Origin of the sequence: Streptomyces sp. AC550_RSS872, assembly GCF_019049285.1 — a bacterium.
Taxonomy (GTDB): Bacteria; Actinomycetota; Actinomycetes; order Streptomycetales; family Streptomycetaceae; genus Streptomyces.
In genome coordinates this window covers 1-56393 of record NZ_JAGMUL010000058.1, presented here as the reverse complement: position 1 = coordinate 56393, position 56393 = coordinate 1, and the positions used below count along the sequence as shown (strand labels likewise).

At 69.0% G+C, this 56393-nt stretch carries 56 protein-coding genes, 1 tRNA gene and 7 pseudogenes (1 of these 64 running past the window's edge); 42 read left to right on the top strand and 22 right to left on the bottom strand.

Annotation, left to right across the window (positions count from 1 at the left end):
• From KUM44_RS23405 to KUM44_RS23370, 8 genes are all read left to right on the top strand, one after another.
• Positions 1–686 carry the 3' portion of a hypothetical protein gene (locus tag KUM44_RS23405; RefSeq protein ID WP_217210659.1) on the top strand. 619 nt of this gene lie to the left of the window's left edge, so 686 of the gene's 1305 nt are visible here — the last part of the coding sequence; its start codon lies off the left edge, out of view; it ends in the stop codon at positions 684–686.
• Complete coding sequence (locus KUM44_RS23400; protein WP_217210657.1) at positions 686–1450, top strand: hypothetical protein; 765 nt, start codon at positions 686–688, stop codon at positions 1448–1450. Before KUM44_RS23405 ends, KUM44_RS23400 begins: the two co-directional genes overlap by 1 nt.
• Before the next feature lie 12 nt (positions 1451–1462).
• The gene (locus KUM44_RS23395; RefSeq protein ID WP_217210656.1) at positions 1463–1678 is read left to right on the top strand and encodes a hypothetical protein; all 216 of its coding nucleotides are present in this window, start codon (positions 1463–1465) and stop codon (positions 1676–1678) included.
• Positions 1679–2253: 575 nt separating this feature from the next.
• Complete coding sequence (locus KUM44_RS23390) at positions 2254–2910, top strand: PadR family transcriptional regulator (RefSeq protein WP_217210654.1); 657 nt, start codon at positions 2254–2256, stop codon at positions 2908–2910.
• A 258-nt stretch (positions 2911–3168) separates the two neighbouring features.
• Complete coding sequence (locus KUM44_RS23385; protein ID WP_217210652.1) at positions 3169–3906, top strand: ABC transporter ATP-binding protein; 738 nt, start codon at positions 3169–3171, stop codon at positions 3904–3906.
• A complete protein-coding gene (locus KUM44_RS23380; protein WP_217210649.1) occupies positions 3903–6770 on the top strand; it encodes an FtsX-like permease family protein in 2868 nt (955 codons plus the stop codon). Before KUM44_RS23385 ends, KUM44_RS23380 begins: the two co-directional genes overlap by 4 nt.
• A gap of 61 nt (positions 6771–6831) precedes the next feature.
• The gene (locus tag KUM44_RS23375) at positions 6832–7122 is read left to right on the top strand and encodes a SpoIIE family protein phosphatase (RefSeq protein ID WP_308402699.1); all 291 of its coding nucleotides are present in this window, start codon (positions 6832–6834) and stop codon (positions 7120–7122) included.
• Positions 7123–7445: 323 nt separating this feature from the next.
• Positions 7446–7688, top strand: coding sequence for a hypothetical protein (locus KUM44_RS23370; protein WP_217210648.1), 243 nt, complete (start codon positions 7446–7448; stop codon positions 7686–7688).
• Positions 7689–7814: 126 nt separating this feature from the next.
• Here the strand turns inward: KUM44_RS23370 and KUM44_RS23365 are convergent.
• Positions 7815–8604: pseudogene (locus KUM44_RS23365) on the bottom strand (serine hydrolase domain-containing protein); the annotation flags it as partial.
• Positions 8605–9099: 495 nt separating this feature from the next.
• Here KUM44_RS23365 and KUM44_RS23360 point away from each other — a divergent pair.
• A complete protein-coding gene (locus tag KUM44_RS23360) occupies positions 9100–10794 on the top strand; it encodes an RICIN domain-containing protein (protein ID WP_308402698.1) in 1695 nt (564 codons plus the stop codon).
• A gap of 224 nt (positions 10795–11018) precedes the next feature.
• Here KUM44_RS23360 and KUM44_RS45630 read toward each other — a convergent pair.
• Positions 11019–11189, bottom strand: a pseudogene (locus KUM44_RS45630) (TrkA family potassium uptake protein); the annotation flags it as partial.
• 7 nt (positions 11190–11196) lie between these two features.
• Here KUM44_RS45630 and KUM44_RS23355 point away from each other — a divergent pair.
• The 3 genes from KUM44_RS23355 (at position 11197) to KUM44_RS23345 (ending at position 12746) form a co-directional block, all read left to right on the top strand.
• Positions 11197–11568, top strand: coding sequence for a hypothetical protein (locus tag KUM44_RS23355; protein WP_254389960.1), 372 nt, complete (start codon positions 11197–11199; stop codon positions 11566–11568).
• Between the two features lie 229 nt (positions 11569–11797).
• Positions 11798–12466: a DUF998 domain-containing protein gene (locus KUM44_RS23350; protein ID WP_217210644.1), complete on the top strand. Its 669-nt coding sequence runs from the start codon at positions 11798–11800 to the stop codon at positions 12464–12466.
• A gap of 67 nt (positions 12467–12533) precedes the next feature.
• Positions 12534–12746, top strand: coding sequence for a DUF4287 domain-containing protein (locus KUM44_RS23345; protein ID WP_217210636.1), 213 nt, complete (start codon positions 12534–12536; stop codon positions 12744–12746).
• 35 nt (positions 12747–12781) lie between these two features.
• Here the strand turns inward: KUM44_RS23345 and KUM44_RS23340 are convergent, their stop codons facing one another.
• The 3 genes from KUM44_RS23340 to KUM44_RS23330 form a co-directional block, all read right to left on the bottom strand.
• Complete coding sequence (locus tag KUM44_RS23340; protein WP_217210634.1) at positions 12782–13582, bottom strand: alpha/beta fold hydrolase; 801 nt, start codon at positions 13580–13582, stop codon at positions 12782–12784.
• 19 nt (positions 13583–13601) lie between these two features.
• Positions 13602–14633 carry a sigma-70 family RNA polymerase sigma factor gene (locus KUM44_RS23335; protein ID WP_217210632.1) on the bottom strand — a complete coding sequence of 344 codons (1032 nt, stop codon included), beginning with the start codon at positions 14631–14633 and terminating at the stop codon, positions 13602–13604.
• A gap of 354 nt (positions 14634–14987) precedes the next feature.
• Positions 14988–15962, bottom strand: coding sequence for a helix-turn-helix domain-containing protein (locus KUM44_RS23330; RefSeq protein WP_217210630.1), 975 nt, complete (start codon positions 15960–15962; stop codon positions 14988–14990).
• A 118-nt stretch (positions 15963–16080) separates the two neighbouring features.
• Between KUM44_RS23330 and KUM44_RS23325 the strand changes: the two genes are divergently transcribed.
• Complete coding sequence (locus KUM44_RS23325; protein ID WP_217210628.1) at positions 16081–17118, top strand: trans-acting enoyl reductase family protein; 1038 nt, start codon at positions 16081–16083, stop codon at positions 17116–17118.
• 661 nt (positions 17119–17779) lie between these two features.
• Positions 17780–18032 (top strand): annotated as a pseudogene (locus KUM44_RS45625) (tyrosine-type recombinase/integrase); the annotation flags it as partial.
• A 317-nt stretch (positions 18033–18349) separates the two neighbouring features.
• On the opposite strand, the gene KUM44_RS23320 reads toward KUM44_RS45625, so the two are convergent.
• Positions 18350–19435, bottom strand: coding sequence for a substrate-binding domain-containing protein (locus tag KUM44_RS23320; protein WP_217210626.1), 1086 nt, complete (start codon positions 19433–19435; stop codon positions 18350–18352).
• A 735-nt stretch (positions 19436–20170) separates the two neighbouring features.
• On the opposite strand from KUM44_RS23320, the pseudogene KUM44_RS45620 reads away from it, so the two are divergent.
• Positions 20171–20335: pseudogene (locus KUM44_RS45620) on the top strand (IS630 family transposase); the annotation flags it as partial.
• Positions 20336–20365: 30 nt separating this feature from the next.
• Here the strand turns inward: KUM44_RS45620 and KUM44_RS23315 are convergent.
• Both KUM44_RS23315 and KUM44_RS23310 read right to left on the bottom strand, forming a co-directional pair.
• Positions 20366–20854, bottom strand: coding sequence for a GNAT family N-acetyltransferase (locus KUM44_RS23315; protein ID WP_217210625.1), 489 nt, complete (start codon positions 20852–20854; stop codon positions 20366–20368).
• Between the two features lie 389 nt (positions 20855–21243).
• On the bottom strand, positions 21244–21732 hold the full coding sequence (locus KUM44_RS23310; protein ID WP_308402697.1) for a GIY-YIG nuclease family protein: 489 nt from the start codon (positions 21730–21732) through the stop codon (positions 21244–21246).
• A gap of 483 nt (positions 21733–22215) precedes the next feature.
• On the opposite strand from KUM44_RS23310, the gene KUM44_RS23305 reads away from it, so the two are divergent.
• Entirely contained in the window at positions 22216–22749 is a 534-nt protein-coding gene (locus tag KUM44_RS23305; protein WP_217210620.1) for a hypothetical protein, read from the top strand.
• Positions 22750–23229: 480 nt separating this feature from the next.
• On the opposite strand, the gene KUM44_RS47240 is transcribed toward KUM44_RS23305, so the two are convergent.
• Complete coding sequence (locus tag KUM44_RS47240) at positions 23230–23373, bottom strand: hypothetical protein (protein ID WP_308402696.1); 144 nt, start codon at positions 23371–23373, stop codon at positions 23230–23232.
• A 415-nt stretch (positions 23374–23788) separates the two neighbouring features.
• Between KUM44_RS47240 and KUM44_RS23295 the strand changes: the two genes are divergently transcribed.
• From KUM44_RS23295 to KUM44_RS23285, 3 genes are all read left to right on the top strand, one after another.
• Positions 23789–24709, top strand: coding sequence for a TIR domain-containing protein (locus tag KUM44_RS23295; protein WP_217210619.1), 921 nt, complete (start codon positions 23789–23791; stop codon positions 24707–24709).
• Positions 24710–24813: 104 nt separating this feature from the next.
• On the top strand, positions 24814–25332 hold the full coding sequence (locus KUM44_RS23290) for a TIR domain-containing protein (RefSeq protein WP_217210617.1): 519 nt from the start codon (positions 24814–24816) through the stop codon (positions 25330–25332).
• A complete protein-coding gene (locus tag KUM44_RS23285; protein ID WP_217210615.1) occupies positions 25329–26207 on the top strand; it encodes a macro domain-containing protein in 879 nt (292 codons plus the stop codon). Before KUM44_RS23290 ends, KUM44_RS23285 begins: the two co-directional genes overlap by 4 nt.
• Positions 26208–26582: 375 nt before the next feature.
• Here KUM44_RS23285 and KUM44_RS23280 read toward each other — a convergent pair whose 3' ends face one another.
• Together KUM44_RS23280 and KUM44_RS23275 are read right to left on the bottom strand one after the other, a co-directional pair.
• Positions 26583–26951, bottom strand: coding sequence for a hypothetical protein (locus KUM44_RS23280; RefSeq protein ID WP_217210953.1), 369 nt, complete (start codon positions 26949–26951; stop codon positions 26583–26585).
• A 180-nt stretch (positions 26952–27131) separates the two neighbouring features.
• Positions 27132–27479, bottom strand: a pseudogene (locus KUM44_RS23275) (ATP-binding protein); the annotation flags it as partial.
• Positions 27480–27663: 184 nt separating this feature from the next.
• Here KUM44_RS23275 and KUM44_RS23270 point away from each other — a divergent pair.
• From KUM44_RS23270 to KUM44_RS23225, 10 genes and pseudogenes are all read left to right on the top strand, one after another.
• The gene (locus KUM44_RS23270; RefSeq protein WP_217210613.1) at positions 27664–28947 is read left to right on the top strand and encodes a helix-turn-helix domain-containing protein; all 1284 of its coding nucleotides are present in this window, start codon (positions 27664–27666) and stop codon (positions 28945–28947) included.
• Positions 28944–29513, top strand: a complete 570-nt coding sequence (locus KUM44_RS23265; protein ID WP_217210611.1) for a flavoprotein — start codon at positions 28944–28946, stop codon at positions 29511–29513. Before KUM44_RS23270 ends, KUM44_RS23265 begins: the two co-directional genes overlap by 4 nt.
• Positions 29514–30270: 757 nt before the next feature.
• On the top strand, positions 30271–31407 hold the full coding sequence (locus KUM44_RS23260; protein WP_217210608.1) for a molybdopterin-dependent oxidoreductase: 1137 nt from the start codon (positions 30271–30273) through the stop codon (positions 31405–31407).
• The gene (locus KUM44_RS23255; RefSeq protein WP_217210606.1) at positions 31404–31805 is read left to right on the top strand and encodes a hypothetical protein; all 402 of its coding nucleotides are present in this window, start codon (positions 31404–31406) and stop codon (positions 31803–31805) included. Before KUM44_RS23260 ends, KUM44_RS23255 begins: the two co-directional genes overlap by 4 nt.
• A 99-nt stretch (positions 31806–31904) precedes the next feature.
• Positions 31905–32573, top strand: a complete 669-nt coding sequence (locus KUM44_RS23250; protein ID WP_254389959.1) for a hypothetical protein — start codon at positions 31905–31907, stop codon at positions 32571–32573.
• Positions 32574–32624: 51 nt separating this feature from the next.
• Positions 32625–32904: pseudogene (locus KUM44_RS23245) on the top strand (NAD-dependent epimerase/dehydratase family protein); the annotation flags it as partial.
• A gap of 62 nt (positions 32905–32966) precedes the next feature.
• Positions 32967–33680 carry a glycosyltransferase family 2 protein gene (locus KUM44_RS23240; RefSeq protein ID WP_217210604.1) on the top strand — a complete coding sequence of 238 codons (714 nt, stop codon included), beginning with the start codon at positions 32967–32969 and terminating at the stop codon, positions 33678–33680.
• The gene (locus KUM44_RS23235) at positions 33677–34324 is read left to right on the top strand and encodes a DUF2064 domain-containing protein (RefSeq protein WP_217210602.1); all 648 of its coding nucleotides are present in this window, start codon (positions 33677–33679) and stop codon (positions 34322–34324) included. The genes KUM44_RS23240 and KUM44_RS23235 overlap by 4 nt, the downstream gene beginning before the upstream one ends.
• A 68-nt stretch (positions 34325–34392) precedes the next feature.
• Entirely contained in the window at positions 34393–35220 is an 828-nt protein-coding gene (locus KUM44_RS23230) for a class I SAM-dependent methyltransferase (RefSeq protein ID WP_217210943.1), read from the top strand.
• Complete coding sequence (locus tag KUM44_RS23225) at positions 35217–36704, top strand: glycosyltransferase 87 family protein (protein ID WP_217210600.1); 1488 nt, start codon at positions 35217–35219, stop codon at positions 36702–36704. Before KUM44_RS23230 ends, KUM44_RS23225 begins: the two co-directional genes overlap by 4 nt.
• Positions 36705–36791: 87 nt before the next feature.
• Here KUM44_RS23225 and KUM44_RS23220 read toward each other — a convergent pair.
• Together KUM44_RS23220 and KUM44_RS23215 are read right to left on the bottom strand one after the other, a co-directional pair.
• Positions 36792–36865: transfer RNA gene (locus tag KUM44_RS23220), tRNA-Gly, on the bottom strand.
• A 49-nt stretch (positions 36866–36914) separates the two neighbouring features.
• Positions 36915–37469 (bottom strand): hypothetical protein, encoded by a 555-nt coding sequence (locus KUM44_RS23215; protein WP_217210598.1) that lies wholly within the window; start codon positions 37467–37469, stop codon positions 36915–36917.
• A gap of 66 nt (positions 37470–37535) precedes the next feature.
• Between KUM44_RS23215 and dcd the strand changes: the two genes are divergently transcribed.
• Together dcd and KUM44_RS23205 are read left to right on the top strand one after the other, a co-directional pair.
• Entirely contained in the window at positions 37536–38111 is a 576-nt protein-coding gene (gene dcd / locus KUM44_RS23210; RefSeq protein WP_030054451.1) for a dCTP deaminase, read from the top strand.
• Complete coding sequence (locus KUM44_RS23205; RefSeq protein WP_217210595.1) at positions 38108–38617, top strand: phosphoribosyltransferase; 510 nt, start codon at positions 38108–38110, stop codon at positions 38615–38617. The genes dcd and KUM44_RS23205 overlap by 4 nt, the downstream gene beginning before the upstream one ends.
• A gap of 220 nt (positions 38618–38837) precedes the next feature.
• Here the strand turns inward: KUM44_RS23205 and KUM44_RS23200 are convergent, their stop codons facing one another.
• The 4 genes from KUM44_RS23200 to KUM44_RS23185 form a co-directional block, all read right to left on the bottom strand.
• A complete protein-coding gene (locus tag KUM44_RS23200; RefSeq protein ID WP_217210593.1) occupies positions 38838–39902 on the bottom strand; it encodes a glycoside hydrolase family 5 protein in 1065 nt (354 codons plus the stop codon).
• A gap of 221 nt (positions 39903–40123) precedes the next feature.
• A complete protein-coding gene (locus tag KUM44_RS23195; RefSeq protein ID WP_217210591.1) occupies positions 40124–41131 on the bottom strand; it encodes a Yip1 family protein in 1008 nt (335 codons plus the stop codon).
• Positions 41132–41204: 73 nt separating this feature from the next.
• Positions 41205–41366: a hypothetical protein gene (locus tag KUM44_RS23190; RefSeq protein ID WP_217210589.1), complete on the bottom strand. Its 162-nt coding sequence runs from the start codon at positions 41364–41366 to the stop codon at positions 41205–41207.
• A 107-nt stretch (positions 41367–41473) separates the two neighbouring features.
• Positions 41474–42181, bottom strand: coding sequence for a DUF5701 family protein (locus tag KUM44_RS23185; protein WP_217210583.1), 708 nt, complete (start codon positions 42179–42181; stop codon positions 41474–41476).
• Positions 42182–42383: 202 nt separating this feature from the next.
• On the opposite strand from KUM44_RS23185, the gene KUM44_RS23180 reads away from it, so the two are divergent.
• Complete coding sequence (locus KUM44_RS23180; protein ID WP_217210582.1) at positions 42384–42998, top strand: hypothetical protein; 615 nt, start codon at positions 42384–42386, stop codon at positions 42996–42998.
• A 146-nt stretch (positions 42999–43144) separates the two neighbouring features.
• Here KUM44_RS23180 and KUM44_RS23175 read toward each other — a convergent pair whose 3' ends face one another.
• Positions 43145–44455, bottom strand: a complete 1311-nt coding sequence (locus KUM44_RS23175; protein ID WP_308402695.1) for a VCBS repeat-containing protein — start codon at positions 44453–44455, stop codon at positions 43145–43147.
• A gap of 207 nt (positions 44456–44662) precedes the next feature.
• Between KUM44_RS23175 and KUM44_RS23170 the strand changes: the two genes are divergently transcribed.
• Entirely contained in the window at positions 44663–45163 is a 501-nt protein-coding gene (locus KUM44_RS23170) for a MarR family winged helix-turn-helix transcriptional regulator (RefSeq protein ID WP_217210581.1), read from the top strand.
• Between the two features lie 29 nt (positions 45164–45192).
• Here KUM44_RS23170 and KUM44_RS46830 read toward each other — a convergent pair whose 3' ends face one another.
• Positions 45193–45315 (bottom strand): hypothetical protein, encoded by a 123-nt coding sequence (locus KUM44_RS46830; RefSeq protein WP_302186033.1) that lies wholly within the window; start codon positions 45313–45315, stop codon positions 45193–45195.
• 11 nt (positions 45316–45326) lie between these two features.
• Here KUM44_RS46830 and KUM44_RS23165 point away from each other — a divergent pair.
• A pseudogene (locus tag KUM44_RS23165) lies at positions 45327–45580 on the top strand (nitroreductase); the annotation flags it as partial.
• Positions 45581–45597: 17 nt separating this feature from the next.
• Here the strand turns inward: KUM44_RS23165 and KUM44_RS23160 are convergent.
• The gene (locus tag KUM44_RS23160) at positions 45598–46044 is read right to left on the bottom strand and encodes a GNAT family N-acetyltransferase (protein ID WP_217210580.1); all 447 of its coding nucleotides are present in this window, start codon (positions 46042–46044) and stop codon (positions 45598–45600) included.
• Positions 46045–46474: 430 nt separating this feature from the next.
• Here KUM44_RS23160 and KUM44_RS23155 point away from each other — a divergent pair, with 430 nt between their 5' ends.
• Positions 46475–47164, top strand: a complete 690-nt coding sequence (locus KUM44_RS23155; protein ID WP_254389958.1) for a DUF2637 domain-containing protein — start codon at positions 46475–46477, stop codon at positions 47162–47164.
• A 54-nt stretch (positions 47165–47218) separates the two neighbouring features.
• Here KUM44_RS23155 and KUM44_RS23150 read toward each other — a convergent pair whose 3' ends face one another.
• Together KUM44_RS23150 and KUM44_RS23145 are read right to left on the bottom strand one after the other, a co-directional pair.
• Positions 47219–47512, bottom strand: coding sequence for a zinc-ribbon domain-containing protein (locus KUM44_RS23150; RefSeq protein WP_217210579.1), 294 nt, complete (start codon positions 47510–47512; stop codon positions 47219–47221).
• 118 nt (positions 47513–47630) lie between these two features.
• A complete protein-coding gene (locus KUM44_RS23145) occupies positions 47631–49913 on the bottom strand; it encodes a (Fe-S)-binding protein (protein ID WP_217210577.1) in 2283 nt (760 codons plus the stop codon).
• A gap of 184 nt (positions 49914–50097) precedes the next feature.
• Between KUM44_RS23145 and KUM44_RS23140 the strand changes: the two genes are divergently transcribed.
• The 7 genes from KUM44_RS23140 to KUM44_RS23110 all read left to right on the top strand — a co-directional run bounded on the left by KUM44_RS23140 (position 50098) and on the right by KUM44_RS23110 (position 56145).
• Positions 50098–51162, top strand: a complete 1065-nt coding sequence (locus tag KUM44_RS23140) for an MraY family glycosyltransferase (RefSeq protein ID WP_217210575.1) — start codon at positions 50098–50100, stop codon at positions 51160–51162.
• A gap of 94 nt (positions 51163–51256) precedes the next feature.
• Entirely contained in the window at positions 51257–53104 is a 1848-nt protein-coding gene (gene dnaK, locus KUM44_RS23135; protein WP_217210573.1) for a molecular chaperone DnaK, read from the top strand.
• Positions 53104–53760 (top strand): nucleotide exchange factor GrpE, encoded by a 657-nt coding sequence (gene grpE / locus KUM44_RS23130; RefSeq protein ID WP_217210570.1) that lies wholly within the window; start codon positions 53104–53106, stop codon positions 53758–53760. Before dnaK ends, grpE begins: the two co-directional genes overlap by 1 nt.
• Before the next feature lie 36 nt (positions 53761–53796).
• Positions 53797–54981 carry a molecular chaperone DnaJ gene (gene dnaJ, locus KUM44_RS23125; RefSeq protein ID WP_217210569.1) on the top strand — a complete coding sequence of 395 codons (1185 nt, stop codon included), beginning with the start codon at positions 53797–53799 and terminating at the stop codon, positions 54979–54981.
• Between the two features lie 5 nt (positions 54982–54986).
• Positions 54987–55442, top strand: a complete 456-nt coding sequence (locus KUM44_RS23120; RefSeq protein WP_217210567.1) for a heat shock protein transcriptional repressor HspR — start codon at positions 54987–54989, stop codon at positions 55440–55442.
• A gap of 263 nt (positions 55443–55705) precedes the next feature.
• Positions 55706–55852, top strand: a complete 147-nt coding sequence (locus KUM44_RS23115) for a hypothetical protein (RefSeq protein ID WP_217210565.1) — start codon at positions 55706–55708, stop codon at positions 55850–55852.
• A gap of 23 nt (positions 55853–55875) precedes the next feature.
• Entirely contained in the window at positions 55876–56145 is a 270-nt protein-coding gene (locus KUM44_RS23110; protein ID WP_217210563.1) for a hypothetical protein, read from the top strand.
• The last annotated feature ends 248 nt before the right edge of the window (positions 56146–56393 follow it).

The following is a 56393-nucleotide window of genomic DNA, read 5'->3' as shown; positions in this document are numbered from 1 at the left end:
ACTTCAGCGAGGACGTGCTTCGGTCGCCGGGCAGCGCCGTCGTGTGGTGGCTGTCGCGTCACGAGGACGAGATCGAGCGTGCGACGGATCTGATAGGTCCCTTGTCCTGTCTGGCCGCTGCCGCGAACGACAGTGAGATCCCGGATCCGTACCTTCATCTCCTCGGCGGTCAGGCTTCACCGGGCGGCGTTGAATCGCCGAACGGCCTCGACCACCCCCAGGACACCGATGCGGCCGCAGCCCACCAGGACCCGGCTGCCCCGCCGGCGGACGGCCAGCCGCAAGCTCGGCTTGAGCCCGTCTCCGCCCTGCTGGACAGCATGGGTATCACCCGCGGATCCGAGGAGCGGGACGCGTTCGTCCACCGTCTGGCCCGGATGATGGAGGTGTCCGGACGTCCGCAGGCGGCCGAACACTTGCGGGGCACCCTCGTGGCGGAGAACGTTTCGTGCAACGGCGACTCCGTGAGCGGGCCGACCCGGGACGCCCCTCGTTCCGAACCCGAAGAGCCCTCGGCTCCGCGGCCCTCGGAACCCCCTGCCGAAGGGTTACGTCAACCGTCCCACACCGAAGGCTCACACGGGGCCTGGTGGTCGACACAGTCACCGCATCCCGACCCGTCCGCTCCCCCACCCTGGGACTCGAACGGCACGCCATCGTCCGTCGCAGAGCAGAAGGAACTGTGATGCCCCTCTTGCCGTATACCAATGTCTTCGCGTGCTTGGCGCATTGGGTGGAGACGTGCTGTCCGGACGAGCGCCTCTGCCTCCACACCGGGATTTGTGCCGAGGCACCGGCGGATTCCTGCCTGTCGCTGAGCTCCTTGTGGGCGTCGATGCGGTACGAGAAACCCGCAAGCGCCAAGCGGGCCGAGCAGTGGCAGGCCATCGCACAGCACCTGCACTACGAAGCGGAGCATGGCCAAAAGGGGCCTTGGACCCTCATCGCTCTGTGGCTTCTCACCCCCCGCCTGAGGAGAGCGGTGCGGACCTCTGCCGACCGAACCGGCGCCGAGGCCAATGACGTCTACTCGGAGGTGCTGGCCGGGGCACTCCAGGCCATGGCGACGGTGCGAGCCGCGAGCCCCGACGCGATTGAGGACCATCTGGTCGGCGCAGCTTATGCAGCCGGCCGGAAGACGGGCCGCCGGGCGCCGAACGAAGTACCGGAAGCGGAGATCGAGAACGGGCTCTCCATCTCTGTCCCTCACATGGCTGCCCCGCTCTTCACCGGCGGCCAGGTAGTGCGAGTCGGGCCGATGTCGATGGAGCTTGCCCAACGGGCACACGGAGAGCGGCTCGGAGCGTTGGCCCAGCGCCTCGGGCTGCTGTCGCATGTCCGAGAAGTGCGCCGACTACGGAGGGCAGGCCTGGCCCAGGGACAAGGTCTGGGGCAGCACGGAATCGGACAGCATCAGCCGGGCCTCTTCGAGATGGGGGGTGATGTATGAAGCGGCGCCGGGATGAGAATCGCAGCAAAGGCGCTGAACCTGAGCCTGGGTACTGCATACAAGCAGGCAAGGCGCGGTGACTTCCCCTGTCGGCTGCGCAGGAGGGGGCGTGTCTACGTCGTGGCAGTGCACGACTTGATGCGCGGCCTCGGCATCCAGGACGTCCGTGTGCGGTACGACGACATCGAAGAGGGGGCACGGCTCGCCCGTGGCGAGAGCGACGATTAGAGGCAGTCGACGACCTCCCAGACCGCGAGCGCTTCGTTACGGACGAGCGCGACCTCCGAAGCCACGACGCCGAGTGTGGCCCGGGGACGGATCAGCTCGGCCGCAAGGTCTGCCGCCGAGCATGCCTCGTCCCATTGCTCGGCTCCGCCCCGTGCGACTGCGAGGTTGTACTGCCGACCGGCCCGATCCCTCCGGCTCGCCGTCCTCCACGCGCCCGGTGGAGCCCGCTTGCACCAAAACGGCAACAGAGGAGGAGCCCGCCGAGGAGTCGGACGAGGGGGTCGAGGTGGTACCCGAGACGGACGCCCCGGCCGCCGACAGCTCGCCCGCGGAGTTGTCGGCGGCCCGCTCACCGGACCGGCACCGAGGCCCTCCTCGACCTCTCCGACCGGCGGATTCCCGTGCTCACACTGGGCGTGGGGCTGGCTCTGGTGGGCCTCGGCATCGGCTTCCTCGGGGTGCGGATGCGCCGCCGCTGAGCGGCTCGCGACGGCCCGGGTCCCCCTTGAGGCGGACCTCCGGCGTCCGCCTCAGGACGCTTGTCCGCGCGGACTTACTCGGTATACATACTCGGTATGTCCATCCGTCACGGGCTTCTCGCCCTCCTCGAACGCGGCCCGCGCTACGGCGCACAGCTCCGTACGGAGTTCGAGTCCCGCACCGGCTCCACCTGGCCGCTCAACGTGGGGCAGGTCTACACGACGATCAGCCGGCTTGAACGCGACGGCATGGTCGTGCAGGACGGCGAGGACGAGGCCGGCCACCCGCTCTACGCGATCACCGACAGCGGTCGCGTCGAACTGCGCAGTTGGTTCGAGAACCCCGTCGACCGCACCAGCCCGGCCCGTGACGAGCTGGCCATCAAGCTGGCCATGGCCGTCGGGGCGCCCGGGGTCGACATCCGTGACGTCATCCAGTCCCAGCGCCGGCACACCGTGAAGGCCATGCAGGACTACACCCGGCTGAAGGCGCAGGCTCTCACCGCCGTGGAGGAGAACGGGGCACGGGAGCGGGACGACATCGCCTGGCTTCTCGTCCTGGAGCAGCTGATCTTCCAGACCGAGGCCGAGGCGCGCTGGCTCGACCACTGCGAGTCCCGGCTGATCCGTCTCTCGTCGACCGCCCAGGCGGCGGGGCCGGAGCCGGCCTCGCCGGGGGCGGCAGCGGGAGTGGCGGGGATGGGGGCGCGGGCGAGGGCCGGGGCAGAGGAGGCCGCACGCCACCGCCTGTGACGTCCGCCCTTCACGACCGGCCCTGAGCACCCGAACGACCGGATCCACAGGGCCGACCGAGTCCACCGGATCCACTCGACCCACCCGTACCACCGGATCCACCTGTACCACCGGATCCACCCGACCCACCGGATCCACCCGTACCACCTGAAGACTCCGAACCACCCGACCAGACCCATACCGTACGCACGGCGCCGCCAACGACCGTCCGTCGTACCGACGTCCGGCCGTTCGCCGGCGTACTCCCGAGGGGGAACCATGACCACACAGCAGCAGCCCGTGCTGCGTCTGCAGAACCTGACCCGCGTCCACGGCTCCGGCGCCACCGAGGTGCACGCCCTCCGTGGCATCGACCTCGACGTCCACCCCGGTGAACTCGTCGCCGTCATGGGCCCGTCAGGCTCCGGCAAGTCCACCCTGCTCACCATCGCCGGCGGCCTCGACACCCCCACCTCCGGGCAGGTCTTCGTCGAGGGCACCGAGGTCACCGCCCTCGGCATCAAGGGGCTCGCCGCCCTGCGCCGTCGCAGCATCGGCTACGTCTTCCAGGACTACAACCTCATCCCGGCCCTCACCGCCGCCGAGAACGTGGCCCTGCCCCGCGAACTGGACGGCATATCGGCCCGCAAGGCCCGCACCGAGGCCCTCGCCGCCCTCGGCGAGATGGACCTCGGCCATCTCGCCGACCGGTTCCCCGACGAGATGTCCGGCGGCCAGCAGCAGCGCGTGGCCATCGCCCGCGCCCTCGTCGGCGACCGCCGGCTCGTCCTCGCCGACGAGCCCACCGGCGCCCTCGACTCCGAGACCGGCGAGTCCGTGCTGGGCCTGCTGCGCTCCCGCTGCGACGCGGGAGCCGCCGGCATCATGGTCACCCACGAGCCGCGGTTCGCCGCCTGGGCCGACCGGGTCGTCTTCCTGCGGGACGGCGACGTCGTCGACCAGACCCTACGCAGCGACGCCGACTCGCTCCTGACCGGCCGGGCGGCCCAGCGGTGACGACCTGGTTCCACTCCTGGCGGGCCGCGGTCCGCATCGCCCGCCGTGACGCCTGGCGCTCCAAGGGCCGCAGTTTCCTCGTCCTCGCCATGATCGCGCTGCCGATCCTGGGGGTGAGCGCCCTGGACCTGACCCTGCGCAGCGCCGAACTCACCCCCGCGCAGCAGATGGAGCGCACCCTGGGTGCCGCCGACGCTCGCTTCTCCGACGCCGGAACGGCCGGCGTGGCCATCGTGCAGGACCCCAAGGGCGAGCAGCACACCCCGGCCGGGGACTACGACTCGCCGGGCAAGTCCTGGCCCGACGGCCCGACCGATGTCACCAAGACCATCCCGGCCGGTTCGACGGTGCTGACCGACAGCGGCGGCAGCGCCAAGCTGACCACCAAGCACGGTCTGCTCCAGGCCGAGGTCCGTGAGCTGGCCGCCGCCGATCCCGTCGCCCGGGGCATCATGCGGCTTCAGGAGGGCCGCTTCCCCGAGAAGAACGACGAGATCGCCGCGACCACCCGGTTCCTGGAGAGCAGCGGGCTGTCCGTCGGCTCCACCCTCACCGCCCGCGGCTTCGACCGCACCTATGTGATCAGCGGCTCGTACGAGCTGCCCAGCGACCTCACGGCACAGCAGGTCAACGCCCTGCCGGGGGCCTTCCTCGCGCCGTACGCCAAGGCGGTCGAGAAGACCGGACTGCTGAAGCCCGACGTCTCCACCACCTACCTGGTGAAGAAGTCCGGTGGTTTCACGTGGAACACGGTTCAGGCGATCAACGCCAAGGGTGTCCTGGTCGCCTCGCGCGCCGTGGCCCTCGACCCGCCCGCCGACTCCGAGGTGCCGCTCTACCAGAAGGAAGGCTGGGCCAACTACGAGAGCAGCGGGGGCGCCGACGCCGCCGCGCTCGCCGCCGTGGGCACGGTCGTCGGCCTGGCGATGCTGGAGATCTGCCTGCTCGCCGGTCCCGCCTTCGCCGTCGGTGCCCGTCGTTCCCGCCGCCAGCTGGGCCTGGTCGGCGCCAACGGCGGTGCCCGCAGCCACATCCGGGCCATCGTGCTGAGCGGCGGCCTCGTCATCGGCGTCGCGGCGGCCGTGGTCGGCACGGTCCTCGCCCTGATCCTGGCCTTCGCCCTCCGGCCGTTCATCGAGGACTACATGGGGCAGCGGTTCGGCGGCTTCACCGTCAAGCCGCTGGAACTGCTCGCCATCGCCGCGCTCGCCGTCCTCACCGGCCTGCTCTCCGCGATCGTCCCGGCCATCACCGCCTCCCGGCAGACCGTCCTTGCCTCCCTCACCGGCCGTCGCGGCGTGCGCCGAAGCAACCGCGTGCTGCCGCTGATCGGCCTCGGCGCCGTCCTGCTCGGCGCGGCCGTCGCCCTGTACGGCTCGGTCGTCTCCGACCAGTTCGTCCTGGTCGCGGGTGGCTCGGCCATCGCCGAGCTGGGTGTGGTCGCCATGACGCCCGCCCTGGTCGGCCTGTTCGGCCGGGCCGGCCGCTGGCTGCCGCTCTCGCCGCGCCTCGCCCTGCGGGACGCCGTCCGCAACCGGGGCCGTACGGCACCCGCTGTCGCCGCCGTCCTGGCCGCCGTCGCGGGTACCGTCGCCGTCTCGACGTACGCCGCGAGCCGCGACGCCCAGAGTCAGGCCGAGTACCGGGCCAGCCTGCCGCACGGGGCCGTCGCCGCGCTCGTCCCCGGGGAGGGCGGCCGGGACGTCCCCGAGGTCCGCGACGCCGTGCAGCGCACGCTGCCCGTCGACGTCCGCGCCGACGTGTTCCGGATCGCCGTCGGCAAGCCTGGCTGCGGCCCGTATGGCGAGGGCGAGGGCTGTGGCAGCTTCGAGGTCGTCACCCCGCCGGCCAACGAGTGCCCGCTGTGGGTCAGCACCCCCGACGGCTCCGACCCGGCGGAGAAGTACACCAAGGAGCAGCGGCGCGCGCTCGCCAAGGACTGGCGCTGCCTCTCGCGCGACGGCAACGGCATCTACGTCGAGGGCGGTCTCCTCATCGCCGACGCCCCGCTCCTGAAGGTCCTCGGCATCGACGACCCGGGCGCGGCAAAGGCCCTCGCCGACGGAAAGCTCGTCAGCTTCCACAAGCCCCAGGTCGACAGGAACGGCACCGTCGGCATCAAGCTGATCAGCGACCTGGAGGCCGCCGACCGCGCCGCCGAGCAGAACAAGCCGGTCCCGGGCGAGCTGAAGTCCTTCCCCGCCTACCAGGTGCCCGGCTCGCCCGACTCCTACGGACTGCACAGCGTGCTCAGCCCCGCCGCCGCCAAGGCCGCCGGACTGACCACCGTCCCCCTCGGCGCCTTCTTCAGCACCGACCGGATGCCCAGCACCGAGGAGCGGCAGAAGCTCGACGCCGAGATCACCAAGCTCGGCAGCGACGTCGAGCTGACCGTGGAGCAGGGCTGGGTCGCCGAGAGCGCGCTCGTCCTGCTCGCGCTGACCGTCTTCGCCGGCCTGGTCACCATCGGTGCGGCCGGCATCGCCACCGGTCTCGCCCAAGCCGACGCGGAGGCCGATCTCAAGACGCTCGCCGCGGTCGGCGCCCCGCCCCGGGTGCGCCGCACGCTCAGCGGCTTCCAGTGCGGTGTGATCGCCGCAATGGGGGTGGTCCTCGGCTCGGCGGCGGGTGTCCTGCCCGCCGTCGGGCTGCGGCTCACCGAGGAGCGCCAGCAGATGCGCTCCTACCAGGAGGCTCTCGACAACGGCTGGGGCGGCGCCGGTGACGCCCCGCCGTACGTGCCGATCGTCGTCCCCTGGGAGACGCTCGCCGCCCTCCTGGTGGCCGTGCCCCTCGGCGCCGCCCTGCTGGCCGCGCTGGTGACCCGCTCGCGCGGGGCGCTGGCCCGCCGCGCCGCGCACTGAGCCTCCGCTGCCGGAGCGTGCCCCTGGATGAGGGTGGATCACCCTCGTCCAGGGGCACACCGTGTGGGAAAGCATGGTCCTGTACACCGATGGACTGATCGAGGCCCGTGACCGCGACATGGACCAAGGACTCGACATACTGCGCCAGACGCTCGCCCGGCCCACCCGATCTCTGGACGAGGCGTGCGACACGGTGCTCGGCGCCCTGCTGCCTGATCGCCCCCAGGACGACGTCGCCCTGCTGATCGCCCGCCCGCGCTCCCTTGACGCCGGACAGGTCGCCACCTGGGACATAACGGCCGATCCCACAGCCGCCGCCCGCTGCTGGCAGCAACCTGGGTCTGGCTGCTGACCCGCCCGCCCTTTCGCCGTCACCCGGCGGTGCGCACTGCCTGATCGGGCCGACGAGCAGCCCATTGCACGGGAGCCCGCTCGCCTGGATCGGCGCCGGGTGTTTCCCGTTCAGGCCGCGCATCCTGCCACTGCGGCGAGGGCTTCCTGCATGGAAGTTCCAGGCACCTGCAAGGACTTCGGCCATGAGGCCGGCTCGGCCGGCGTTCGGCAACGGGACACTATGCAGCGGGCACGGCCGAGGGCTTCCGTGGTCGGCTGCGCAACTCAGTTGACCGGAGGAGCCGCGGTTGCTCTACTGCGAGGCCGGACCGGGGAGGACGTGTGGCAGAACTGCCGGAGAGTGTAGATCGCGACATTCTGGAGGGGCGCACCTTCCTCGCAGTGAAGGCGATTCGTGAGGCACGAGGATGCCCGCTCCGCGAAGCGGTTGATCTTTACCATCAGCGCTACGGAGAGCTTCATCCTGAGCCGGTCTCGGCCCGGGAAGCTCCGCGGCCCCGCGTGCTGCGGTTCGAGCAGGATGGCTCTTTGCTTGTGCTTGAGGGGCTGCAAGACGGTCAGTAGCCGAAGAAGTGGTGGGCCGGGTGGCGGTGCTGACGGAGGCGGGCCGGACGTTGATCGAACCGGCCCGCGCGGCCGCGCGTCCTGGAAGCCAGCCGGACTCTCTCAACGGATTCACCGACCGTGGCTTCAGGGGAAGGCGAGAGCGCGGAAGGCGTTGCGGACGTCGGTCAAGGGCCGGCGGTCGCGGGTGTAGTAGAGCTTGTTGGTGAGCAATACCGCCCCACAGCCCCTGCTGCGGGGAGATCCACATGCCGGTGCCGGTGAAGCCGTAGTGGACCCAGGTGTCGTCATCGGGGTGGGTGCCGGGGGCGGGGTGCCAGAAGAAGCCGCGTGCGGGTTCGAGGGTGCCGGTCTGGACGGTCAGTGACTGCCTGGTCCAGGCGGGGCCGAATCCGGCTCGCCCCGGGCTGGTTGAGGTGTCCGGCATGTGGCGTAGGAAGAGGGCGAGGTCGTCGAGGACGGTGAAGGCGCCGGCGATCCCGCACACTGCACTCAGGAGCCGGGCGGAGAAGTCGTGGGCGATGCCCTTGAGATGGGTGTCGCTGTCCTGTCGAGCTCGGTTGGGGCGCAGCGGGTGGCGATCTCGGCAGGCAGCGGCCCGAAGCGGGTGGAGGCCATGTTCAGCGGCTGCCAGATCCGTTCCGTGGCGAGCCGGTCGAGGGGCTGGCCGGAGAGGTGCTCGGCGAGGTAGCCGAGAATGAGGGCGGCCCGGTCGGTGTACTCGACGGCCTCGCCGGGCGGGCCGTGCAGTGCCTCGTGGAGGACACCGTCGCGCACGTCCCGTGGGTCGGTGCCGTAGAGGTTCTTCAGCTGGGCCCGCAACGGGAGGCCGGCGGTGTGGGTCAGCAGCTGGCGGGCGGTTACGGCCGGCCCCGAGCGGGTGGCCGGCGACTTCGGGCCAGAAGTCGCCCAGGGGGAAGACGCGTACACCCGGTCCCATGGCGGGAAGTCGGCGAAGCACATTTGAGGTCGATGCCGGTGACGACGGCGACCACGGTCCGGACGGCTCCCGATACCCACCGTAGGCGGTCGGCTGACCGGTCGTGAGTTGTGTTCCGGCCCTGGCCGCCGCTCCGCCCCGACGACCTGGCCGCCACCCGGCGCGCGGCGGCCGAAAAAGTTTCTGCGGGCCGAGGCAACCTTTCCGGAGGCCGTGACAACTGGAGGGTGTGCGGACCAGGCGGTCCGGGTCAGAGGAAACGGCTGAAAGAGAGCACCGAACATGGTCCCTCCCCCATCCACGTCGTCCGAGGGGGCGTCCGTCGGCGGTCGCGCCGCCCGCCGTCGTCGCCGTGGTCGCCTGTCGTTCCACTCAGCCGGTCCGGGCCGACAGCAGGGGCACCGCGGCCGTCGGTTGTACCAGCGTCGGAGTCTCTGGGCGGCCGTCGCCCTGGCCGTCGTAGGCGGCTCCGTGGCCGTGGTCAACACGGCCTCGGCGGAAGTCGTCGACACGAAGTCCTGGTACCTGCTGGTCAACCGCGACAGCGGCAAGGTGCTGGACGACCTTGCTTACTCCTCGCACGACGGTGCGGCGGTGGTGCAGTGGCGCCGTAACGGCGGGGCCAACCAGCAGTGGCGGTTCCTCGACTCGGGTGACGGGAACTACCGGTTGCAGAACCGGAACTCCGGCAAGGTGCTGGACGACTACCGCTGGTCGAAGAGCGCCGGCTCCGCCCTGGTGCAGTGGAAGGACCACAAGGGCGCCAACCAGCAGTTCCACGTGAAGAAGTCGTCGGACGGCTACGTGCGTCTGATCAACCGCTTCAGTGGCATGGCCGTCGAGGTCAAGAAGGGCTCCAAGGCCGAGGGGGACCGCGTCACCCAGAACCACGACAAGAGCGCCGCCAACCAGCAGTGGAAACTCGTCCCGGCCGGGAGCGTCGGCGGCACCGGGAGCTCCGGCAGCACCCCCAAGCCCAACAAGCCCCCCAAGCCGGGCGGCAGCGTTCCGACAAGCCAGGCTCCGAGCAGCGGCACCCGCCCGCCGTCGACGTCGCCGTCGTCTCCGGCCACGGGTGACGGCAGCTCGGCGAAGCGTTTCATGGGCAGTAGCACGGTGCTCATCGGCGCTTCGATGACTGATGCCTCGGCGAACGCCGCGCCGTTCGACATGCGATACAACTACGTGCACAGCCACCCCGCGCCCTCCTCGGAGTACTACACGGCCAAGCGCTGCAAGGCCGAGTGGTCGAACTGGTGGGGCTGCTGGAACGGCGAGACCACGGCGCCCGGCACCTACGTGACCTGGAGCAACGAGAAGGCGTCCAAGACGACGTACCAGGGCAAGCCGCGCCCGCAGAAGTACTTCTGGACCTGGTACTCGCTGCGCGACCTCGGGGATCTGGCGGGCGAGGGCGACGGTCCGGGCGAGGTCAAGGCCATCAACAGGGCCGACCTGCTCACTCGTTACCTGAACGACTACCGCTTCTTCCTCCAGAAGATCGGCAACAGGGACGACATGATCGACATCGAGCCTGACTTCTGGGGCTTCGCCCGGTCGCTCGGCGATCTGCACAAGGTCCCCGCGCAGGTCAAGGTCGCGAATCCGACGGACTGCGGGTCGCAGGAGAACAGCGCCGCCGGGCTCTCCCGTTGCCTGATCGACATGGCGCGCAAGTACGCGCCGAACTCCGGCGTGGGGCTCCACCTCAGCTGCTGGGACTGGCAGACCAATCTCCAGGACTGCATCAACGACTACAAGGAGCTCGGGGCGAAGAACGCCGACTTCCTGGTCTCCGACGTCGTGGACCGCGACGCGGGCTGGTACGCGAAGCCGGAGCACGGTAGCAAGAACACCTTCTGGACCGACCAGAAGGCCACCGCCGAGCTGGGCTTCTGGAAGAAGATGGCCGAGGCGGTGGGCAAGCCGGTGGCCCTGTGGCAGATCCCCGTGGGCAACATGGCGCAGAACAACACCACCAACCACTACAAGGACGACAAGGTGGACTGGCTCTTCGGGCACATGGACCAGGTGGCGAAGTCGCACATCGTCGCCCTCCTGTTCGGCGCAGGGTGGCAGGAGCAGACAACGGTCGAGTCCGACGGCGGAAACCTGATCAACAAGACGATCAACTACCGCAAGTCGGGTGGTACGCCGCTCCAGTAGGCACACGCAGCCGGTCGGCCCGCCCTTCGCAGGGGCCGCGTTCGTCCCCTTCGCCACGCCGAGGACTCCTCGGCGGGTGCCGGCCGACTGCCGCCGCCCGTAGCCGACTGCCGGCGCCCGTAGCCGCCTGCCGAGAATGCCTCGGCAGGCGGCTACGGTCCGCCGAGGACGGCCGTTCCCTGCCCCGGCCGCTCGTGCGGAGACAGCGGATCATGTACGCCTCCCTCCCAGGATGGGTTGAGGACGCGGTTGCTGCGGATGATGGTGACCAGGGAGGTGTCCTGTGGCCACTCGACATCGCCGACCTGTGTGCCTGCCAGGGCCGACTCCTCCGGCAGGGTCAGCTCAACGAGGTTGGCGTCGCCGTGGCTGAAGCGCAGCAGGCGGACCAGGTCGCTCCCCGTGCGTCATATCGATCGGATACCGGGGTTCACGCACCCGTGCACCGCCGCCGCCAGTCTCCGCATCCAGGACACGATCAAGGACTCTCCCTCCATCACCCCGCGACTGAGGCACTCCCGGACCCCCACCATGCTGATGATCGCGGAGTGCTCCTCCCAGGTCCGCCAATGGGCGACCGCCATCCTTGCCGACGATCCCGCCATCCAGCGCGCGCAGTACATGTCCGGCGTCGGTCACCACATACGGAACGGCCTCGACAACAACAACCGAGCCGCGGCCGTCATCGGCGTATTCCTTCAGGACAAGCCGGCACCTCTGCCGAACCACCCGACCCGCGCCGAGATCCCCGCCTTCCTCCGCGACCACAAGTGACGACGACCTACGGTCCACCACCGGCTCGGCGGGCGAGCGCTCGAACGCTGCTGTGGCTGCGCGCCACGTAATCCCGGTCGCCCCTCGGGCACCTGACTGCGCACCACTCAAGTGGTGCGCCCTCGCGCTCCGAGCGGCCTGTGACGCAGCGCACTTGGCTGGGAGCGATGACTTCGCGTCCGGCCGTCGGTCATAAGGGCGACAACAGCTACGCGAGGAAGGCCCGTCCATGACCCACATGCTCAGCGCTCCCCAGCACGCCATTCCTGTCGCGCCTGCGTCTGGCCCTGTGGCGCGGAGGGCTCTGGCCGGTGGCGTGGTGGCGGGCCCGCTGTTCCTCCTGACCGGCGTGGCTCAGGGCTTCGCGCGGGACGAGTTCGGCTTCACCCGTAACGCGATCAGCCAGCTCGCCCTTGGGAAGGCGGGCTGGATCCAGACGGTGAACTTCCTGCTCACCGGAACGCTGCTGATAGCGGGTGCGGCCGGTCTGCGCCGCGTGCTGCGCGGAGGCGCGGGGGGAACCTGGGGCCCGGTCCTGGTCGGTGTCTTCGGTGCCTCGTTCTGGGCCGCCGCGCTCTTCCCGGCCGACGCCGGGGCGGGATTCCCCGAAGGCTCTCCGGACGCGACGGCGATGAGCGGGCACGGCGCCGTGCACATGGCGGCCGGGATGGCCGGTTACCTCGCCCTGTGTGCCGCGTTCGTCGTCCTGGCCCGCCCGCTCGCCGCCCGGGACCACCGCCGCTGGGCTCGCGCCTCGCGTCTCGTGCCTGTAGTCGTTCTCGCCGGCTTCATGGCCTCCGCCGCCTCCGTCCTGGCCTTCACCGCCGGTGCGGGCCTCGGCCTGCTGGGGCTCACCGCGGTGATGGCCCGCCTGGCCACCGCCCAGGCGAACCACTAGCCGCCTGCGCACCGGGCAAGCACCATCGACACCACAAAGATCGTTTCGACATGAACGGGGACATCCCATGACCGACGCGGTAAAGGGTCCCGCCAGCTACTTCCCCTCCATCGAGAAGAAGTACGGCCGCCCGATCCACGAGTGGAAGGACCTCATCCGATCCTCCCCGCTGACCAAGCACATGGAGCTCGTCTCCTGGCTCAAGTCCGAGCACGGCCTGGGACACGGTCACGCCAACGCCCTTGTCGCGCACACGCTCGCCGAGAACAGCGGCCAGTGACGTGAACGTGATCACGCCGTCCGGCGGATGGCAGATCATGTGACGTTTCCAAGGAGCCCCCGGAGCACGTGCCGCAGGACGTCCGGTCGCTCCAGATGAACGTCGTGTCCCGTCCCGGGGACGCTCAAAGCCACCGTCTCCGGCCGCTGCCGGAGCATCTCGTCAATCTCGCCCGACGAGATGATGCCGGACTGGCCGAGGACGGCCAGGGCCGGGCAGGCCACCCTCAACCACTCGTCCCAGAAGGACCGTTGAGCAATCTCCGCCAGCGACTCGACCATCACGTCCCGGTCGAAGCGCGGCCACCAGCCGCCGTCTTGCTCCACCAGGCCGGCCGCCCAGCCCTCGCCGACCGGACCGCCGCCGAGGAACTCGACGGCAGCCTCCCGCGACGGGAACGGCCTGGGCCAGGAATCGAGCCACCCCCCGATCTCCGTCTGTACGTCACGGTTCGGCCCGCCCGGCCCGGCCTCCACCATGACGAGCGCACGGAAGAGGCCGGGGTACGCGGCGGCGGCGAGCATGGCGGTGTGGCCGCCCAGCGACTGGCCCACCAGGACGGGTTGCCGGAGGCTGAGCTGTTCGAGTACTGCGACGGTATCCGCGACGTACGCGGCGCGGGACACGTCCCGCGGACGGCGCTCACTGGCACCGTGGCCGCGCTGGTCGACGGCGACGACCCGGTAACGGGGGCTCAGGTCTCGGGCGATGGCGTCCCATTCGCCCGCGTGGCCGGCCAGCCCGTGCAGCAGGACGACGGGCAGCCCCGATCCGCCCCAGTCACGGCAGGAAATACGGACGTCGTCACGGACGACGATGTGCTCTGACCAAGGCATGCGGGGTCCTTCGGGTCCTTCAGACAGGGGCCGGGCCCGGGAGGCGGCGGCCATCGGTGGCGCTGGTGTCAGGAGAGGAGTCCGGGCCTATGTGTGCGGGCAGGCCGAAGAGCGGGAACAGGCGCTCTGCATCGCGGAAGGCGTTGATGCCGGTGATGCGGTTGCCGGAGAACTCGATGACCTGGAGTGCCCAGGGTTCGTAGCCCGTACCGTCGAGGCTGGGCCGGTACTGGCCGAACGCGGGGGTGCCGTTCGCCGTGGTCGGGATCAGGCGGGAGCCGCGACAGCCGACGGCGGGCCCGGTCAGCCACGCCTGAATGTCGGGGACCCCGCGCATCCACTTCGCGTACGGGGGAAGACACAGCGTGGCGTCGACGTGGAGCAGCATGTTCAGCTCCTCCATGTCGTAGCGGGAGAAGGCCGTGGCGTACCGCTCGGCAAGCACGCGTCGGACGGCGTCGGACGGCCGGGTACCGGGGTCGTCGGCGGGTCCGCGGTGCGCGGCCAATGTGGCACGGGCCCGTTGCAGGGCACTGTTGACCGAGGTGACGGTCGAGCCGTGCAGCTCGGCGACCTCGCGGGCCGAGAAGGCCAGCACATCCCGGAGGATCAGCGTGGCCCGCTGTCTGGGCGGGAGGTGCTGGAGCGCGGCGACGAACGCCAGCCGCACCGACTCGCCCGCTGCCACCGCCGCCTCGGGGTCCCCTCCAGGACAGGGCCCGATCCACATGGCGGACTCCTCCGGAGCTCCCGGGGCCGAAGCTCCGGGCGACGGCTCCGAGAGGTCCATCGGCAGAGCCCGCCGCCTGCCGGCGGCCAGTGCGTCCAGGCACACGTTGGTGGCGATGCGGTAGACCCACGACCGCAGCGACGAACGCCCCTCAAACCCCTCGACGTTACGCCAGGCCCGGACCATCGTCTCCTGCACGGCGTCCTCGGCCTCGGCGTATGAGCCCAGCATCCGGTAGCAGTACCCGGTCAGTTCTGCCCGGTGGTTGTCCAGCCGGACCGCCGTCTCGCGCTCGCCGTCGCCCACGACAAGATCCTTCATGCTTGCTCCGCCCCCTGACGCGTGCCCTCCGAGGCCACCGACCAGGTGGTTCCAGTGATGTCCTTGGCCGCACGAAATTACCGGTCAGCAGCGGGGCACGGCCAGTGATCAGGATTCAGATCGCGTCGACGGCAGGGATAGCGTCGTGGTGGCGCGGTCTCACGGCCTGGTCGCACCGCTGTTGACCGTGGGTGTCCGCTCTCATGGGCACGCGGAGGGCACGGCGCTGCGCACAGCAGGAACGTGGAGTGCACGCGGCCCTCATTGCGCTCGGACTCCGTCGACTCGAAGGACTGCTCTGAGTGCGCCGTTGCGGGTGCACATGCGAGGTGCCGGTCAGCTCGTGGAAGCTGGTCACATGCGGTGCCGGTCGTCCTTCGAGTCGGTGCGGGGCCGTGAGCGGAACGTGCGGCGGTAGGCGTCGGGAGGCACGCCGACCGTGCGGTTGAAGTGTCGGCGCAGCGTCGTGGCGGTGCCCATGCCGGTGGCTGTCGCGATGGCGTCGACGACGTCGTCGGTGGTCTCCAGCAACTCCTGGGCGCGGCGGATCCGTTGGGTCAGCAGCCATTGCAGCGGGGTGGTTCCGGTCACCGCCCTGAAGTGGCGGCCCAGATTGCGCGAGCTCATCCGTGCCTGGCGTGCCAGGTCCTCCACGGTGAGTGGGTGGTCGAGGCGTTCGATCGCCCAGGGGAACAGCGCGGCGAGCGGATGGTCGTCCCGGGCGGGCACCGGGGCGGCTACGAACTGCGCCTGGCCGCCCGCCCGGTGCGGCGGCACGACCAGGCGGCGGGCGACGGCGTTGGCAACGGACGAGCCGTGGTCGAGACGAACGAGGTGCAGGCACAGGTCCATCGCGGCGGCCTTGCCGGCAGAGGTGAGCACGCTGCCGTTGTCCACGTAGAGCACGTCCGGATCGACCTCGACGCGCGGGTAGCGGGCGGCCAGGGCCTCGGTGTGCGCCCAGTGCGTGGTCGCGCGCCTGCCGTCCAGCAGACCGGCGGCGGCCAGCACGAACGCGCCCGTGCACAGGGAGGCCACGCGCGCACCTGCCTCGTGGGCCGCACGCACCGCGCCGACGAGATCGGCGGGCGGGTCCTCGTCGGCATCGGCCCACCCGGGGACGATCACGGTGTCGGCATGCCGGAGGCGGTCGAGCCCCTGGTCGGGCTCGAGCCGGAACCTGCCTACCCGCACGGCGTCTGACCCGCAGACCTCGACGTCGTACCAGGGGATGCCCACATCGGCCGGAGCTGCGCCGAACACCTCGTAGGCCATGGACAGTTCGAAGTGCAGCATTCCCTCGGTGAGGGCCAGCGCGACGGTACCCATGTCCGAAAGTGTACGGGGCACGTCGTTCCGGACACTCACGGCAGGACGTCCGCACCCGCCAGTGTGTTCACAGCGGATCAAGCGCATCAAGCGGATCAATCGAGTCGGGGGAGAACCCATGGGATCGGGACCGGGACAGACAGTGACGGTGTTCGGCGCGTACGGACACACCGGACGCTTTGTGGTGGCAGAGCTGCGGGATCGCGGGTTCGTCCCGGTTCTGTCCGGCCGCGACGCCGGCAAGCTGCGGGCGATGGCGGCATCCGCCCCCGGACTCGAGGTGCGGCCGGCGTCGGTCGACGACCCCGCCTCGCTCGACCGCGCCCTGGACGGTGCCGACGCCGTGATCAACTGCGCCGGGCCCTTCGCGACGACTGCCGCTCCCGTGATCGAGGCGGCACTGCGCGCCGGGATCCCATACGTCGATGTGGCGGCCGAGATCGAGGCCAACCTCGACACGTTCACGCACTTCGCGGACCGCGCCCGCGCGGCGGGAGCGGTGATCGTCCCCGCGATGGCCTTCTACGGCGGCCTCGGCGACCTGCTGGCCACCGCCGCGATGGGTGACTGGACGGCGGCCGACGAAGCGAACATCGCCTACGGGCTGAGTAGTTGGCACCCCACCCCCGGGACACGCACCGCGGGTACGGTCTCCAGCGACCGGCGACGCGGCCGGCGTGTCCGCTACACGGACGGGCAGTTGTCGTACCACGACGACAAGCCGACCCTCCTGAAGTGGCCCTTCCCCGACCCGATGGGCACCAGGGAGGTCGTCGGGGAGTTCACGATGGCCGACGTGGTCACCATCCCCAGCCACCTTTCCATCCCCGAGGTGCGCACCCACATGGCGACCGAAGCGGCCAGAGATCTCTCGGCCCCGGACACCCCAGCGCCGACCGCGGCCGACGAGAACGGGCGGTCCGACCAGACCTTCCTCGTCGACGCCGTCGTACGCTCCGGCGGCACCGAACGGCACGCTGTGGCAAGCGGCAGAGACATCTACGCAGTCAGCGCACCGCTCGCGGTGGAGGCGGTCCACCGCATCCTCACCGGCCGGACCCGCACGGTCGGTGTCGCCTCCGCCGGCGAAATCTTCGACGCGCCCGACTTCCTCCGTGCGCTGTCCCCGCACATCTCCTTCGAACTGCTCCAGTAGCAGACATTGTCCTGACCGTCGGAGTGGGTGCTGCGGCCAACGCCTCGATTTCGAAGACGAGCACATGCCCCTGCGGTTGTGGGTACGACCGCGATCGAGAAGACATACGGCCGTCCGACAGCGGAGTGGAAGGTGCTGATGCGAGCCGCTGTTCTCGCGGACTTCTGAGCGGGCGGCCCGCACGCCCTCCAAGGTTGAGGTCCGCGACGCGGGCCGCCGTGAGACGGGCTCCGGACCTGCCACGTGATCATCGTGATTACGGGTACGTCCGGCTTCCTGGCTGCCCTTGACTCGACGCACTGGGAGCACGGGCCGCGAATGAGGCGATCTCGGCTACCGGGTTCCTGGTCATGTCCCCGCTCCTGCTGGCGTAAATCCATCATGTCGCGAGGCGCGAGCGCCGCCCGGTCCGTCCATGTCCGCTGTCACGCGATATACCTCCACCCTGCGGATGCCGTGAAGGTAACCGCGCACTCCGGGCGCCTCGGCGGCGCACGCAATCCCGTTCAGCCTCACTGAAGGAACAGCAAGCTGAGGGCTTCCGGCGCGGGAAGCCGCAACGCGAATCAGAAAGCCGCAGGTCAGCGACATACTCCGATGACGGGAGCGTTGCGCGTATGGCTCCCGCCCAACGCTCGTGCCCTTCGCGTGCCCGACGAAGGTGGGCGTCATCCCCAAGGCCAAGAGCCGACAGCACGAGGCCGCTCGCGAACACGGCATGCACGCCCTCCGGCACTTCTACGCGTCCGTTCTGCTGGGACGCCGGCGAGAGCATCAAGGCCGTCAGCGAGTACCTCGGGCACTCAGACCCGGGGCTGACGCTGAAGGTGTACGCGCACCTCATGCCCAGTAGCCGGGACCGGGCCCGGAACGCCATCGGTCGCGCGCTCCGGCCGCAAGATCCTGGGCGCTGAGGGCCCACAGTGGGCCCAGGCCATGAAAACGCCCCTGACTCGCGCCATGTGCGCAGGTCAGGGGCATGATCACAAAATCTACTTCTTCTTGCCCTGGGTCTGGCGGGCCCGTTTTTCGGCCCTGGTCAGAGAGGCGCAGGCCCAACTGACCTGCGGCTGAGCGGTTGTTGGTGGTCGTCGTTGGTCGTTGCCGGTCGTCGTCGGAGGTCCCACAGAGGTCCCAGAGCGGGCCCCAACTTGGGGCGCGTCGGGACCTCTGGCGCTAGAGGTCAGACCCTCTACCGCTAGAGGTCTTGAGGTGAACGCGTAGATCGCGTTTACGTGGTGAGTCCCGCCCTTTCACAAGCGGCTTTGTACTTGGGCGTGCAGATCTGATCGATCGTGTACATGCCGTCCTTGACGACCGTGTCCTTGATGTTGTCGGCGGTCAGGGAGATCGGGGTGAGCAGGACGGCCGGGATGTCGTCGGTGGTGGGGCTGTCGACCATGTCTGTGGCGATGTCGCCGAGTTGTTCACCCTGGGCCAGGGCGACGGCCATTTCGGCGGCGGCCTCGGCCTCAAGCTTGAAGGGCTTGTAGACGGTCATGTACTGCTCGCCGCTCACGATGCGCTGTACGGCCGTGATGTCGGCGTCCTGGCCGGTGACCGGGGGGAGCGGTGAGACCTTGGCGGCCCTGAGGGCGGAGATGACGCCGCCAGCGAGGCCGTCGTTGGCGGAGTAGACGCCGTCGATGTTGTCGGCGCCCAGAGCGGAGATGGCGCTGGACATGTTGATGTGGGCGATATCCGGATTCCACTCGACGGTGTCGTACGCCTTGCCGATCTTCACCTTCCCCTGGAGGACGGACAGGGCGCCCCTCTTGAAGGCGGCCGAGTTCGGGTCGGCCGAGGAGCCATTCATCATGACGATCTGCCCGCCGTCCGCCTTGTCGCCCATGGCCTTGAGGAGCGCCCGGCCCTGGATCTCACCGATCTTCTCGCCGTCGAAGGAGACGTAGCCCGAGATCGGGCCCGTGGCGAGGCGGTCGTAGGCGACGACCGGGATGCCCGCGCGATCGGCCGTCTCGACCGAGGACCGGGCCGCCTCGGCGTCGACGGGGTCGAGGATCAGGACCTCGACCCCCTTGGTGACCATGGAGTGAATCTGCTGCTGTTGGGTGGCCACATCCTCCTTGGCGTTGGCGTACTCCACCGTGCAGTCGCCGCACAGGTCCTTGATCTTCTTCTCGATCAGGGGCCTGTCGAACTGCTCGGCGCGAGGGGTCCCGGCTCCCGGGAGCAGCAAACCGATCGTCACGCCGCCCGTGCCGGAGGTGTTCCCGGCACTGCCGCAGGAGGCCAGGACGACGGCCAGGGACACCGTGGCCACAGAGCCGGCGGCACGGCGCAGGTAGAGCTTCACGTGCGGGCACCTCCTTACCCGTCGACCGGACGCCGATCAGATCCCCATCCCAGTATGGGCAGGCACAGGGTGTTATGGCACAGGATGCGGAGGGCTGACCAGACTGCAGCAAGGGGCGGACGTTCCGGAGCCGCAAGTGCAAGAGCCGAGATACGGAGCCGCTACAGCGCGGAGCCAGCAGCTCAGGACTACCTTGCGCGACTCCACGCCCCTGGACAGGAGAAGCCGGGGTTCCTGCCTGAGTGAGGTTGCGGGGCTCAGGGCCGGGCCGTTCTCTCGCTCCAGGTCGTCGACAAAGGGCCCTGACGGGCGGCGCGGGGGTCGGCTGTGATGATGGGTGTTCGCCTGATTAACGGTGTGAGCGCCTGCGACGATGTGAGCATGCCGACGCCTGGAACGCCTCTCCCAGCTGCACTCATCCCCGACTGCCCCAAACCTGAAGCTCACCACGCGGCCTAGCGCCAAGGCCGACGACGCGATCTTTGTGTGCATCGCTCGCTAGGGCCGGCGCTGGAAGGTGGAGCTCGACGCTATGGCCAGCAGCGGGCCCACCATCCCGGACCAGGCAGTGACAGTCTTGCAGTCCGCGGCTGAAGTATTGGTATCTGCTGGCACAGATAGCGGCCCGCACCGTGCCTGACCAGGTCGCCTGACCAGGTCGCTAGTGCTCTGACCGCGATGGTTCACCGGGTTGCGGTTCGCGTTGATAGGTCGCCGGTCCCGGGTGGGGCGGCCCCAAACCACACCGTCCAGACCCGTGCCCTGCACGCCTACCTGCGCTGGCGCAACGCCAACGCCCGCCACCCCGACGTCCTGGCCGCCCAACGCCGCGAGCGTGCTCGTATCCGCAGCGAGAAAGGCATCCGCTGGGGCAGACACCCCCACTCAGCCGCAGCATGACCGGGCCCGGTGATCCGCCCCCGTCACTTCTCAGCGACTACCGACCCGGCTTGGTGCCAACTCGGCGATGACCTCATCACCATCAACTGCTCCCGTCGGCACGAAACCCAGCGATGTGTAGAGCCGTCCGGCAACAGCGTTGTCCGGCTGATATGCCAGCCGGATCGTCCAGCAGCCCTCCTGCGCCGCCAACCAGCCCGTCATGGTCAGCAGAAGGGCGCGGCCGAGGCCCTTGCCCTGCTCGGCCCCATCGATCAGCATTCCCCCGATCCAGTGCGAGCCGTCCTCGTCCAGACCCCACATGACGTGTCCGACGACCGCGTCGTCGGCGTAGACCGCCAGCGAGTTCCAGCTGTCCTCACGCATCGACAACAAGAGGTAGCGGGCTGCCATGGCGGGGACATGACTTCGCTGCTCGTCGAGAGGCACGATGTCAGCGACCTCGCGCCAGTTCTCGTCGCCCACCTCCCGTAAGGTGACGCGCCGTCCGGTCCGGTCGAAAAATCCGCGGTCAATCATCCGATGAGACTACTGCTCGCAGTTCAGTGACCCGGCGAACCTGTGCGGTCACAGCACTAGACGATAGAGGCGCATGTGAGGCACCCCTCGAATCCTGCGCCTAGTGCGGCTCGCTGCGGCCGAGCGCTCCGACCACAGGACTGAGGTCCCAGAGAGGTCCCGGGCCGTGAAAATGCCTCCCATCCGCGCCGTTCGCGCAGGTGGGAGGCATGATCACGCAACCTACTTCTTCTTGCCCTGGGTCTTGCCGGGGATCTTGGTGAGCTGGGTTTTTGCTGGTCAGAGGCAGTGGGTTCGTGCGCCTGGTGGTCGTCGTTGGTCGTCCTTGGCCACTGTTGAGCGGCCTCGGACGGCCCAGGGACGGCCCAGGCAACGGCCCGTTCGGCGGCCTACGAGCTGATGGACAACTCTCGTGCTCGCTGGCGCGCTTGGGCTCGTATCTCCTTCAGGCGACTGTGGAACGCGTTGTGGCGGTTCTGGTCGAGGTTCAGCGGGAGGTCGAGCTGGGAGATGAGTTGTGACTCCAGGTCCCATGGTTCGCTCTGCTCAATCCAGCACACCCGCGCGTTGTCCGCCATCCACTGGCTCAGGGTGGCTTCGCCGGCCTTGCCGAAGGTCATCCGCTTGCCGCTGCCCACGCGGCGCAGCTCAAGGCCGAGCAGGCATCCGAGGGTGAGCCGCAGCGTCGAGCCGGCCGCGTTGCCCCGGTAGTGGTAGCGCACCCGCTTGCGAAGGTTCTGCGTACTGGTGCGGTTCGCCATGAACCGCGGGGCTATACCGACGTACAGCAGGCGCCCAGCGTCCAAGTCGGGGTGGGGCGGCTGCTCGAAGTGCCACCCGTAGACCCCTGCCGCCGCCGGTACAGGACTCGGACGCACCAAGACCTCCTGCGCCGACCACAACTGATCGGGACTGACGAGAGCTCTAGCTTCCACGGCATCTCCAGGCGCGCGACGGCTGATCGTCGCAGGCTACTGGTCGCCGCTGACAGCGTCCCTCGCCTACGTAGCTGCGTGACATCAGCTTGGGAAGCTTGGGTTCTACGGGGCCGATGGGTTTGCTGACCTGCTGAGGAGCGGACTCATGACCTGAGGGCGTGCCGGATGGGTGACCGCTGTTCCCTGTGGTTCCCCGCACTATCTGGCACGGGTTTGGCACGGGGGCATGTCCAGGGACTAAGTCAGCGGCGCCGCAGATCCGGCCGCCGGGGCCGAGGTCGGTGGAGGTGGTCAACGAGTGGGCTGCGGTCTCCGGGTTCCTGAACGGCTTTGGCACTGGACCCGGCACTGCCCACTGGCTGACCGCAGCGAGATGAGGTGAGCCGCTACTCAAGCCACAGCATCGTCGCCAGAATGACTCATATGACGTCGTTGCTGGCCTTACTGGGGGCTCCGGTCGGGGCCGTGCTGACCACGCTGATTGGCGTATTCGTTGGGAGCATCGTCAGCAGAAGAGCTCAAGATCGCCACTGGATCAGGGAACAGCAGGCGGCAGCGTGCGTCCGTGTACTGCGGGAATCATCCTCAGTGCTTGTGGACCTCAGCGACATGGACCGCAACCGGCCTGACGACATCCCTCAAGGCGTGCTGGCCCCGACGACAGTCGACTGGCGCCCCTGGGGCGAAGCCCTCAGTAGCGTCAATCTCGTTGCCAGCAGGGACATTGCAGCAGCCGCGCACGCCATTGACGAGCAGATCTGGCGGTTTCACATTGCCATTCGGCGGGGTCTGACTCCTGAGGAGAACTGGATGGAGCTCAGAGGGAGAGTCGTTGCCGCACAGGGGCACTTCATAGCCGTCGCTCGTCGGCATCTCTCGCTCAGCGGAGAACCCCTCCAGCGCCTCGACGGACGCCCAGCACCGGACGACCCGATCTGGCAGACGGGGCGGCTCTAGAGCCCGGCTGGGGTCACTTGCGACGCTTGCGTGCCTTTGCCTTGCGTTCGGCTTCCTTGCGCTTCTCGATGGTGTACGACGACCACTCGCCACGGTGCAGGTTGCATCGCGACGCACCGACCATCGCCAGCCGCCGGCACCGAGTGCCCTTCTCCGTGAGTGCTCCACACCTGGACTGCGTGCGAGTCACGTCTCCCACCCCCGGTCTCGACCGTCGTGCGGACCAGTGCAGGATTACCCGGCACATGTCCTCTGTGGAAGGCGCACTGCTCCGCTCAGTGGTGCACGGCGGCCAAAGGAGGTTGCTCGGGGGCGCACGCTTTCCAACTGTGGTGGTGGTCCGGAGAGCGTCGAACGGGGCCGTTCACCTGCGTTCATGGGCGGCCAGCCGTGAGTGCGGCTACCGGCTTCAGGACGGTCTGAACGGCTGTGAACGGCGATTAATGAGACGGAAACTGAGACGGGAGCACGCCCCTAGCTTCAGGGCCTGAGCTGGCTCTGCTGGGGATCGAAGCAGACCAGCCCCATCGAGTCGGCGAGGGCTGCCGCGTAGCTGGAGGCCTCCTCAGCCGTGCTCCAGCGCATCGGGAAGTAGACAAGCGGGCCGCATGCCTCGCTGGTCAACGGCCCCGTCGACCAAGGGAAGGTATCCCCACATTCGTTCTCGGTCAGGTCACACCACCGTTCCAGGAGGGCGGCAACGTAAGCCGCTATGCGCACGACCGGCGGATGAGGTTGGTGAACGCTCGCGCAGCCGCCTTGTCGTCCGCAGGGCGATCGCCCTCCACACAGCCAAGTCGTGACTCATGTCCGGAGGCTCTCCCGGTGCGCTGACAGGCCGACCTTGCTCGCGGAACGGCAGGGTAGGCACCGAGGTTCGGTACCCACTGGCCGCGCGAACGCCCGTTGCGCAATGAGACTCCCTTACGGGCGGTCCACCGGGTGCTCTAAGCAGAGTCCGTGTGATCCTGAGACAGGGCGACCCAACCTCCGGCATCCTGGATGCTAACGATGTTCGGCACATGGCGAGGTAAGAACTGTGCGCGTTTTTATTAGCTGGTCAGGGGACGCTTCAAAGCTGTGTGCGGAGGCACTTAGGGACTGGCTTCCATTTATGAATCAAGCTATCGACCCCTTTGTTTCCTCGCAGGACATTTCCAAGGGTGAGCGAGGCCTGGATAAGATTGCAAGCCAACTACAGCGCTGCAACTATGGAATCGTCTGCGTAACTCGCGAAAATCAGCATGCTCCGTGGATCAACTTCGAGTCGGGAGCTTTGTCAAGAGAACTTGGGGAATCTCTGCTCGCCCCTTTTCTACTTGATCTAGCTGTTAAGGACCTCTCTGGCCCAATCGCCCAGTTCCAAGCCACTGAAAGTTCCTCTCGGGATGACGTCTGGTCGCTGGTGAAGAGCATCAATGAAAAATCCGAGAATAGTGTTGATCTTGACCGACTGCGGGTCACCTTCGACAGGTTCTGGGGTGATCTCCAAGAGAATCTTGAGCGGATTAGATCCGTGCGGCCGCACGATGCACTACCAGAGCGCGAAACCTCAGAGATTCTCAACGAGCTGGTTGCATTGGTTAGAGAGCAGAGTTCTCGAGTTCATAGCCTAGAGAGGAAAATTTCACTAATCGAGATGGCGAATACCGTACCCCGCTACACGATTAACGAACCAGCCGGCGAAATAACTATCAATGCCACCCAAAGAGAGGATTCCGTTGGGCAATTCAAGAGAATGCGTCGCGCTATCCTCGATATAATTGGTCCAGAGAATGTTCTAAAGATTAATTCGAGTGGCCCTACTGATCTAGAGGTTTACACAAGCGAGGAAGGCCTCCGGGCGGCGCATGCATCAGAGGAGAAGCTCCGGGCATTGGCGTCAAGCCTTGGAGTCGGCACCTATATCAACACGCCTGGCAATAGGCGCGATGCGGCTGTGATTCTCGCTCCGTTCTAACTTACGTGCGAGATTTCCTCTGTTTGCGCCAGTTGGATTTGCGCAGACGTCAGCTATGTTTCTGCCACTTCCGATATCACCGCAGTCGAGCCATAGGAAGATAGATGCCCTACCGGAATAAAACTTATGTGGCGTTCGCAAGTGAAGATATTTATTGCTATCGACTCATGGAAGCCTGGCGCGATAACAGGAATATCGAATTCAATTTTTTCGATGCCCATGACATCAATACTGCCCTTGATGCTAGTAGACCGGAAACTATCCGCCGCAGACTCGGCGAGCGCTTGTCAAGTACAAAGCAAACCGTTGTCCTTCTGAGCGACACTACGCGCCCTAAGGCCGCTAGACCCTCGAGCTTTCTTTACTACGAAATCGAGGCGATCAAGCGGCGAAATCTGCCTGTCGTCTTTGTTGACCTGAAGGGATCGCGAGTGGTAGAGCGGGCGAAAATTCCGGCCACTCTGATTAATCACTACTCCATCAATGTATCCTTCCAGCCAGCCATTATCAGGTATGCACTAGATGAGTACGTCCCCGCCTATATGGCAAATCCATCTAACGCTAACGTGAAGACAGGGCCGCATTACTACAAGGGGCATGTTTACGCGAGGTTGGGTCTGTGAGCGCCTTGCATAGATTCGCGCAACTGTTCAGAACGCAGCGTGGATTGACGCTTTTCTCGCGTAATTCGCTCGGGGCGTTCGGCCTACTTTCAGGCGTCTTGCAAATAGTTTTGGCTCTTTGGGTGGATGTCGCGATTTCAGCTCCTCAGCGCTGGGTTCTCCTTGGTGCACTGTTGGCTGTCTCGCTGCTCTTTGGCGCCTACAGGGCCTGGCCGCAACGCAAAGTCACGCGCGAGTTCAGCAATCCCGATATAGCGATCACGGTCGAGGTCGGAGACCTGTTTGCACAGGGTAGTCATCTCGTTATTGGGTTCACGGACACTTTTGACACGGATACGACGAACGGCGTCGTGATATCTAGCACCAGCGTTCAGGGGCAGTTCCAAGAAAAAGTCTACGGGGGCGACGTCGGCAAACTAGATTCCGACTTGAGTGACGCTCTTGAGCGCGTCGAATATGTATCTACAGAAACCTCGGAAGCGAAGCCGATTGGCAAGCTGCGAAGATATCCGATATCTACCGTGGCAACGCTAGGAAGTCCTGCGCGTCACTACTTCTGTGTTGCGTACTCCAAGATGGAGAATGATCTGATCGCACAATCAAGCGTTGACGCTCTGTGGAAGAGTCTAGATGCTGTTTGGGATGCCATACACGTTCGAGGTCAGCGCAAGGCTGTTTCCATTCCAATCATTGGCTCAGAATTGGCTCGTGTCTCTTGCTTGAATAGGGAAAGTCTTCTAAAGATGATCACCCTATCTTTCGTAGCTCGCTCCCGCCAGAATCCTGTGTGCAAGGAGCTTCGGATTGTAGTCCACCCTAAAGACTTCGAGCATATAAACATGCTCGAAGTCGACGCTTTTCTTCGCACGCTATAAACGCTGCCCTCCTGGATGGAGTGCGGTGCAAGCGGTCGACGTAGCGGCTTTGGGCTGGAGCTGCTTTGGCGCGAGTGATCATGGCCCCGTAAGCTTCCGGCGCGTCGGGCAGTCTGTGGACCTGCCCGGTAAAGCACGACGTTGGGGCCATGATCTGCGAGGCTCGCGCCAAAGTGGCTGCCTAAAGCCGTGGAGCCGACCGCCCCAGCCACGACGCACCTCTTCTCTGGTATCAGGTGGCTGATTGCTGTGCGCGCGGCCCGGGCGCCGGCCGGGATGGAGCGGGGCGGAGACAGGAGCGCAGGCCCGGCCGGGGGCCGGGCCGCGCGCGGTGAGCGGAGCGAGCCGCCTTGAACCAGTAGAGAAAGTTGTAACTCAGTCGGTCGCGCAGGGTTTGAAGTCATATGCGCAGGACGGGAGTTCGACGCCGTTGCGGTGGGCGAGCGGTGCGAAGAGCACCGGCCGGATCGTCCAGGTGATGCGGGTGCGTCCCTGCGTGATCGAAACAGTGCAAGGCTTCGCCCGTAGGAGGGCTCGTCGGGTCTCGATGCGGCCCTCGTACAACCAGTCCCATGCCTCGTCAGAAGCTTGAGAGTCCAGGGCGGGTGTGATGGTGCGCAGGGCGACCGCGACCCATCTGTCTGCCTGGGCCGCCGAGTAAGCGTCGACGGATGCCAGAGGTGCTGGCCGCCGTTGTACGTCCAGGTCCTCGGTCCAGCACTCGCACCAGTAGCCCGCGCGCAGGGCAGGTGCGTCAGGGATCTTTGTGGGGGAGCGAGGTGGGGGGAGATGCGTGCCTTCGACGCTTCGGGCTGGTGCGCAGGCAGCTGAGGCCTCGTTGTGTCTGACCGTGGTGGACGGAGGGTGGAGATCTGGTCGGTCGGCTGGTGTCGGCAGGGTGAGTTCGGCCCAGCAGCATTTGCCCGTTTCCGTTGGATCGGTGCCGTGGCTGGCGGCCAATGCCTCGATGAGATGCAGGCCGCGGCCGTTCTCGCTGTTCAGGTCGGGGTGACCGGGACGGGGCAGATCCGGACTGGCGTCGTGCACTTCGATTCGGAGGAGGCGGCCGGTCAACTGCACCAGCAAGGCCACGCGGTCGGTGCCGGCGTGCTGGACCGCGTTGGTGACCAGCTCACTGATCAGCAGTTCGGCGGTGTGCACGGTGTCTTCGTCCAGCTGTGCCCGCCAGCCTCGTATCCCGGCTACGGCCCGGCGTCGGACGGCGGTCACGGCGGTGGGTGTGGCCGGCACCGAGAAGCTGAGCTGTTGCATTGCCATGGGTGGCCTTCCGGTTGAGTCTGGCTGGCAACTTCACGCAAGCAGGTGACAGGCGGGCCGGACGGCGTCGGAGTCGGTGCTGCATCGGATATGCAGAGGCTGCATCACGTCGCGGTACGACTGACCTACGCTCCGTTGAGCAGGCATGATCGGCTGCAGCGAAAGGGGGCAGTGGCAGATGCCCGAGACGCAGCACGAGGGGCGACGGGTCGGTGAAGTGATCCGCAAGGCACGGGTGTTACGGCGACGCTCGCAGAAGGACGTCGCCACCGCGCTCGGCTATCACCAGTCCAAGGTGAGCCGACTGGAGAACGGTCGTGGGACGGGGGACATTGCGGTGCTCCGGGCCCTTGCCGAGGAACTCGGAATCCCGCCGGGTCAGTTGGGCCTGGCGTCGGAGGCCGATGCTTCCGCCGTCGGCCCGGACACGGTGCCCGCTCACATGCACCGCCGTACGTTCCTCGCCGCAGGGCTGGCCGCTCTCACGCCACCACCTGCCACCCCGACGCCGGCCCATGACGACCTCGTACAGGTTCTCCTGCCTGGCCCTGGTCCATCGCCCACCGGGGTTCCGTCAGACCCGACGGCGCTCCGCGAGCGCGTCGGTGCCGTTCGCAGGCTCTTCTACACCTGTGACTACACGACGTTGGAGCGCGTGCTGCCCGGCCTGATCGCTGACCTGAGGCAGGCCGTGAGCGATGCAGTTACGGACACATGCGCTCTCTCCGGGATGCTGGCCACGGCATACCAGACGGCGACCAGCCTGCTGCTCAAGCAGCACGACCAGGGCAACGCCTGGCTCGCGGTCGGCCGAGCGATGGCCGAGGCCGAACGCTCCGGGGACCCGGTGATCCTCGCCTCGAGCGTCCGTGTTCAGGCACACGTCCTGGCCCGCGAGAAGCACGCCGCTCAGGCCGTCACCGTCGTCCGCTGCACCGCTGACCAGCTCGCGGGGTCCTACGACCGCCGTTCCCCGAAGTTCCTTGCTGCTCTGGGGCTGTTGCTGCTCCGTGGTGTTACGGCAGCCAGCGGGGGAGGGGATCGTGCCGCCTGCGGAACATTCCTCGCCGAGGCCAAGGAAGTGGCCCGCTATGTGTGCCTCGAACGGCCCGACGCCTGGGCCAACTTCAGCCCCACCAACGTCGCCCTCCACGAAGTGAGCGCGCTGGTGGCCCTGGGCGACACCGGCCGTGCCCTCCAAGCCGCGCGCCCCCTCATGCACCGCCCCATCCCGGTACCCGAGCGCCGGGCCGCGCTCTGGGTGGAGGCCGCCCGCGCCTACAGCCGACAGGACCGCCTCGCCGACGCCTGCCGCGCCCTTCAGGTCGCCGAAAGCTGTGCCGCCCAGGATGTCCGCCGTCCAGCAGTGCGGGACCTCGTTGCCGACATGGCCGCCCGCGACCGTCGCCGCACACTGCCGCAGCTGCACGAATTCAGTCGCCGAGTAGGAGCCACCGCGTGACCGAACCGTCCACCCCCCGCAAGAAGCCCTTCTTGTACGTCGTCGTCTGTGCCTGCGGCGTTGCCGGTGATGTCGGCAAGCTGATCGCGGCCGCACAGGAGCGGCATTGGGATGTGGGGATCATCGCAACACCGCAGGGGCTGGGCTTCCTCGACGTCGAATCGATCGAGGCCCGGACCGGCTACCCCGTCCGTTCCGCCTGGCGGACCCCGGGCGAGGCCAGGCCCCTGCCTCCGGCGGACGCGATCGCCGTGGCACCGGCCAGCTTCAACACGATCAACAAGTGGGCCGCCGGCATCGCGGACACCCTCGCTCTCGGCGTCCTCTGCGAGGCATTCGGGATGGGTATCCCCACCGCTGTACTGCCGTACTTGAACGCAGCCCAAGCAGCCCATCCTGCTTACGCGCAGAATCTGAACCGGCTCCGTGAGATGGATGTCCTGATCGGCTCGTACGAGCCCCACCTGCCCAAGGCGGGGGGCGGCGCGGACCGCTACCGCTGGGAGGAGGCCTTGGGCCTCCTGGAACCGCATCTGCGCCGTCGTACGCCGGGCAGGCGGTTGTGAGCTTTACTCCTATGGGGGCAGCGGGCTCGTGATGCAGAAGTGGCGCGCTTCTGGCACGCGACCGCTGATCACAGCGGACAGCAAAAAGGCCCGGGTCTCTGACCTGGGCCTTAATCATGGAGCGGGTGACGAGAATCGAACTCGCGCTCTCAGCTTGGGAAGCGACGGCGCCTGGGCGGGCTGTATGGCTCTGACGTGCGCAGATGGCTTCGGCTCGGGCGGTCGTGCGGGTCGGATCGCACCGGTGTTGACCGTGGTTGTCCGCTGCTATGGGCACGCTATGGGCACGGGGCGCGCAAACCGGTGGGCAGAATGCGTCCAGGGACAGGTGCTGTGTTGGGCCGGGCTCGGCCGGGCGTCCAGTCAACATACGCCTTCGCGGGTGCACAGGGCTTGGTGATCTCGACCTCGCCGGGCGAGGTGTCGAACCGTGGCACGGCCTCGTTGGCCGGCCCGAGCGAGCGGAACGACCCCCGCATCGGAACGAGCCCCTTCCCGGTGATCGAGTGCACCGCCGCGGATCTCGATCCGCCGAGTCCTGGACTTCTCCCGGTGACCGTGACGTCCTCCGGCCCCCGGCGCCTTGGACACGGCTCGCTTCCATCGCCATACAGACTCATGTGGTGGAAGTGAGGCGACTGGGGAGCGGGGGCGCCTCAGACTCTCGTAGGCAGTTCGCCGGGCGATCACTGGCCGTCACTGTTCCGTAAGGCGCTCGGACGTTCCGGAACGGACAGCTGCCGAGTGGGATCGGTGCATGAAACTGCGTGTTCTTCCGCCGGTGTTCAGGGGCAGGCTGCACGACGCCCGCACGGCGACATCGATCGGCCGCTGGCTGGGGCCGGCGTTCGCCCTGTGCTTCGTCACCGGGCTCGTCAGCCACTTCATGCAGCATCCGCCGGTCTGGCTGGCCGACCGCATCCCGAGTCGCCCGTCGTGGGGTTACCGGTTCACCCAGGGCCTGCACGTCGCTTCCGGCATCGCGGCGATTCCGCTCCTGCTCGCCAAGCTGTGGACGGTGTACCCACGGCTGTTCGCGTGGCCGCCGCTGCGGTCGGCACGGCACGCGCTGGAACGTCTGTCGGTCGCGGTGCTGGTGGCCGGGGCCGTCTTCGAGCTGGCGACCGGGCTGCTGAACACGGTCCAGTGGTACCCGTGGCCGTTCTCGTTCGTGCCGGTGCACTACGCGGTGGCGTGGCTGGTGACCGGGGCCCTGGTGCTGCACATCGCGGTCAAGGCCCCCGAGATCCGGGCGCATTGGAGCCGACGGTCGCCCGGGACGCTCAGCCTGCCGGCACAGGACGCCGCCGACCGGCGGTCGTTGCTGGCGGCGGTGGCGGCGGCCGTCGGAGCCGTCACCCTCACCACGGTGGGTCAGTCCCTCACTCCGCTGAAGAACCTCATCCTGTTCGCGCCGCGCCATCCCGACCACGGCCCGCAGGCCCTGCCCGTCAACCGGACCGCCGCGGCGGCCGGGGTCGGCCGGGTCGCCGACGAGCAGTACCGCCTGGTGGTGGCCGGTCCACGGCCGTACACCCTTACGTTGGACGAGCTGCGTGCTCTGCCGCAGCACGAGGCGGAACTGCCGATCGCCTGTGTGGAGGGCTGGAGCAGGTCGGCGCACTGGACGGGCGTACGGGTCGCGGATCTGCTGGAGCGGTCGGGGGCGCCGGCGGACGCGCGGGTGCGGGTGGTGTCGCTGCAACTGCGCGGTGGCTACCGGGTGTCGGAGATGGGGCATGAGCACGCCCGCGACCCGCTGACCCTGCTCGCGCTCCGTCTGAACGGAGAGGAGCTCGACCCCGACCACGGCTACCCGGCGCGGCTCATCGCCCCGAACCGGCCCGGCGTGCTTCAGACCAAGTGGGTGGGACGGCTGGAGGTGCTGTCGTGAAGGTGACGCGTGTTGTCGTGGGCGCGGTGGGTGTGGCCCTCATGGGCGTCGGCGCGTCGCTGCTGACGGACGTCCGTGACCTGACCGGCGTTCTGGCCTGGCTGGGCGGGGCGGTCCTCCTGCACGACGTGCTGCTCGCACCGCTGGTGCTGCTGGCCGGGCTGGTGCTGGTGCGCGGCCGGGCGCGCGGTCCGGTGCGCGGGGCACTGGTGGTCATGGGCGCGTTGACGGTGGTGGCGTTGCCGGTGCTGCTGCGCCCGGGACGCACGGCGAACGCCTCGGTGCTCCCGCTGGACTATCCGCGCAACTGGCTGATCGCGCTGGCGGTCGTGGCCACGGTGACGGCGCTCGCGTCGGCCGCCAGGGGCCTTGTGCGGCGTCTGCGGTCACCGTCGTGAGGGACAGCGGCCGACCGCGGCCGCTTTCGGTGTTACGGGTGTCTTACGCGTTCCGCGCAGGGGCACGGCGGAGCCGGCGCGCCCTCCTACGGTGACGGGATGAGATCATTGCGTGCTCTGCGTGCTCTGCGTGCTCTGCGTGCTCTGCGTACGACGGCGCTGGTGACGGCGGTCCCCCTGCTGCTGGCTGTCGCCGGTCTGGTCCATCCCCGGCATCTGACGGCGGCGACGGCGGGCGACTGGGCCGGGCTGCACGTCGTCCTGCTGCCGGTGTTCCCGTTCTTGGTGCTCGGTCTGGTGGTCCCGTTGTGGGGCAGGCCGCGCCGTGACGCCGATGGATTCCTGACGGTGCTCGCCTGGGCCGGATGCCTCGTCTACGCCGCGTACTACTCCGGACTCGACGCCGTCGCCGGGATCTCCGCGGGCACGGTGGTGGACCACGGGGTCCACGGGGCGGCCGGGCGGCTGTTCGCGGCCGGCGACGAACTGGGCCGGGCGGGGGTCTACGCCTTGGCCGTGGCCTGTGCCGCGACGTGCGCGGTGCTGCACCGGCGGCACGGGGCTCGGGTGCTGCCGGGGGCCGTGGCGCTGCTCGCCGCCTGCTGGTCGTTCGCCGACAGCCACATCTTCTGGCCGCGGGGTGTGCTCACCATGCTCGGCTTCGCCCTGGGGTTCGCCTTGCTGACGGCGGCGACGTATCGAAGGGGAGAGGAAAGGGTGGCGACCGGAGACGACGGGGCACGGCCTCGAAGGCCTACGAACCGATGAGGTACCCCCGTCGAACAGCTGGCCGCTGCCGGCGCGGCCGTATGGTCGGGCATGTTGATCCTGGTCACCGGAGGTGCGGGCTTCATCGGCTCGCACCTCGTCACCGCCCTCACCGGCGCCGGCCACCACCGACGCCGTGCTCGGCGTGGACGCGGTGTGCCGCCAGGCCGCGATGGCCGGACTCGGCAAGGGCTTCGCCGGCGCACCGGACTATCGGCACGGCCGTACTGTCGGCTGCAACGATCTCGGCACGTCCGTACGGCCGGCCGGTATGGCTGCGGCCGGGGTGAGGCGTCCGGTGCCGGCCGGCTCGACCGTGAGGATCGGCGACGTCAGCGATCCGTAAGGACACCAAATCCCTTATGCCTGCTTTGCGTTCGTAAGGTGAGGGGGGTGATCGAGACATCCCCTTCTCCTGTGGACATCGTGCTGCCCTGCCTCGACGAAGCCGAGGCCCTGCCCTGGGTGCTGGAGCGGATCCCACCCACCTGGCGCGCGATCGTCGTCGACAACGGCTCCACCGACGGCTCCGCCGACATCGCCCGCGCCCTCGGGGCGTACGTGGTCCACGAGCCGCGGCGCGGGTTCGGCGCCGCCTGCCACGCGGGCCTGACGGCCGCCACGGCCGACGTCGTCTGCTTCTGCGACTGCGACGCCTCCCTCGACCCCGCACTGCTGCCCCGGGTGGCCGGTCCCGTCCTCGACGGTGTCGCCGACATGGTCCTGGGCCGCCGCCGGCCCACCGCCCGCGGGGCCTGGCCCGCCCACGCCCGGCTGGCGAACCTGGAACTGGCCCGCCTGATTCGCCGCCGCACCGGCCTGAGGCTGCGCGACCTCGGCCCCATGCGCGCGGCCCGCCGCGAGGCGCTGCTGGCCCTGGACCTGACCGATCGCCGCTCCGGCTACCCGCTGCAGACGGTGATCCGCGCCGCCGACGCCGGCTGGCGCGTGGACGAGACGGACGTGCCGTACCACCCGCGTACGGGCCGCTCGAAGGTCACCGGAACCTGGCGCGGGACCTGGCAGGCGGTCCGCGACATGCGCGCCGTACTCGCCGAGCAGCCCGTGCCCGGCCCGGCCGCGGCGGTGTCGGGAGCCGTGCGATGACCGCCGCCTCGGGGCGGGCCACGCTGCTCGTCATCGCCAAGGAACCGGTACCCGGCCGGGTCAAGACGCGGCTCACCCCGCCCTACACGCCGCAGGAGGCCGCCGCGCTGGCCGAGGCATCCCTGCGCGACACCCTCGACGCGGTGCTCCGGGTGCCTGCCCGGCGCCGGATCCTCGTCCTCGACGGAGAACCGGGGCGCTGGCTGCCCCGGGGCTTCGACGTCGTCCCGCAGGTCTCCGGCGGGCTGGACGAGCGGATCGTAGGCGCCTTCGCCGTCTGCGACGACGGTCCCGCGCTGTTGGTCGGCATGGACACCCCGCAGCTGACCGCGGATCTGCTGGCCGGTGTCGGCGAGGACGGCCACGACGCCTGGCTCGGGCCGGCCGCCGACGGCGGCTTCTGGGCCCTGGGCCTGGCCGAGCCCTCCCGTGCCGGGTCCGTAGTGCGAGGTGTTCCCATGTCAACCGACCGCACCGGCGCGGTCCAGCGCCGCAGGCTCGTCGAAGCGGGCCTGACGGTCCGTGACCTGCCTCTCCTGCGCGACGTCGACACCGCGACGGACGCCGCCCGCGTGGCGGGCCTCTGCCCGGCCGGATCGCGTTTCGCCGCCGCGCTGGCCTCGTTCGCGGAGGTCGCCCGGTGACCGGAACCGCAACCAGAAGCGCCCAGTCGGCGGCGCCCGGACGGCAACAGCCCCGATCCGCCGACCCGTTGCCCGGCCCGCGCGTGGGGCCGGCGTGTCCCGCCGAGCCGCTCGCTCGTGCGGAACCCGGCGAACCATGGACGGACGACCCCTACGCCCACGCCGTGCGCACTGGCCGCGGCCCGTTGTATCTGCGCCGCATGACGCCGGGCGCCCCAGGGGCGGTGGAGCTGCTGCCGCTGGACGTGGAGAGCTGGTGCGCCGCCCCCGACGCCGTCGACACCGACGTCCTGCGCCGCTGTAGCGGGCCCGTGCTGGACGTCGGCTGCGGACCCGGACGCCTGGTGGCCGCCCTGGCCGCACGCGGAATCCCGGCCCTCGGCGTGGACGTCAGTCCGGCCGCCGTCGCCCGGACCCGGCGACTCGGCGGAAGCGCCCTGCGCCGCTCCGTTTTCGACCGCCTGCCGAGAGAGAGCCGGTGGGGCACCGTCCTGCTGATGGACGGCAATGTGGGCATCGGCGGCGACCCGGTGACCCTGCTCACTCGCCTGCGTGAGGTGGTCCGCCCCGGTGGCCGTCTGCTGGCCGAGGCAGCCGGCGACGACGTGGACGAGCGCCTCACCGTCCGCGTCGAGGACGCCCACGGCCGTCACGGCCGACCTTTCCCCTGGGCTCGTGTCGGCGTGACGGCGCTGCTCCACACAGCCCAGGTCACCGGCTGGATCGTCACCGGCCGGTGGACCGCGGACAGCCGTCCCTTCGTGGAACTCCACCGCCCGAACTCCGGGCCGGGCAGACCCGGCAGGCCGCGGGAGGAGCACACCGCGGCCGGGGACGAGAGCGCCGCGACGTCACGCCCGCCGGGCGCGACGTCACTCCCGGGGGGCGGGTCATGACCGACACCGTCATGTCCCGCCCACCGGGCTCCGGGTCTTCCGCGTCACCACCCCCGCCCCCTGCCGCCCGGGCGAACCGCCGGAAGGCCCGGCTCGCCGTCACCGCCACCGCGGTACTCCTCGCCGCGCTCACCGCCGTCGTCGCCGACACCCTCCAGGCAGGCGACAGCCACAGCGCCCCCGCCCGGCTGCTGGCGGGATACGCCGTCGCCTGGGCGCTGTTCGCCGCCGCGGTGTGGACGGTGCGCAAGGTTCCGGCCCGGGCCGCGATGGTCCTGGTCCTGATCGGCGCCGCCGCCGTCGCGGTGACCGGTCTGTCCTCGCCGCCCCGCACCAGCAACGACATGTTCCGATACGCCTGGGACGGCCGCGTCCAGGCCGCCGGAATCTCCCCGTACGCCTATCCGCCCGCCGCGCCCGAACTGGCCGAGTTGCGCGACGACTGGCTCTTCCCCACCGAAGGAGCCTGCACGGACTGGGGCCTGACACACACCGGCAGCGGCCTGTGCGTACGCATGAACCGCCCCGGCGTGCCCACCATCTACCCGCCCGTGGCCGAGGGCTGGTACCTCGCCGTGCACGCCGTCTCCCCGCCCGACAGCCGCCACAAGCCGCTCCAACTCGGCGGCGCGGTCTTGGCGTTCGGCACCACGGTGGCTCTGCTGGTCGTCCTGCGCCGACGCGGCGATCCGGCGCGGGCCCCCGCGCGGGCCGCGCTGTGGGCGTGGTGCCCGGCTGTCGCCTTCGAAGCCGTCAACAACGCCCATATCGACACCCTCGGCGTCCTGCTCGTCGTACTCGCGCTCGGCACCGCCACGGCCGGTGCCCGACGGGGGGCACTGCTCGGCGCCGCGATCGCCGTGAAGATCCTGCCCGTACTGGTCCTGCCCGGCGCCCTGTCGGGACAGCGCGGTCCGGCACGCGTCCTGCGCGTCACAGCCGCCGCCGTCGCCGCTGTCGCGCTCGCCTACCTGCCCTATGTCCTCGCCTCCGGCGCCGACGTCCTGGGATACCTGCCCGGATACCTGCACGAGGAGGGCTACGAAACAGGGCGCGTACGCCGCTTCGCCCTGCTGCGGCTGCTCCTGCCGGACACCGCCGCGGCAGTGACCGCCGCGGCGCTGCTCGCACTCACCGCGCTGTACGTATGGTGGCGTGGGAATCCCGCCCGCCCCTGGCGCGGCGCCCTCCTGCTGACCGGCACCGCGCTGCTTCTCTTCTCGCCCACCTACCCCTGGTACTCCCTGCTCGTCATCGCCCTCGTGGCCCTGGACGGCCGCTGGGAGTGGCTCACCGTCACCCTTGCCGGCACCGTCCTCTACCTCGCAGGCCGACTGCTGCCTGGCTTCCCCCTCCAGGCGTGGACGTACGGTACGGCCGCGTTGGTCGTCACGGCCGGTGCCTGTCTGCGTTCCCGTCCAGTACGGGAACTGCTGAGGCGACGCCGAGGCCCCGCGGCGTTCGCAAAGGGACTCGGCGACTGAATAGTGCCGGTGAGAGCCGGACGGCGCGCGACGCCCACCGATCTAGACAACAAAGAACCCCCGGGTCCCTGACCTGGGGGTTTCGCATGGAGCGGGTGACGAGAATCGAACTCGCGCTCTCAGCTTGGGAAGCTGATGTTCTACCATTAAACTACACCCGCGTAAGACGCCCGTTCCGAGATCATCCGGAGCCGGTGTCCGATCGCCTGGTCACTGTACCTCATCACCGGCCCCCGGCGCTGACGCCGAGGGGCCTGAGGGCGTTTCAGGGGGCGGATGTGACTGCGGGGTACCGGAGTTGGGGCGTACGGTGGAGGGGTCGGAGAGGGTCAGGGCGGGGTCGGAGTGCCGCCTGGAGGGCCGTCCCTTTGATCCCGTAATGTGGCCTCTCGTCGTCAGGCAGGCAGCAGCCGGACGCGGCTCTTGGGGAAGGGACTCTAGGACTTGATGGAGCGCACCGTCGTCCGTTGTGCCGATGGGCACGTGTTCAGCACCGCTTCGTTCCCGATGCAGCAGGCCGAGCGCCTCGGCCCCGGGCGGCTCCTCCGGTGCCCCCGGTGTGCCCGGCTCCGCAGTGTGGTGCCGGTGCCGGTGGCGGTGGCGTTGGAGAAGCGGTAGCAACAGCAGTACCAGCAGTATTGCTAGCACCAGCAGTGCCAGCAGCACCAGCAGCGCCAGCAGCGCCAGCAGCACCAGCAGTGCCAGCAGTGCCAGCAGTGCCAGCAGCACCAGCAGTGCCAGCAGCATCAACAGCAGTAACAGCAAGCGCAGCGCCTGGCGCGCGGAGGCCGTGATTGTGGTCGTTCCGCGCGCCTTGCGTATCCTCGGGGCGTGCTTCTCTCAGACAAGGACATCCGGGCCGAGATCGACGCCGGGCGGGTACGGATCGATCCCTACGACGAATCCATGGTGCAGCCCTCGAGCATCGATGTGCGGCTGGACCGTTACTTCCGGGTGTTCGAGAACCACCGGTACCCGCACATCGACCCCTCCGTCGAGCAGGCGGACCTCACGCGGCTCGTGGAGCCCGAGGGCGACGAGCCGTTCATCCTGCACCCCGGCGAGTTCGTGCTGGCCTCCACGTACGAGGTCATCACGCTGCCCGACGATCTTGCCTCGCGGCTCGAGGGGAAGTCCTCGCTCGGGCGGCTCGGGCTCGTCACCCACTCCACCGCCGGGTTCATCGACCCCGGGTTCAGCGGGCACGTGACCCTTGAGCTGTCCAACCTCGCCACGCTCCCGATCAAGCTCTGGCCCGGCATGAAGATCGGCCAGCTGTGCATGTTCCGGCTCAGCTCGCCCGCCGAGTTCCCGTACGGCAGCGAGCGGTACGGGTCCCGGTACCAGGGGCAGCGCGGGCCCACTGCCTCGCGGTCCTTCAAGAACTTCCATCGGACCCAGGTGTGAGCGGCGTGCGGGAGAACCTGACCTACGAGCGGTTCGGCACCGCCGTCCGTGAGCTCGCGCAGACCATCGTCGACGACGGGTACGAGCCGGACATCGTGCTCAGCATCGCCCGCGGTGGCGTCTTCGTCGCCGGCGGGCTCGCCTACGCCCTCGACTGCAAGAACCTCCACCTCGTGAACGTGGAGTTCTACACGGGCGTGGGGACCACCCTCGACATGCCCGTCATGCTCGCCCCCGTCCCCAACGCGATCGACTTCACCGACAAGAAGGTGCTGATCGCCGATGACGTCGCCGACACCGGCAAGACGCTGAAGCTCGTCCACGACTTCTGCGTGCAGCATGTCGCCGAGGTGCGGTCCGCTGTCGTCTATGAGAAGTCCCACTCCCTCGTGAAGTGCGAGTACGTGTGGAAGCGCACCGACGAGTGGATCAACTTCCCGTGGAGTGTGCTGCCTCCGGTGCACAAGTCCGGGGACGTGGCCAAGCCCAACAAGGAAGCCGTCTGACTGCGGCCCTCCGACCCGGAGCCGGCCCGCTTGATCAGTCGGCCCTGAACCGGCGGTTGTAGGCGTCCCGGCCGTCCCGGCCGGCTGTCCCGGCCCCCCGAGGACGGTGCCGGTCGTTTCGGCGAGGTCCTCGGGGGCCGGGGCGGTGGGAGACGCCCGTCGCGCAGACGGACCCCGCTCGCCGCGGAGACTCATCGCCGCATCGGCGCGTCACCACCGCTTACTGCCGCCAGGCCCAGTGCAGGCGGTCCAGGCCGCTCTGGTTGTTCAGCTGGAGGCTGAGGTTGGTGCCCGTTCCCTGGAGGGTGGTGAGGGAGTAGGTGTCGCCGTTGCGCAGGCCGGGCCAGTAGACGGAGCCGAGGCCCAGTTCGCGGATGGTGTCGGTGGCCGCCTGGATGTAGGCGATCTCGTGGGAGCCGTTCGTCGGGCCGTTGTAGTCCAGGCCGGAGGTCATGGTGGCGCCGAACTCGTCCAGGATGGTGCGGGAGGCGCAGTCGCCGATGCGCGCCTTGAAGTCCTGCTTCCACTGGTCGTAGCTGGTCCAGTCGGTGTGCCAGAAGCCGTAGTTGTGCAGGGCCAGCCGAGTGCCGTTCAGGCGGCTGTCGGCGCACACCGGCTTGACGTCCTCGCTGTACTTGACGCCGCCGATGAGGATCCGGTCGCGGGGCACGGAGCGGTGGGTCGTCACCCAGCGGGCGGCGATGTCGCGCCACTCCTGGGAGGTGTAGCCGAAGGGCTCGTTCATCGGCTCGAAGTACACCTTGGAGTCCCGCGCGTACGCGGAGGTGATCCGCGCCCACATCTGGTCGTAGGCGGCTTGGTCGTCGATCTTGCCGTCCTTGGCGTTGTCGGCCTCCCAGTAGCCCAGGATGACCTTGAACCCCTTGTCGGTGGCGGCGTCGATCGCTCCCTTGTACGACTTCCAGAAGGGGCCGTTGACCGAGGTCGGGTTGACCGGCAGCCGGACCGTGTTGGCGCCCAGCTTGGCGAAGCCGCCGACGATCGCCTGGGACTTGGCGTAGGTGGTGGCGTAACTGTCCGTGGTGGACAGGCCCGACGGTACGACCGCGTCATCGGCGTAGTTGTCGCGCGGGTCGGCCCAGTTGACGCCGTGGAAGTCGCTGACGGGCGGCACGGCCGGCTTGCCGTAGGCGGATGCGGATGCGGATGCGGATGGGGATGCGGGGGAGGCGGCGGCGGGGGAGGCGAGTGCGCCCCCGAATGCCGTGGCGCAGGCCAGCAACGCGGCGAAGCAAGCTGTCCGGCGATGGTTCTCTCGTGGCACGGCATTCCCCTTCGGCGGGCTCGATGGTTCCCGCAAGCTAGAAGACGATCCGAACACAGGTCAACGTATCTGCACACAAAGTTTCAACATCGGAAGCGCAAAGCGAACAGGGCGGAACCGGCTGTGGAGTGCGTCGAGCATGAAGAAGGGCCCCCGGCGTGCACGCCGGGGGCCCCGCAATCTGTCCTTCTGTCCTTCTGCCTTTCTGTCCTTCTGTCCTTCTAGAACGTGCCGAGCTTCACGATCGACAGCAGGGCGATCAGCTGGATCGCGCTCGCGCCCAGGGCCTTCGGCCACGGCAGATCGTGGGACTTGGACACCATCAGGGTGAGGAGCGCGCCCGCCGCCACCCACGTCGCCCAGCCAAGGGCCTGCACGAACGTCGCGTCGCCGCCGGCGAACATCGCGAAGACCAGGCGGGGGGCGTCCGTGAGGGACATGATCAGCATGGAGAGGCCGACCGTGGGCTGCCAGGCGCCGTCGCCGCCCAGCTGGCGGGCCAGGGTGTGGGTGACCACGCCCAGGACGAAGGACGAGATGACCATCGCCACGGCCGTGGTCAGGACGATCGGGACCGCGTTCGACAGGGTCGCGTTGATCGCGTCGTTCCGCGCGTCGTCGAAGCCGAAGACCGCGAGCAGGCCGTAGAGGAACGTCACGACGAGGGCGGGGCCCCACATCGTGTAGTCCCGCATCTGGAGGAAGGTCTGGCCGGGGGAGAGGACGATGCCCCGCAGCAGGGCCTTCCAGTGCAGTCGCGGGCCGACCGGGGCGGCCGGGGCCGCGCCCGCCTGGTAGGTCTCGCCCTGGCTGTAGGGGTCCTCGCCGACCGAGAAGGCCTGGGTGTGGCCCGGGTTGTTCGCCGCGTAGGGGTCCGGGGTACCACCGGGGCCGTGCGGGTGGCCGCCGTCACCGAAGTACTCCGGCTCGCCGTGGCCGCCATGACCGCCGTGGCCGCCATGACCACCGCCGTTCGCCTGCGGCCAGCCGCCACCGCCGCCGCCCGAGCCGCCGTACGGCTGCTGCGGCGGCGGGGGATAGCCGTACGACGGCCCCTGGGGTGCCTGCTGCCCGTACGGAGGTTGTTGGGGGCGCGTTTGCGGGGTGCCGTTGTTCCGGCTGCCCCGTCCGATCCTGAATCCAGCCACGTCTTCGAACGTACCTGGTCCCGGAGATCCGCGTGCCGGGCCCTGCGGTTCGGGCCCGGCTTTGCGGCCGAGCTGTGACATCCCCTAAGGGAAGCCCGCAGCGCGGCTCAGGGAGTCGCTCAGGAGTCGCTCAGGGGGAATGCCGGGCCCCCGGTCAGTCCGCCATCTGGCTGCCGAACAGCGGAGTGCCGGACGCCGACACCTTGGCGGCGGTCAGGCCGATGCCCCGGCCGGACGTGTTGATCTCCGAGCGCCGGCGGCCGCGGTGGCCACGGCTGTACGGACGTTCTTGCGCATGCGGTTCTCCTGCGAACACGGGCCTGTCGAACAGGGGGTGACCACCCCTGCCGGCCCGGTGTTCTCCTGGGCTCAACCGGGTGGTCGCGGTGCAGGAGACCGCTCGGGTGTGCGGACGGTTGTACGTCAGTCAGGGGACGTTGCGGACACGGCCTGGCGGCGCCCCGTAGCGGATGCGAAGCCCAGCCATGTGTGCCGGTTGCCCCACCAGCACCAGCCCACCTTCGGGGCGTTGCGCCGCTCGCGGCCGTCGCGTCCCGTGCCGTTGCTGATCCAGATCGCCGGGGTACGGGCGTCCAGCGTGCCGTTGGCCTTGCGCAGCCGGGAGCCGATCGTCATGAAGCAGCGGTTGCGCTCCAGGGCCTCCGGCTGCTGGAGCACCCAGTGGATGCCCTCGGTGAGCAGCAGCGGGGTGCGGTTCTCCTCGGCGAGGGCCGGCAGGGCCTCTTCGGGGCTCCAGTTGGCCATGCGGTCGCCGCGGTCGATGCCGGTGACGACGTAGAGGGGCGCGTCGGGCAGCTCGATGGCGTCCGGGGCGAAGGCGTCGACGTCGGGCATGTCGACGACGACGAAGCCCGGCTTGTCGTCGCGGCGGAGCAGGGGTGCGAGGGCGGAGGCGGGGAGGCGGTCGGGGCGGACGGCGAGCAGGGCGTCGCCGTCGGCGCTATCGGAGCTATTGGCGCAACCGGCGGTCTCCGCGAAGGCGCGCAGCTCGTCGGCCGGGATCCCCGCAAGCTCGTGCACGCCGAGTGAGATCAGCTGCTCGGCCTGGGCGGTGAGCGGCGGGAGCGGGGGCAGGGCGGTGAGGGCGGCGTTGGCCGACGTATCCGGCACGACACTCCTTGGCTCGCGGGGCAGTTGACCTGAGGCCAACGTGGGGGCGTGCCGGAATGTTCCCCGTGAACTGGGCCGGGGCCGCATGCCGAGCGGCCCGGTGGCGTCGCGACAGAAGTGTGGATTCCGTGACCCCACCCCGGTCTCGTTGCCCTTTCATGCCATGATCGGGCGGCGGACTTCGGATGACCGAGATGAGCGAATGAGCACATACGCGACGCAGGGCGGCTTCGAGGGCCCGGTGGCGTGGGAGACGCCCGGCACGGGCAGGGCCTTGTCCCGCTGTGCGGCTGGGCAGTTGGCCAAGTTCCTCGGCTGGGTGGCCCTTTGGTGGGCCGCGCTGTACGTCACGGTCGTGTGGTTGCCGGTGGCGGCCGTTGTGCCCATGGTCCTGGTCCTGGCCCTGCTCGTCCACTACGCCGTCCTGTCTCTCATCCGGCTCTTCCGGCTCTGGCGGGTGCGCCGCATCCTGGGCGTCTATCCCTGGCGGCAGCAGTCCGGTGCCGTGCGGGTCACCAAGGGGAAGGCCGTTTTCGTACTGCCCGACCCCGACAGCCCCGAGAAGACGGTGTCGCTGAAGGTGACGGCCGGACTGTTCCGGTCCTGGAGCCACGAGGCGCTCAAGGACTACGACGACGAACTCTGGTACGCGGGCGACCCGCGCTTCGCCTGCGTCGTGGCCAAGCCCGGCCTGCGCGGCCTGAGCTGCCTGGTCCAGCCCACCGCCTACGACCACCGCACCTCTCCCCGTCGCAAGGGCCTCAGCCCGGAAGCCCGCCGTCGGGCCCGGGCGATCGGGGCACGGGTCGCCGACTGACCGGCCGCGGGGCCAGAGGGTGTTTTGAAAGTCTGCGGGGACCCCCATCGAGGGGCTTCGTCCGGCACACCGAGGGCACGCACCGGCTGCGACACCAGCCGCTGCCGCGGCGGGCGCGGGCACCGCACGGGACTTTCAAAACCCCCCTAGCGCGTCAGGAACGCCGAGCTGGAGAACCGCACCGAAGGCTCCGCCGCTACCAGGCCCTTCTTCGTGCCCGGGTACACGGCCACCGTGTCCTTGGTCTCGCCGGCATACGTCCGCACCACCAGGTCCGCCCGGCCGTCCCCGTCGAAGTCGCCGACCGTCACGACGCGTGTGGTGCCCTGGGCGGGTGGCCGGACGGTGACCATGCCCGTTGTGGCCAGCCCTGCCGTACGGCCGTGGAGGACGCGCAACTGGGTGCCGCTGGTGACGAGTTCGCTCAGGCCGTCGCCGTCGAAGTCGGCGGCGTCGAGCACCGAGCCGGGGGTGGTGAGGGTGCCGCGGGCGGTGGCGGTCGGGAGGTCGTAGCGCAGGGACGTTCCGCCCATGGTGCCGATCGCCGCGTCCAGGGCCGACCTGTCCTTGCCGAAGGCGCCGAGGGCCACGTCGATGCCCGCGGGGAGGGTGGCTCCGGTGCGGGTGGGGCCGGTGGGGCCGCCCAGCACGACCGCGGACCTGCCGGTGCCTTCCGCCGTACGGACCACCAGGTCGTCGTATCCGTCGTCGTCGACGTCGGCCGCCGGGCCCGTGGGGGCGTTGCCGGGGGACTGGAGGGGGGCGGGGGCGGTGCGGGGGCTGCCCTTGCGGGAGAACGGGCCCCGCAGGAAGCTGAGTTGGCCGCCCGACGCGTGGACGACCAGGTCCTGCGCGTCGTCGCCGTCGAAGTCGCCGCACACCGGCTGGTCGGGCCAGTCGTTGCCGACGCGGGCGCGGGCCGGGATGGTGAGCTTGACCGCCTTGCCGGTGAGGCCGCTCGGGGAGCCGTAGAGGATCTGCAACGGCACCGGGGGCCGGCCCTGGCCGTCGTAGGGCGGGTCGGTGGAGACGACCAGGTCGGTGAAGCCGTCGCCGTCCAGGTCGCAGCTCGCCTCGGCGTCGAAGACGGCCGGGAGCTGACCCTTGGTCGGGGCCGCCTGCCGCCGCGGGCTGAGCAACTGCCGTGCGCCCGGGGTGAGTCCGCGCTCACCGCCGTACACGATGCCGATGCCCGCGTCGTCGGCGTGCGCCTGGGCCTTGACCAGGTCGTTGAGGACCAGGTCGCGGTGGCCGTCGCCGTTGAAGTCGGAGGGGGCCTTGCTGCCCTTGCCCTGCGGGACGGGGAGTCGGGCGGGGGCGTCGGCCACCTGGACGGGGGTGTGCCGGGCCGACCCGGCGTCGTCGTGCGGCTGGGGGCCGCAGGCGGCGACCGCGAGGGCGAGGCCGAGGGCGCCGGTCAGGGCCGCCGTACAGTTCCCGCTTCTTCGCGCGCGCACCGCTCACCTCGTCAGCATCAAGGGCAACAACTGGGCAATGATGCACGTGTTCGAGACGGGGTGACAGACCTGTGCGGGGACATCGGGGACATCGGCCGGGATCGGCCGGGATCGGCCGGGATCGGCCGGGACGTGCCGACACCGAACCCGTACATTTAGTTTCATTCGATACCGTATCGAATGGATGGATGGCGGTAATCTGGCCGCATGCCCGCCGACGTTCCACGTGGAACCCCCGCCGCCACCCCCGCTGCCACTGCATCGCGTGCGACCGACGGCCCCGGTGACACGTCGCCCTTCGCGCTCGGTCTGCTGCTGCGCCGGGCGCACTGGCGGGCGCAGTCGGTGATGACGGAGGCGCTGCGGCCGCTCGGCATCGAGCTGCGCCACTTCTCCGTGCTGATCGTGCTGGTCAACCGCGGGCCCATGGTGCAGCGCGACCTCGCGGCGGCGACCGGCACGGACAAGGCCGGGGTCATGCGCGTCGTGGACGACCTGGAGCGCAAGGGGCTGGCCGTACGCAAGGCCGTGCCGGGGGACCGGCGGGTGCGGGCGGTGGAGATCACGCCGCAGGGGCTCGAACTCTTCGACGCGGCCCATGTGGCGGCGCGGACGCCCGCCGAGAGCCTGGTCGCCGGGCTGGAGCCCGGCGAGGCGCGGCAGTTGACGGATCTGCTCACCCGGTTCGCCCATCCCCAGCAGGGATGAGGACGCCGTGTGACCTCCGGGGGTGAGAGTCACACGGCGTCCGGTCCGGGGGGGCACGCCGCGAGGCGCTCCGCGAGTTCCTTGGCCTTGACGGCCGCCTCCTCGAAGGCACGCTTGCGCGAGGCCTCGTAGAGGGGGATCAGTTCCGACATGGCCGGGTTGCGGGGCGCCAGGGTGGTCCGACGTCGGCATGTATCTGCGACGGTCATGCTGTTGCTGCGGGCCGAGGGGCTGCACAGTTGCACACAGATGGCGTGGGCCAAGTACCACCGCTCCGTCGCGGAGATCCTCTCGCCCCCGGACGAGCTCATCCTCTTCTGCGGCATGTCGATCGGCTTCGAGGACCTCACGGTGAACGCTCCCCGCACGGGCCGCGCGCCGCTCGAAGAGACGGTCACGTTCGTCGACGACGACTGACCCCGGCCTCGGTACGTCTACCTCGCGGCGGCGCCGCGCACCATGAACACGTCCACCGGGTCCTCCGACTCGACCGTGAATCCGTGCCGCTCGTACAGCCGCCGGGCGGCACTGCCCTGAAGCACGTTCAGGCGGACGAGGACGTCGCCGCGGTCGCACCGCTCCAGCAGTTCGCCCAGTACGGCCGAGCCGATGCCCCGGCCCTGGAGGTGCGGGGCGAGATAGAAGTGCTCCAGCCACCGGCTGTCCCCGTCCGGCCGCAGCGCCACACAGCCGGCGAACGTACCGTCCACCTCGATCACCCAGGTGTGGGCCGCGTCGAATCCGTCCCGCAGCCGCTGCCGCACCCGATGTCCGTCGTACCGCCCGAGCCGCTCCAGGTCCGCCCGCAGCACCACGGCCCGCACCTCGGCGATCAGCTCGACGTCCGCCCCGGTCGCCGCCCGAAGCCTCCAGTCCGCCATGATCGCCACGCTACCGTGCGGGGCGCCGGCGGCGTCACCCGCCTGCCGTGCCCTCCGCCTCCGCCTCGCCGCAGGTCCCACCCTCGCCCTCGCCGCGCGCGCAGTTCATAAGTCCCTCGATCACACCGCGTGATACATATTCTGAATTTCGGCGTCGGGGCCCTGTCATTGGATATTCCAGATAATCACCGTTGACGCATATTCCCCCGAATGCCAGATGTCCTGCCCCGTGTGGCGCTCGTTAGGTGGGCGTGACTTGGCAGGAAAAACATGCAGCTGAGGCTCCGCTCCGTTCGCGTCGGACAGCTGATCAGACCACTGCGCAAAGCATCACGCACTGCTCGGATCTGCTTGAGGACTTTCTGAAAACCATCAGTCGGATGGAGCGCGAATATCTCCGGGCGGCGCTGGAAGGGGAACAGTTCTAGCAATGAGGGCCGACTATGACGCGGTAGATGAACAGGCTCATTACACGCAGCAGCTCGATATGCAGAACCTCTGGCAGGCGGCGGATCCGGTGATGTCGCCGGAGAGCTGGGACCTGGACCAGGAGCTGGCACAGATGCTGGGTGCCACGCACGCCCCGGATCCCGTTCCGCCCCGGCAGGACAAGGACAGGCAGCCACTGCCCCGCCCGGTCCACCGCAAGCGCCCGCAGCCCGGCGCGCACACGCTCACCCGAAACCCGAGATTCCTCACCGTCTCGGTCTTGGTCACACTCATCACCCTGTGCGCGGTGACGATGCTCACCTGGTCCATTTCGTATTCATACGATCAGCTGCGCTCCATCGCGCTGCTCGTGGTGTCGCCGAAGCTGGCCCATTGGTGGCCCTTGACGGTCTACGGGCCGTGGCTGCTGTCGGGACTGTCCATTCTGCGGGCATCCGTTCAGCGCCGCACCGCTCGCCGTTCCTGGGCCGTCATGCTGATCTCCTCCGGCACCGCGGTGGCGCTGTGCATCGGGCAGTCCGCGGATTCCCTGCTGGCGATGGTCGTCGTCGGAATTCCGCCGATCACCGCCCTGGTCTGTTTCCGTGAACTCGTCGGCCAGTTCTCCTCGCGTCCCGGTCCCCGGCACGCCGCCGACGCGATCAACGGACCCAAGCAGCCGAAGTCGTAGCCCGGCCCGGGGTGTCCGGACGGAATGCCCGGCCGGCGGATGTCCGGCGGCGGATCAGGACCGGTACGGCTGCTGCGGCTGACCGTACGACTGCTGACCGCCCTGCCCGCCGGAGAGGGCCTGCGCCTGCAACTGCTCCGCCTGCTCCCCGGTCACCTTCTGTTCCGCGCCGCAGAAGGTGCACTGTGTCGCGTACTTGGTCGAGATGGGGAACAGCGGCACGAAGAACAGCGTGAACTTGGTGACGCGCTTGCGCAGGGTGTGCGCGGAGGGGTTGCCGCACTGGCCGCACACCAGCGTCAGTATCGCGAGCTGGTAGAGGTAGCCCTTGGTGCCGAAGATGATCACGTCGGAGGTCCTTTCCGATCAGTTCCTGCCTACAGCCTGCCGCAACACGGCGCCCCCTGTCCCATACGGAACAGGGGGCGCCGTAGTGCTGTCGGGCTCGGTCACCTCACCGGCTCGGCTACTTCACCGGCTCGGGCTCCGGCTCGCTCTCCGTCGCCGCCGTGTCCTCGGGGTCCACCGGCGTCTTGACGGACTCCAGCAGCAGCTGGGCGACGTCGACGACCTGGATGGACTCCTTGGCCTTGCCGTCGTTCTTCTTGCCGTTGACCGAGTCGGTCAGCATGACGAGGCAGAACGGGCAGGCGGTGGAGACGATGTCCGGGTTGGTCGAGAGGGCCTCGTCGACGCGCTCGTTGTTGATGCGCTTGCCGATCCGCTCCTCCATCCACATCCGCGCGCCACCGGCGCCACAGCAGAAGCCGCGCTCCTTGTGGCGGTGCATCTCCTCGTTCCTGAGGCCCGGGACGCTGGCGATGATCTCGCGCGGCGGCGTGTAGATCTTGTTGTGCCGGCCCAGGTAGCAGGGGTCGTGGTAGGTGATGATGCCCTCGACCGGGGTGACCGGGACCAGCTTGCCCTCGTCGACGAGGTGCTGGAGCAGCTGGGTGTGGTGGATGACCTCGTAGTCGCCGCCGATCTGCGGGTACTCGTTGCCGATCGTGTTGAGGCAGTGCGGGCAGGTGGCGACGATCTTCTTCGCCGACTTCGGCTTCTTCGACTCGGGCGTGACGTTGCCCTTGTCGTCCATCTCCTCGCCGAACGCCATGTTCAGCGCGGCGACGTTCTCCATGCCGAGCTCCTGGAAGAGGGGCTCGTTGCCCAGGCGGCGGGCGGAGTCACCGGTGCACTTCTCGTCGCCGCCCATGATCGCGAACTTCACGCCCGCCATGTGCAGCAGCTCCGCGAAGGCCTTGGTGGTCTTCTTGGCCCGGTCCTCCAGGGCGCCGGCGCAGCCGACCCAGTACAGGTACTCGACCTCGGTGAGGTCCTCGATGTCCTTGCCGACGACCGGCACCTCGAAGTCGACTTCCTTGAGCCACTCCAGGCGCTGCTTCTTGGCCAGGCCCCAGGGGTTGCCCTTCTTCTCCAGGTTCTTGAGCATCGTGCCCGCCTCGGACGGGAACGCGGACTCGATCATCACCTGGTAGCGGCGCATGTCGACGATGTGGTCGATGTGCTCGATGTCGACCGGGCACTGCTCGACGCAGGCGCCGCAGGTGGTGCAGGACCACAGGACGTCGGGGTCGATGACGCCGTTCTCTTCCGCGGTGCCGATGAGCGGACGCTCGGCCTCCGCGAGGGCGGCCGCGGGGACGTCCTTGAGCTGCTCCTCGGACGCCTTCTCCTCGCCCTCCATGCTCTTGCCGCCGCCGGCCAGCAGGTACGGCGCCTTGGCGTGCGCGTGGTCGCGCAGCGACATGATCAGGAGCTTGGGGGAGAGCGGCTTGCCCGTGTTCCAGGCCGGGCACTGCGACTGGCAGCGGCCGCACTCGGTGCAGGTGGAGAAGTCCAGCAGGCCCTTCCAGGAGAACTGCTCGACCTGGGAGACACCGAAGACGTCGTCCTCGCCGGGGTCGGTGAAGTCGATCGGCTTGCCGCCGGAGGTCATCGGCAGCAGCGCGCCGAGCGAGGTCTCGCCGGTGGCGTTGCGCTTGAACCAGATGTTCGGGAAGCCCAGGAAGCGGTGCCAGGCCACACCCATGTCGGTCTTCAGCGAGACCACGATCATCCAGGTGAAGGAGGCCGTGATCTTCAGGCCGGCGAAGAAGTAGGTGAGGTTCTGGAGCGTGGAGACGTCCATGCCCTCCAGCCAGTGCACCACCGGGTACGAGATGAAGAACGAGGCCTCGTAGCCGTCCACGTGGTGCTGCGCGCCCTCCAGCGCGTGCAGCATGAAGATGCAGACACCGACGACGAGGATGATCGCCTCGACGAAGTAGGCCTGGCCGGTGTTCGAGCCCGCGAAGCGGGACTTGCGGCCCGCCCTGCCCGGCCGCGACAGCTGCCGGATGACGACCAGCGTCGCGATGCCGACCACCGTCATGGTGCCGATGAACTCGACATAGATGTTGTACGGCGCCCAGTCGCCGATGACCGGCAGGATCCAGTCGGCCTTGAAGAGCTGGCCGAAGGCGTTGACGATCGTCAGCAGCAGTGTGTAGAAGCCGATCGCGACGAACCAGTGCGCGATGCCGACGATGCCCCAGCGGTTCATCCGGGTGTGCCCCAGGAACTCCTTCACCAGGGTGACGGTCCGCTGATAGGGGTCGTTGGTCCGGGACCCGGCGGGCACGGACTGGCCGAGCCGCAGGAAGTTGAAGATCTGGAGGAGGGCGCGGCCGAACAGTGCCACGCCGACCACGATCAGGACCAGCGACACGATGATCGCGGCGAGTTGCATTTCGGGGCTCCTCGGGCCTGCGAGGCGACATTACTAAGCGGTAACTTATGCAGTCCTCTGAGACTACCCGCATCCTCCATCGCACTGTAGCCAGGTGCGGGGTGATCTGAGTCGCTGAGGCTTGCCTTAAGAACCGATCGTGTTATTCATCCCGAAATGGTATATATGGCACTAACCTATCCCCGTGCTTTACGGGATCGCCGCCGCCACCACCGCCCTCCTCCTCGCCGCCTTCCTCGCGGCGCTGCTCCGGCTGCCCGCCCTGCGCTTCGGCATCCTCGACCGCCGACGGCAGCGGCCGCTGCCCCTGCTCGGCGGGGTGGCCGTGGCGCTGGTGACCTGTCTGGTGGCCGCCGCCGGTGAGTGGACCCGGTTCGCCCCGCTGGGCCCGGAGATCGGCCGGCTGCTGATCGCCGCGGGCGCCGTCGCCGTACTCGGCCTGGTCGCGGACGTACGGCGGGTGAAGGCGCGGTTCCTGGTCGGCGGTACGGCCGTGGCGGCGGCCTGTGTGGTGCCGTACGGCGACACGGGCTTCCTGCTGGGGCTGCCGGCCGTCGGCTGGATCGTCCTGGTCACCGTCGGCTTCAAGGCGCTCGACCACGCGGACGCCCTGGTCGGCACCGTCGGGGTCGTCACCGCCTTCGGGGTCGGCGTCTGTGCGGCGGCCGAGGTGATGGACGAGCTCGCCGTGCTGCTGAGCGTGCTGGCCGCCGCCCTGACCGGCTTCCTCATGCAGAACTGGCACCCTGCGCGGATCGGGCTCGGGGCGTCGGGGTCGCTGTTCGTCGGGTTCGTGCTGGCGTCGTCGGCCGTGATGACCCGGGCCGGGCACGACCCCGTGTCGAGCATCGGCGTGCTCTACTCGCTCACCGCCCTCGCCACCGCCGACGTACTCCTCGTGGCACTGTCCCGCCGGCTGGCCGGCCGGCCGCTGCTGCGGCGCGGGCCCGACCATGTCGCCCACCGTCTGCGCCGGATCGGCCTCACCCCGCAGGGCATGGCCGTTCTCCTGGGTCTCGGGGCCTTCGCCACGGTGCTCGTCGGTGTCCTCGTGCACATGGGATGGATGGCTGAGGCTCGGGTGTTGTGGGTGGGAGGTAGCGCCCTCATCGCCGTGTTCGCCCTCCTGCACATCAAGCCCTACGGCCCTCGCCGTCAACCTTCTTTTCCCGTGAGGGGGACGGTCCGCCCGCCCGCTCAGGCCACGTCGTCGCAGGTCGGAGCCCAGTTGCGTGTAAGGAACGGATAAGAGTTGAGTGGGGTCGACTCAGCTCTGTTGACCGAGTGGAAGCCGTCATGCACACTTGAGTCCGTTCCACTCAAGTCAGCTGGAGGAATTCACCATGGCACGTGCGGTCGGCATCGACCTGGGCACGACTAACTCTGTCGTCAGCGTTCTTGAAGGCGGCGAGCCCACCGTCATCACCAACGCCGAGGGCGCCAGGACCACGCCTTCCGTCGTCGCCTTCGCCAAGAACGGTGAGGTGCTCGTCGGCGAGGTGGCCAAGCGTCAGGCGGTCACGAACGTCGACCGGACCATCCGGTCCGTGAAGCGTCACATGGGCACCGACTGGAAGATGGAGCTCGACGGGAAGCCCTTCAACCCGCAGCAGATCTCCGCCTTCATCCTTCAGAAGCTGAAGCGCGACGCCGAGTCGTACCTGGGCGAGAAGGTCACGGACGCGGTCATCACCGTGCCCGCCTACTTCAACGACTCCGAGCGTCAGGCGACGAAGGAGGCCGGCGAGATCGCCGGTCTGAACGTCCTGCGCATCGTGAACGAGCCCACCGCGGCCGCGCTCGCGTACGGCCTCGACAAGGACGACCAGACGATCCTCGTCTTCGACCTCGGTGGCGGCACCTTCGACGTGTCCCTGCTGGAGATCGGCGACGGCGTCGTCGAGGTGAAGGCCACCAACGGTGACAACCACCTCGGTGGTGACGACTGGGACCAGCGCGTCGTCGACTACCTGGTGCAGCAGTTCAAGTCCGGTCACGGCGTGGACCTCGCCAAGGACAAGATGGCCCTCCAGCGTCTGCGTGAGGCTGCCGAGAAGGCCAAGATCGAGCTGTCCTCGTCCACCGAGACCTCGATCAACCTGCCCTACATCACCGCCTCCGCCGAGGGCCCGCTGCACCTGGACGAGAAGCTCACCCGGGCTCAGTTCCAGCAGCTGACGGCCGACCTGCTGGAGCGCTGCAAGACCCCGTTCTTCAACGTCATGAAGGACGCCGGCGTCTCCATCAACGAGATCGACCACGTCGTCCTCGTCGGTGGCTCCACCCGTATGCCCGCCGTCGCCGAGCTCGTGCGCGAGCTGACCGGCGGCAAGGACGCCAACAAGGGTGTGAACCCGGACGAGGTCGTCGCCATCGGCGCCTCGCTCCAGGCCGGTGTCCTCAAGGGTGAGGTCAAGGACGTCCTGCTCCTCGACGTGACCCCGCTGTCCCTCGGTATCGAGACCAAGGGCGGCATCATGACCAAGCTCATCGAGCGCAACACCACGATCCCGACCAAGCGGTCCGAGATCTTCACCACGGCCGAGGACAACCAGCCGTCCGTGCAGATCCAGGTCTACCAGGGCGAGCGCGAGATCGCGGCGTACAACAAGAAGCTCGGCATGTTCGAGCTGACCGGTCTGCCGCCGGCGCCGCGTGGCGTCCCGCAGATCGAGGTGTCCTTCGACATCGACGCCAACGGCATCATGCACGTCACGGCCAAGGACCTCGGCACGGGCAAGGAGCAGAAGATGACCGTCACCGGCGGCTCCTCGCTGCCGAAGGACGAGGTCGACCGGATGCGCCAGGAGGCCGAGCAGTACGCGGACGAGGACCACCGTCGCCGCGAGGCCGCCGAGACCCGCAACCAGGGCGAGCAGCTCGTCTACCAGACGGAGAAGTTCCTCAAGGACAACGAGGAAAAGGTCCCCGGCGAGGTCAAGACCGAGGTCGAGGCCGCCGTCGAGGAGCTGAAGACCGCGCTCAAGGGCGAGGACACCGCCGAGATCCGCACCGCCACCGAGAAGGTCGCCGCGGTCTCGCAGAAGGTCGGCCAGGCCATGTACGCCGACGCCCAGGGTGCGCAGGCCGCGGGCGGTCCCGAGGGCGCTGCCCCGGGTGGCAAGGCCGCTGACGACGACGTCGTCGACGCCGAGATCGTTGACGACGAGCGTAAGGACGGTGTCGCGTAATGACGGAGGAGACCCCGGGCTTCGAGGAGAAGCCCGACGTCCCCTCCGGCGCGACCCCCGACGGCGCCGAGTCGAAGGCCGCACCCTCGTCGAACAGCGAGGGAGCGGCCCCGGCCGGGGACGGAGCAGCAGACGCGGGTCTGGTGGCCCAGCTGGACCAGGTGCGCACCGCGCTCGGTGAGCGCACGGCGGACCTCCAGCGGCTCCAGGCCGAGTACCAGAACTACCGCCGCCGCGTCGAGCGTGACCGGATCGCGGTCAAGGAGATCGCCATCGCGAACCTCCTGACCGAGCTCCTGCCCGTGCTCGACGACATCGGCCGCGCACGCGAGCACGGCGAACTGGTCGGCGGATTCAAGTCCGTCGGGGAGTCGGTGGAGACGGTCGCGGCGAAGATGGGTCTTCAGCAGTTCGGCAAGGAGGGCGAGCCCTTCGACCCGACGATCCACGAAGCCCTGATGCATTCCTACGCGCCGGACGTCACCGAGACGACCTGCGTCGCGATTCTCCAGCCGGGGTATCGCATCGGCGAGCGCACCATCCGCCCCGCGCGGGTGGCCGTCGCCGAGCCCCAGCCGGGCGCGCAGACCGTCAAGGCCGACGAGGCGACCGAGGCGGCCGACGACAAGGAGAACGGTGGCCCGGACGAGGGCTGACGTTGAACTGACGACGAGAGAGGAGGGACGTCGAGGATGAGCACCAAGGACTTCATCGAGAAGGACTTCTACAAGGTCCTCGGCGTCCCCAAGGACGCCACCGAGGCCGAGATCAAGAAGGCGTACCGGAAGCTCGCCCGCGAGTACCATCCGGACGCCAACAAGGGCAACGCCAAGGCGGAGGAGCGCTTCAAGGAGATCTCCGAGGCGAACGACGTCCTCGGCGACCCCAAGAAGCGCAAGGAGTACGACGAGGCGCGCGCCCTCTTCGGCAACGGCGGCTTCCGCCCGGGGCCGGGCGGCGCGGGCGGCGGTTCCTTCAACTTCGACCTGGGCGACCTCTTCGGAGGCGGCGCCCAGGGCGGCCAAGGGGGAGCCGGCGGCTTCGGCGGCGGACTCGGGGACGTCTTCGGGGGCCTGTTCAACCGCGGCGGCACGGGCACGACCCGTACCCAGCCCCGGCGCGGCCAGGACATCGACACCGAGGTCAACCTCAGCTTCACCGAGGCGATCGAGGGCGCGACGGTCCCGCTGCGCATGTCCTCCCAGTCACCCTGCAAGGCCTGCGCCGGCACCGGCGACAAGAACGGCACACCGCGCGTGTGCCCGACCTGCGTCGGCACCGGCCAGGTGGCCCGGGGTTCGGGTGGCGGATTCTCCCTCACCGACCCCTGCCCGGACTGCAAGGGGCGCGGCCTGATCGCCGAGCACCCCTGCCTGGACTGCAAGGGCAGCGGCCGGGCGAAGTCGTCCAGGACCATGCAGGTGCGCATCCCGGCCGGGGTCTTTGACGGGCAGCGCATCCGGTTGCGCGGCAAGGGAGCGCCCGGTGAGCGCGGCGGCCCGGCCGGTGACCTGTACGTCACCGTGCACGTCGACGCGCACCCGGTGTTCGGCCGCAAGGAGGACAACCTCACGGTGACCGTCCCCGTGACCTTCACGGAGGCGGCCCTCGGCGGCGAGGTCAGGGTCCCCACCCTGGGCGGACCGCCGGTCACCCTGAAGCTGCCGCCCGGCACGCCCAACGGCCGCACCATGCGGGCGCGGGGCAAGGGCGCGGTCCGCAAGGACGGCACCCGCGGCGACCTTCTGGTCACCGTCGAGGTGAGTGTTCCGAAGGACCTGACGGGGAAGGCTCGTGACGCGCTTGAGGCGTATCGCGAGGCGACCGCGGGTGAGGATCCGCGGGCGGAGCTGTTCCAGGCCGCGAAGGGAGCATGAGTCAGATGGACGGTCGTCGACGCAACCCGTATGAACTGACCGAGGAGACCCCGGTCTACGTCATCTCGGTGGCGGCCCAGCTCTCCGGCCTGCACCCGCAGACCCTGCGCCAGTACGACCGTCTGGGTCTGGTCTCCCCCGACCGCACCGCCGGCCGTGGCCGGCGCTACTCGGCCCGTGACATCGAACTGCTGCGCACCGTCCAGCAGTTGTCGCAGGACGAGGGCATCAACCTGGCCGGTATCAAGCGGATCATCGAACTGGAGAACCAGGTCGCGGCGCTCCAGTCACGGGTGGCCGAGCTTCAGGCGGCCGTCGAGGGGGCCGCGGCGGCGATGCAGCAGCGGGAGGCGGCGGTGCACGCGTCGTACCGCCGGGATCTGGTGCCGTATCAGGAAGTGCAGCAGACCAGTGCGTTGGTGGTGTGGCGGCCGCCGAAGCGGAAGCAGCAGTCCGACTGACGCGCGGTCGTCTGTTTGTGGGCCCGGAGGTTCTGATGAACCTCCGGGCCTCTGTGCGTTTGGTGCGGGGCTGCTGACCGGCGGACCGGCGGACCGGCGGACCGGCGGACCGGCGGACCGGCGGACAGGCTGACAGGCTGACAGGAAGTGGCCCTTGTCGTGCAGGATCCTGACAGCGGTCGCTCTGGAGGCGGCCGGTGCGCGCTGGCAGAGTCGTGGGCATGAACAGCAGGGGGAACACGGGGAACACGGGGAACACGGACATGACGACGACCAAGGCCGTCCGCAGGAGAGGGATTTCGGTGCTCGCGCTGGCGTTGCTGGTGGCGTTGCCGGTGGTGAGTGCGGAGGTGACCGTCGCGGGGCGGGGTGGGCCGTCGGTTCAGGTGGCCGTCAACGGGTGGCAGTGACGGGGTGGCAGTGAACGGAGTGGATGACGACTGTGGAGTTCCAGGACCTGGTGCTGGTCCGTAGGGCGGGCGGGGATGCGCCGGCCGTGACCGCGGTGATCAGGGTGCTCGGGAAGGTGCCCGAGGGCTGGGGCCATGACTGGCGACTCGACGAGGACGGGGGCCGGATCCATCTGCGGATCCGGCCCCCGTCGGGTTCGGCGGATGATGCGGTGCGGGTGTGGTGGGGGGATGTGCTGGGGGATCCGGCGTTGGGGATGTGGCGGGCGGAGGAGTCGGAGCCGGGTCGCTGACGGGCGTTTCTCGCCCCCGCCGCCCCTACCCGTCCCATCCCTTGAAGGGGCTCCGCCCCTTCGACCCCGCCAGGGGGCTGCCGCCCCCTGGACCCCCGCTTCGGCCCGAAGGGCCTCGTCCTCAAACGCCGGACGGGCTGAATGGGCCTGGGTGGGCGTAGCGCCCTGTGGGTGGGTGGGGGTTGGGGATGGCAATGGCTTGTCCTCAAAGGGCGGATGGGCTGAGTGGGCCTGGGTGGGCGTAGCGC

Bases quoted from the DNA above. Each gene is read 5' to 3' on its own strand.
- KUM44_RS23400 (WP_217210657.1), top strand. From the start codon at position 686: ATGCCCCTCTTGCCGTATACCAATGTCTTCGCGTGCTTGGCGCATTGG.
- KUM44_RS23395 (WP_217210656.1), top strand. From the start codon at position 1,463: ATGAGAATCGCAGCAAAGGCGCTGAACCTGAGCCTGGGTACTGCATAC.
- KUM44_RS23390 (WP_217210654.1), top strand. From the start codon at position 2,254: ATGTCCATCCGTCACGGGCTTCTCGCCCTCCTCGAACGCGGCCCGCGC.
- KUM44_RS23385 (WP_217210652.1), top strand. From the start codon at position 3,169: ATGACCACACAGCAGCAGCCCGTGCTGCGTCTGCAGAACCTGACCCGC.
- KUM44_RS23350 (WP_217210644.1), top strand. From the start codon at position 11,798: ATGACCCACATGCTCAGCGCTCCCCAGCACGCCATTCCTGTCGCGCCT.
- KUM44_RS23345 (WP_217210636.1), top strand. From the start codon at position 12,534: ATGACCGACGCGGTAAAGGGTCCCGCCAGCTACTTCCCCTCCATCGAG.
- KUM44_RS23340 (WP_217210634.1), bottom strand. From the start codon at position 13,582: ATGCCTTGGTCAGAGCACATCGTCGTCCGTGACGACGTCCGTATTTCC.
- KUM44_RS23335 (WP_217210632.1), bottom strand. From the start codon at position 14,633: ATGAAGGATCTTGTCGTGGGCGACGGCGAGCGCGAGACGGCGGTCCGG.
- KUM44_RS23330 (WP_217210630.1), bottom strand. From the start codon at position 15,962: ATGGGTACCGTCGCGCTGGCCCTCACCGAGGGAATGCTGCACTTCGAA.
- KUM44_RS23325 (WP_217210628.1), top strand. From the start codon at position 16,081: ATGGGATCGGGACCGGGACAGACAGTGACGGTGTTCGGCGCGTACGGA.
- KUM44_RS23315 (WP_217210625.1), bottom strand. From the start codon at position 20,854: ATGATTGACCGCGGATTTTTCGACCGGACCGGACGGCGCGTCACCTTA.
- KUM44_RS23305 (WP_217210620.1), top strand. From the start codon at position 22,216: ATGACGTCGTTGCTGGCCTTACTGGGGGCTCCGGTCGGGGCCGTGCTG.
- KUM44_RS23290 (WP_217210617.1), top strand. From the start codon at position 24,814: ATGCCCTACCGGAATAAAACTTATGTGGCGTTCGCAAGTGAAGATATT.
- KUM44_RS23270 (WP_217210613.1), top strand. From the start codon at position 27,664: ATGCCCGAGACGCAGCACGAGGGGCGACGGGTCGGTGAAGTGATCCGC.
- KUM44_RS23260 (WP_217210608.1), top strand. From the start codon at position 30,271: ATGAAACTGCGTGTTCTTCCGCCGGTGTTCAGGGGCAGGCTGCACGAC.
- KUM44_RS23250 (WP_254389959.1), top strand. From the start codon at position 31,905: ATGAGATCATTGCGTGCTCTGCGTGCTCTGCGTGCTCTGCGTGCTCTG.
- KUM44_RS23235 (WP_217210602.1), top strand. From the start codon at position 33,677: ATGACCGCCGCCTCGGGGCGGGCCACGCTGCTCGTCATCGCCAAGGAA.
- KUM44_RS23225 (WP_217210600.1), top strand. From the start codon at position 35,217: ATGACCGACACCGTCATGTCCCGCCCACCGGGCTCCGGGTCTTCCGCG.
- KUM44_RS23195 (WP_217210591.1), bottom strand. From the start codon at position 41,131: ATGTCACAGCTCGGCCGCAAAGCCGGGCCCGAACCGCAGGGCCCGGCA.
- KUM44_RS23180 (WP_217210582.1), top strand. From the start codon at position 42,384: ATGAGCACATACGCGACGCAGGGCGGCTTCGAGGGCCCGGTGGCGTGG.
- KUM44_RS23170 (WP_217210581.1), top strand. From the start codon at position 44,663: ATGCCCGCCGACGTTCCACGTGGAACCCCCGCCGCCACCCCCGCTGCC.
- KUM44_RS46830 (WP_302186033.1), bottom strand. From the start codon at position 45,315: ATGTCGGAACTGATCCCCCTCTACGAGGCCTCGCGCAAGCGTGCCTTC.
- KUM44_RS23160 (WP_217210580.1), bottom strand. From the start codon at position 46,044: ATGGCGGACTGGAGGCTTCGGGCGGCGACCGGGGCGGACGTCGAGCTG.
- KUM44_RS23155 (WP_254389958.1), top strand. From the start codon at position 46,475: ATGAGGGCCGACTATGACGCGGTAGATGAACAGGCTCATTACACGCAG.
- KUM44_RS23145 (WP_217210577.1), bottom strand. From the start codon at position 49,913: ATGCAACTCGCCGCGATCATCGTGTCGCTGGTCCTGATCGTGGTCGGC.
- dnaK (WP_217210573.1), top strand. From the start codon at position 51,257: ATGGCACGTGCGGTCGGCATCGACCTGGGCACGACTAACTCTGTCGTC.
- grpE (WP_217210570.1), top strand. From the start codon at position 53,104: ATGACGGAGGAGACCCCGGGCTTCGAGGAGAAGCCCGACGTCCCCTCC.
- dnaJ (WP_217210569.1), top strand. From the start codon at position 53,797: ATGAGCACCAAGGACTTCATCGAGAAGGACTTCTACAAGGTCCTCGGC.
- KUM44_RS23120 (WP_217210567.1), top strand. From the start codon at position 54,987: ATGGACGGTCGTCGACGCAACCCGTATGAACTGACCGAGGAGACCCCG.
- KUM44_RS23115 (WP_217210565.1), top strand. From the start codon at position 55,706: ATGACGACGACCAAGGCCGTCCGCAGGAGAGGGATTTCGGTGCTCGCG.
- KUM44_RS23110 (WP_217210563.1), top strand. From the start codon at position 55,876: ATGACGACTGTGGAGTTCCAGGACCTGGTGCTGGTCCGTAGGGCGGGC.